This is a genomic window from Streptomyces sp. NPDC006997 (assembly GCF_040635175.1).
Classification (GTDB): Bacteria; Actinomycetota; Actinomycetes; order Streptomycetales; family Streptomycetaceae; genus Streptomyces.
Window position 1 is genome coordinate 1 of record NZ_JBEYHH010000038.1, and the last position, 56,994, is coordinate 56,994.

49 protein-coding genes and 2 pseudogenes (1 of these 51 only partly in view) are annotated in these 56,994 nt (G+C 73.3%); 26 read left to right on the forward strand and 25 right to left on the reverse strand.

Features of this window, described 5'->3' with window-relative positions; all coding sequences use genetic code 11:
* Positions 1 to 413: 413 nt before the first annotated feature.
* On the reverse strand, positions 414 to 1,004 hold the full coding sequence (locus ABZ659_RS29440) for a Uma2 family endonuclease (protein ID WP_360225661.1): 591 nt from the start codon (positions 1,002 to 1,004) through the stop codon (positions 414 to 416).
* An 86-nt stretch (positions 1,005 to 1,090) separates the two neighbouring features.
* Entirely contained in the window at positions 1,091 to 1,765 is a 675-nt protein-coding gene (locus ABZ659_RS29445; RefSeq protein ID WP_360225664.1) for an SGNH/GDSL hydrolase family protein, read from the reverse strand.
* Positions 1,766 to 1,853: 88 nt separating this feature from the next.
* On the opposite strand from ABZ659_RS29445, the gene ABZ659_RS29450 reads away from it, so the two are divergent.
* Positions 1,854 to 2,849, forward strand: coding sequence for a WD40 repeat domain-containing protein (locus ABZ659_RS29450; RefSeq protein ID WP_360225667.1), 996 nt, complete (start codon positions 1,854 to 1,856; stop codon positions 2,847 to 2,849).
* On the opposite strand, the gene ABZ659_RS29455 is transcribed toward ABZ659_RS29450, so the two are convergent.
* The 8 genes from ABZ659_RS29455 to ABZ659_RS29490 form a co-directional block, all read right to left on the reverse strand.
* Complete coding sequence (locus tag ABZ659_RS29455) at positions 2,827 to 3,012, reverse strand: TetR/AcrR family transcriptional regulator C-terminal domain-containing protein (RefSeq protein WP_360225670.1); 186 nt, start codon at positions 3,010 to 3,012, stop codon at positions 2,827 to 2,829. The genes ABZ659_RS29450 and ABZ659_RS29455 overlap by 23 nt on opposite strands.
* 82 nt (positions 3,013 to 3,094) lie before the next feature.
* Positions 3,095 to 4,213 (reverse strand): phosphoserine transaminase, encoded by a 1,119-nt coding sequence (gene serC, locus ABZ659_RS29460; RefSeq protein ID WP_360225673.1) that lies wholly within the window; start codon positions 4,211 to 4,213, stop codon positions 3,095 to 3,097.
* Positions 4,214 to 4,347: 134 nt separating this feature from the next.
* Complete coding sequence (locus ABZ659_RS29465) at positions 4,348 to 5,598, reverse strand: cytochrome P450 (RefSeq protein ID WP_360225676.1); 1,251 nt, start codon at positions 5,596 to 5,598, stop codon at positions 4,348 to 4,350.
* Entirely contained in the window at positions 5,595 to 6,821 is a 1,227-nt protein-coding gene (locus ABZ659_RS29470) for a cytochrome P450 (protein WP_360225679.1), read from the reverse strand. The genes ABZ659_RS29465 and ABZ659_RS29470 overlap by 4 nt, the downstream gene beginning before the upstream one ends.
* The gene (locus ABZ659_RS29475) at positions 6,818 to 7,471 is read right to left on the reverse strand and encodes an ATP/GTP-binding protein (protein ID WP_360225682.1); all 654 of its coding nucleotides are present in this window, start codon (positions 7,469 to 7,471) and stop codon (positions 6,818 to 6,820) included. The genes ABZ659_RS29470 and ABZ659_RS29475 overlap by 4 nt, the downstream gene beginning before the upstream one ends.
* Positions 7,452 to 7,799: a DUF742 domain-containing protein gene (locus tag ABZ659_RS29480; RefSeq protein WP_360225685.1), complete on the reverse strand. Its 348-nt coding sequence runs from the start codon at positions 7,797 to 7,799 to the stop codon at positions 7,452 to 7,454. Before ABZ659_RS29480 ends, ABZ659_RS29475 begins: the two co-directional genes overlap by 20 nt.
* Positions 7,796 to 8,203, reverse strand: coding sequence for a roadblock/LC7 domain-containing protein (locus ABZ659_RS29485; RefSeq protein ID WP_360225688.1), 408 nt, complete (start codon positions 8,201 to 8,203; stop codon positions 7,796 to 7,798). Before ABZ659_RS29485 ends, ABZ659_RS29480 begins: the two co-directional genes overlap by 4 nt.
* Positions 8,200 to 10,221 carry an ATP-binding protein gene (locus ABZ659_RS29490; RefSeq protein WP_360225691.1) on the reverse strand — a complete coding sequence of 674 codons (2,022 nt, stop codon included), beginning with the start codon at positions 10,219 to 10,221 and terminating at the stop codon, positions 8,200 to 8,202. Before ABZ659_RS29490 ends, ABZ659_RS29485 begins: the two co-directional genes overlap by 4 nt.
* Positions 10,222 to 10,562: 341 nt before the next feature.
* Here ABZ659_RS29490 and ABZ659_RS29495 point away from each other — a divergent pair, with 341 nt between their 5' ends.
* Entirely contained in the window at positions 10,563 to 13,409 is a 2,847-nt protein-coding gene (locus ABZ659_RS29495) for an FAD-binding and (Fe-S)-binding domain-containing protein (protein WP_360225805.1), read from the forward strand.
* Positions 13,410 to 13,423: 14 nt separating this feature from the next.
* Here the strand turns inward: ABZ659_RS29495 and ABZ659_RS29500 are convergent, their stop codons facing one another.
* Positions 13,424 to 13,876 carry an NUDIX hydrolase gene (locus tag ABZ659_RS29500; protein ID WP_360225694.1) on the reverse strand — a complete coding sequence of 151 codons (453 nt, stop codon included), beginning with the start codon at positions 13,874 to 13,876 and terminating at the stop codon, positions 13,424 to 13,426.
* A 204-nt stretch (positions 13,877 to 14,080) separates the two neighbouring features.
* Between ABZ659_RS29500 and ABZ659_RS29505 the strand changes: the two genes are divergently transcribed.
* From ABZ659_RS29505 to tgmC, 5 genes are all read left to right on the forward strand, one after another.
* Positions 14,081 to 15,028, forward strand: a complete 948-nt coding sequence (locus tag ABZ659_RS29505) for an EamA family transporter (protein ID WP_360225697.1) — start codon at positions 14,081 to 14,083, stop codon at positions 15,026 to 15,028.
* Positions 15,029 to 15,103: 75 nt separating this feature from the next.
* On the forward strand, positions 15,104 to 16,306 hold the full coding sequence (locus ABZ659_RS29510) for a helix-turn-helix transcriptional regulator (RefSeq protein ID WP_360225808.1): 1,203 nt from the start codon (positions 15,104 to 15,106) through the stop codon (positions 16,304 to 16,306).
* A gap of 94 nt (positions 16,307 to 16,400) precedes the next feature.
* Entirely contained in the window at positions 16,401 to 16,811 is a 411-nt protein-coding gene (locus ABZ659_RS29515; RefSeq protein WP_360225700.1) for a recombinase family protein, read from the forward strand.
* A 25-nt stretch (positions 16,812 to 16,836) separates the two neighbouring features.
* Positions 16,837 to 17,658 carry a hypothetical protein gene (locus ABZ659_RS29520; protein ID WP_360225703.1) on the forward strand — a complete coding sequence of 274 codons (822 nt, stop codon included), beginning with the start codon at positions 16,837 to 16,839 and terminating at the stop codon, positions 17,656 to 17,658.
* Entirely contained in the window at positions 17,651 to 18,784 is a 1,134-nt protein-coding gene (gene tgmC / locus ABZ659_RS29525; protein ID WP_360225706.1) for an ATP-grasp peptide maturase system methyltransferase, read from the forward strand. Before ABZ659_RS29520 ends, tgmC begins: the two co-directional genes overlap by 8 nt.
* Here tgmC and ABZ659_RS29530 read toward each other — a convergent pair.
* A complete protein-coding gene (locus ABZ659_RS29530) occupies positions 18,771 to 19,976 on the reverse strand; it encodes an MFS transporter (RefSeq protein WP_360225709.1) in 1,206 nt (401 codons plus the stop codon). The genes tgmC and ABZ659_RS29530 overlap by 14 nt on opposite strands.
* A gap of 234 nt (positions 19,977 to 20,210) precedes the next feature.
* On the opposite strand from ABZ659_RS29530, the gene ABZ659_RS29535 reads away from it, so the two are divergent.
* The 8 genes from ABZ659_RS29535 (at position 20,211) to ABZ659_RS29570 (ending at position 30,334) form a co-directional block, all read left to right on the forward strand.
* The gene (locus ABZ659_RS29535) at positions 20,211 to 21,005 is read left to right on the forward strand and encodes a TIGR03084 family metal-binding protein (protein ID WP_360225712.1); all 795 of its coding nucleotides are present in this window, start codon (positions 20,211 to 20,213) and stop codon (positions 21,003 to 21,005) included.
* Complete coding sequence (locus tag ABZ659_RS29540) at positions 21,002 to 22,684, forward strand: acyclic terpene utilization AtuA family protein (RefSeq protein ID WP_360225715.1); 1,683 nt, start codon at positions 21,002 to 21,004, stop codon at positions 22,682 to 22,684. The genes ABZ659_RS29535 and ABZ659_RS29540 overlap by 4 nt, the downstream gene beginning before the upstream one ends.
* Positions 22,681 to 24,279 (forward strand): carboxyl transferase domain-containing protein, encoded by a 1,599-nt coding sequence (locus ABZ659_RS29545; protein ID WP_360225718.1) that lies wholly within the window; start codon positions 22,681 to 22,683, stop codon positions 24,277 to 24,279. Before ABZ659_RS29540 ends, ABZ659_RS29545 begins: the two co-directional genes overlap by 4 nt.
* A 13-nt stretch (positions 24,280 to 24,292) precedes the next feature.
* Positions 24,293 to 26,152, forward strand: coding sequence for a biotin carboxylase N-terminal domain-containing protein (locus ABZ659_RS29550; RefSeq protein WP_360225721.1), 1,860 nt, complete (start codon positions 24,293 to 24,295; stop codon positions 26,150 to 26,152).
* 80 nt (positions 26,153 to 26,232) lie between these two features.
* Positions 26,233 to 27,366 (forward strand): acyl-CoA dehydrogenase family protein, encoded by a 1,134-nt coding sequence (locus ABZ659_RS29555; RefSeq protein ID WP_360225810.1) that lies wholly within the window; start codon positions 26,233 to 26,235, stop codon positions 27,364 to 27,366.
* Between the two features lie 45 nt (positions 27,367 to 27,411).
* Positions 27,412 to 28,980 (forward strand): 4-coumarate--CoA ligase family protein, encoded by a 1,569-nt coding sequence (locus ABZ659_RS29560; RefSeq protein WP_360225724.1) that lies wholly within the window; start codon positions 27,412 to 27,414, stop codon positions 28,978 to 28,980.
* Positions 28,977 to 29,717: an enoyl-CoA hydratase family protein gene (locus tag ABZ659_RS29565; protein ID WP_360225727.1), complete on the forward strand. Its 741-nt coding sequence runs from the start codon at positions 28,977 to 28,979 to the stop codon at positions 29,715 to 29,717. Before ABZ659_RS29560 ends, ABZ659_RS29565 begins: the two co-directional genes overlap by 4 nt.
* Complete coding sequence (locus ABZ659_RS29570) at positions 29,705 to 30,334, forward strand: TetR/AcrR family transcriptional regulator (RefSeq protein ID WP_360225730.1); 630 nt, start codon at positions 29,705 to 29,707, stop codon at positions 30,332 to 30,334. The genes ABZ659_RS29565 and ABZ659_RS29570 overlap by 13 nt, the downstream gene beginning before the upstream one ends.
* Before the next feature lie 60 nt (positions 30,335 to 30,394).
* Here ABZ659_RS29570 and pdxH read toward each other — a convergent pair whose 3' ends face one another.
* A complete protein-coding gene (gene pdxH, locus ABZ659_RS29575; RefSeq protein WP_360225812.1) occupies positions 30,395 to 31,021 on the reverse strand; it encodes a pyridoxamine 5'-phosphate oxidase in 627 nt (208 codons plus the stop codon).
* Between the two features lie 314 nt (positions 31,022 to 31,335).
* Here pdxH and ABZ659_RS29580 point away from each other — a divergent pair, with 314 nt between their 5' ends.
* Positions 31,336 to 32,436 (forward strand): citrate synthase 2, encoded by a 1,101-nt coding sequence (locus ABZ659_RS29580; RefSeq protein WP_360225733.1) that lies wholly within the window; start codon positions 31,336 to 31,338, stop codon positions 32,434 to 32,436.
* Between the two features lie 329 nt (positions 32,437 to 32,765).
* Here the strand turns inward: ABZ659_RS29580 and ABZ659_RS29585 are convergent, their stop codons facing one another.
* Entirely contained in the window at positions 32,766 to 33,638 is an 873-nt protein-coding gene (locus tag ABZ659_RS29585; protein ID WP_360225815.1) for an alpha/beta hydrolase, read from the reverse strand.
* A gap of 629 nt (positions 33,639 to 34,267) precedes the next feature.
* Positions 34,268 to 34,960: a metal-dependent transcriptional regulator gene (locus tag ABZ659_RS29590; protein WP_360225736.1), complete on the reverse strand. Its 693-nt coding sequence runs from the start codon at positions 34,958 to 34,960 to the stop codon at positions 34,268 to 34,270.
* A 261-nt stretch (positions 34,961 to 35,221) separates the two neighbouring features.
* Between ABZ659_RS29590 and ABZ659_RS29595 the strand changes: the two genes are divergently transcribed.
* Complete coding sequence (locus tag ABZ659_RS29595; protein WP_360225739.1) at positions 35,222 to 35,977, forward strand: SIS domain-containing protein; 756 nt, start codon at positions 35,222 to 35,224, stop codon at positions 35,975 to 35,977.
* A 45-nt stretch (positions 35,978 to 36,022) separates the two neighbouring features.
* Here ABZ659_RS29595 and ABZ659_RS29600 read toward each other — a convergent pair whose 3' ends face one another.
* From ABZ659_RS29600 to ABZ659_RS29615, 4 genes are all read right to left on the reverse strand, one after another.
* Positions 36,023 to 37,417, reverse strand: coding sequence for a PAS domain-containing protein (locus tag ABZ659_RS29600; RefSeq protein WP_360225742.1), 1,395 nt, complete (start codon positions 37,415 to 37,417; stop codon positions 36,023 to 36,025).
* Positions 37,418 to 37,842: 425 nt separating this feature from the next.
* Entirely contained in the window at positions 37,843 to 39,435 is a 1,593-nt protein-coding gene (locus ABZ659_RS29605) for a transporter (protein WP_360225745.1), read from the reverse strand.
* Entirely contained in the window at positions 39,432 to 40,214 is a 783-nt protein-coding gene (locus ABZ659_RS29610) for an ABC transporter ATP-binding protein (RefSeq protein ID WP_360225748.1), read from the reverse strand. The genes ABZ659_RS29605 and ABZ659_RS29610 overlap by 4 nt, the downstream gene beginning before the upstream one ends.
* Before the next feature lie 113 nt (positions 40,215 to 40,327).
* Entirely contained in the window at positions 40,328 to 40,981 is a 654-nt protein-coding gene (locus ABZ659_RS29615) for a bifunctional DNA primase/polymerase (protein ID WP_360225751.1), read from the reverse strand.
* Between the two features lie 356 nt (positions 40,982 to 41,337).
* On the opposite strand from ABZ659_RS29615, the gene ABZ659_RS29620 reads away from it, so the two are divergent.
* Positions 41,338 to 42,723: a transcriptional regulator gene (locus ABZ659_RS29620; protein ID WP_360225754.1), complete on the forward strand. Its 1,386-nt coding sequence runs from the start codon at positions 41,338 to 41,340 to the stop codon at positions 42,721 to 42,723.
* A 159-nt stretch (positions 42,724 to 42,882) separates the two neighbouring features.
* On the forward strand, positions 42,883 to 44,460 hold the full coding sequence (locus tag ABZ659_RS29625) for a hypothetical protein (RefSeq protein ID WP_360225757.1): 1,578 nt from the start codon (positions 42,883 to 42,885) through the stop codon (positions 44,458 to 44,460).
* A 24-nt stretch (positions 44,461 to 44,484) separates the two neighbouring features.
* Here ABZ659_RS29625 and ABZ659_RS29630 read toward each other — a convergent pair whose 3' ends face one another.
* Positions 44,485 to 45,906: an ABC transporter substrate-binding protein gene (locus tag ABZ659_RS29630; protein WP_360225760.1), complete on the reverse strand. Its 1,422-nt coding sequence runs from the start codon at positions 45,904 to 45,906 to the stop codon at positions 44,485 to 44,487.
* Positions 45,907 to 46,023: 117 nt separating this feature from the next.
* Here ABZ659_RS29630 and ABZ659_RS29635 point away from each other — a divergent pair, with 117 nt between their 5' ends.
* The gene (locus ABZ659_RS29635) at positions 46,024 to 46,524 is read left to right on the forward strand and encodes a hypothetical protein (protein WP_360225763.1); all 501 of its coding nucleotides are present in this window, start codon (positions 46,024 to 46,026) and stop codon (positions 46,522 to 46,524) included.
* Positions 46,525 to 46,570: 46 nt separating this feature from the next.
* Positions 46,571 to 47,452: a formyltetrahydrofolate deformylase gene (gene purU / locus ABZ659_RS29640; RefSeq protein ID WP_360225766.1), complete on the forward strand. Its 882-nt coding sequence runs from the start codon at positions 46,571 to 46,573 to the stop codon at positions 47,450 to 47,452.
* 38 nt (positions 47,453 to 47,490) lie between these two features.
* On the opposite strand, the gene ABZ659_RS29645 is transcribed toward purU, so the two are convergent.
* Together ABZ659_RS29645 and ABZ659_RS29650 are read right to left on the reverse strand one after the other, a co-directional pair.
* A complete protein-coding gene (locus ABZ659_RS29645; protein WP_360225769.1) occupies positions 47,491 to 48,972 on the reverse strand; it encodes a zf-HC2 domain-containing protein in 1,482 nt (493 codons plus the stop codon).
* Complete coding sequence (locus ABZ659_RS29650) at positions 48,969 to 49,562, reverse strand: sigma-70 family RNA polymerase sigma factor (RefSeq protein ID WP_360225772.1); 594 nt, start codon at positions 49,560 to 49,562, stop codon at positions 48,969 to 48,971. The genes ABZ659_RS29645 and ABZ659_RS29650 overlap by 4 nt, the downstream gene beginning before the upstream one ends.
* A gap of 346 nt (positions 49,563 to 49,908) precedes the next feature.
* Here ABZ659_RS29650 and ABZ659_RS29655 point away from each other — a divergent pair, with 346 nt between their 5' ends.
* Positions 49,909 to 50,289 (forward strand): STAS domain-containing protein, encoded by a 381-nt coding sequence (locus ABZ659_RS29655; protein ID WP_360225818.1) that lies wholly within the window; start codon positions 49,909 to 49,911, stop codon positions 50,287 to 50,289.
* A 151-nt stretch (positions 50,290 to 50,440) separates the two neighbouring features.
* Complete coding sequence (locus tag ABZ659_RS29660; RefSeq protein ID WP_360225775.1) at positions 50,441 to 50,953, forward strand: EF-hand domain-containing protein; 513 nt, start codon at positions 50,441 to 50,443, stop codon at positions 50,951 to 50,953.
* Here the strand turns inward: ABZ659_RS29660 and ABZ659_RS29665 are convergent.
* Positions 50,937 to 51,259, reverse strand: a pseudogene (locus tag ABZ659_RS29665) (cyclohexanecarboxylate-CoA ligase); the annotation flags it as partial. The gene ABZ659_RS29660 and the pseudogene ABZ659_RS29665 overlap by 17 nt on opposite strands.
* A gap of 467 nt (positions 51,260 to 51,726) precedes the next feature.
* On the opposite strand from ABZ659_RS29665, the gene ABZ659_RS29670 reads away from it, so the two are divergent.
* Complete coding sequence (locus ABZ659_RS29670) at positions 51,727 to 52,200, forward strand: ATP-binding protein (RefSeq protein WP_360225821.1); 474 nt, start codon at positions 51,727 to 51,729, stop codon at positions 52,198 to 52,200.
* A gap of 580 nt (positions 52,201 to 52,780) precedes the next feature.
* Here ABZ659_RS29670 and ABZ659_RS29675 read toward each other — a convergent pair.
* Positions 52,781 to 53,827: a helix-turn-helix domain-containing protein gene (locus ABZ659_RS29675; RefSeq protein WP_360225778.1), complete on the reverse strand. Its 1,047-nt coding sequence runs from the start codon at positions 53,825 to 53,827 to the stop codon at positions 52,781 to 52,783.
* Between the two features lie 71 nt (positions 53,828 to 53,898).
* On the opposite strand from ABZ659_RS29675, the gene ABZ659_RS29680 reads away from it, so the two are divergent.
* Positions 53,899 to 55,203: an MFS transporter gene (locus ABZ659_RS29680; protein ID WP_360225781.1), complete on the forward strand. Its 1,305-nt coding sequence runs from the start codon at positions 53,899 to 53,901 to the stop codon at positions 55,201 to 55,203.
* 332 nt (positions 55,204 to 55,535) lie between these two features.
* Here ABZ659_RS29680 and ABZ659_RS29685 read toward each other — a convergent pair whose 3' ends face one another.
* Complete coding sequence (locus ABZ659_RS29685) at positions 55,536 to 56,720, reverse strand: NAD(P)/FAD-dependent oxidoreductase (protein WP_360225784.1); 1,185 nt, start codon at positions 56,718 to 56,720, stop codon at positions 55,536 to 55,538.
* A gap of 160 nt (positions 56,721 to 56,880) precedes the next feature.
* On the opposite strand from ABZ659_RS29685, the pseudogene ABZ659_RS29690 reads away from it, so the two are divergent.
* Positions 56,881 to 56,994: pseudogene (locus ABZ659_RS29690) on the forward strand (OB-fold domain-containing protein); its annotated part runs 95 nt beyond the window's last position; the annotation flags it as partial.

Genomic DNA, 56,994 nt, shown 5'->3' on the forward strand with positions numbered 1-56,994 from the left:
CCGCTAAGCCAGCCCGGCGTGCAGGCGAGACGCCAGCGCGCCCCCGCTTCCCGGCCCGCCCCGCAGCCCACCCGGAGCACACCTCCCGCCACCCCCGCCACCCCCACCGGCCCGCAAGCCGCTAAGCCCACCCGGCGTGCAGGCGAGGCGACGACGCGCCCCCACACCCACCCCCACCCAGAAGCAGACGTGAGGGACCAACAGGCCCCGGCCCCCCGTCTTTCCGGGCCGTCCGCGCGCTTCTCACCCGTGCTGGAGCGGCCCGGGGTCAAGGGGCGGCCGCAGGCCGATCGGCGCAGCCGACGCGGAGCGACAGCGCAGCGCCCTTGAGGCCGGGACGCGGAAGCACGATCCTGACAAAAGAAGCGGGCGGCCCCGACGGTCACGGCGTGGTGGGCGTGAGTGTTGGGGGCTCAGTCGCGAGGGAAGTCGGCCGTCTTGATGGTGAGGCCGAGGGGAGTGTGGGTGAGGTCGACGTCCGTGCCGAAGGTGATCGTCGTCTCGGTGGTGTAGTCGCCGTCCTTCGGGTCGGTGTAGACGTGGCACTTGCCCTGGTAGGGGTCGGCGATGAGGTAGACGGGGACCTCGGCCTTGGCGTAGGCGATCTTCTTGGGGCCGTAGTCGTTGCGGGCCGTGCCCCGTGAGATGACCTCGGCGACGAATTCGACGTCCTCGTGTCGCCACTGGCCCGCTTCGTCCGCCGAGGTGCCCTCGCGCATCTTCACCACATCAGGGCAGAAGCCGTTGTCCTGGCCGGGGAAGTCGATGCGGACGTCCGAGTACCACTTCGCACGCCTCCTCCCGAAGTGGTCTTCGAGCGCCCAGAGAATCTCCTGGATGATGTCGAAGTGAATGCCCCGCTGCGGTGTCATATAGACGCTGCCCTCAACGATCTCGACCCTGAATCCTTCGGGGACGGGCATCCGCTCAAGTCGCTCGAACCACTCGTCCAAGCTCAGGTGGTCGACCTCGGCCATGGCGATCCTGTCGTCTACGAGGGTCATCGTGGCGCTCCTCCCGGCTGCGCTCCGGCGAGTACAGCCGCGCGGTATAACGATACGCACGGTGACCGGGTAACGGCGTCGTTCCGTCACCCAGCGTACGGCGCCCCGACGCCCCACCCCTGGTACAGCGCCTCCGCGAACGTCGCCGCGATCCGGTGCTCGCCGCTCGCGTTGGGATGCGTGCCGTCGTAGGTGTCGGTGTGGATGTCGTACGACTCCGGGAGGGCCGCCAGCAGGAGGGGTGAGCGGGGTTCGTCCAGGTCGGCGGTCGTTTTCGCCAGGAGGTCGTTGAAGGACGAGACCTGGTTGGCGAAGGCGGCGTCGGAAGCCGCGCGGATGTTCGGGATCACCGGGAGGATCACCATCCGCACGCGCGGGTTGGCTCCCCGCGCCTCCGCCACGAAGGACCGTACGTTCTCCGCCGTCTGCTCGGCGTTGGTGTAGAAGCCCAGGTCGATCAGGCCGAGGGAGACGAGCAGGACGTCCGCGCGGCAGGCGCGTACCGCCTCGCCGATCAGGGGGGCCATGTGCAGCCAGCCCTCGCCCCAGCCCGCGAGGTGGGCGCGGGGGAAGTCGGGGTCGGCGTAGGCGTAGGAGGTGGGGGCGTCGGCTGACTTGTCGTAGAGGGTCTCCCGGGGGCCGACGACGGCGAACGGGCCGCCGTACGTCTCGCACAGGTGCCGCCACAGGCGGTAGCGCCAGGTGTGCTCGCCCGCGCTGCCGATGGTCATGGAGTCGCCTACGGGCATGAACCTGAGCATTCGCTCATGATGGACGATCGCGGGGGCGGGCGGGGCGTGAGGTCCACCACCCTCCGTGAACCGCCGCCCGGGATGGCAGGCTTGGGCCATGCGCCGATCCTTCGTTCGCCTGCTGAGGGCCGTCCTGCTCGCCTTCCTCGTCTGTGCGGTCGCCGTGCCGTCCGCCTCCGCCGACGGCGACGACGGCTTCACCATCAAGGATCCGCGCATCACCGAGTCCAGCGGGCTCGCGGCCTCCCACCAGCACCCCGGCGTCTACTGGACCCACAACGACAGCGACGACGGCGCCTACCTGTACGCCGTGGACGGCTCCACCGGCGAGACCGTCGCCACGCTCACCCTCACGGGGATCGGTGAGCCGCGTGACGTCGAGGCCATCTCCATCGGGCCCGATGATCAGATCTTCGTCGGGGACATCGGGGACAACCTGGGGGGCACGTGGGACTACGTCTGGATCTATCAGCTTCCCGAGCCGAAGGAGCTGAAGGACCAGACCGTCAAGGCCACGCAGTACGTCGTGACGTACTCCGACGGGGCCCGCGACGCCGAGTCGCTCGTCGTGCATCCGAAGACCGGGCGTGTCTACATCGTCGACAAGAACACCGAGGGCGGGCGTCTGTACGAGGGGCCCGCGGAGTTGTCCTCGTCCGGGACGAACGTCTTCAAGCCGGTTGCCGGTCTGCCCGACCTCGAGGCCACCGACGCCGCCCTCTCCCCGGACGGCGACACCCTCGTCGTACGCAGTTACTTCGGGTCCGTCGCCTATGAGTGGAACGGCGGGAAGCCGAAGAAGACCGGGCGGGTCGGGGTGCCCTTTCTCGGGCAGGGGGAGTCCGTCACCTTCACCGCTGACGGGGAGAAGTTGATGTACGGGGCTGAAGGGGCCGACAGTCGGGTGGAGCCCGAGGACGCGCCGGGGGCAGCGGGGGAGGGGTCCTCGCCTTCCGGGGAGGGGCGCGCCCCGGGGGCCGCCGACGGGGAGGACGGCGGTGGGCGCGGGCTTCAGGTCGGTGCCGTCGCCGTGGCGGGGCTGTTGCTCGTGGTGGTTCTTTTCCGGCGGGCTACTCGGTCGCGCGGCGCCTGACCGTGACCTCCAGGCCGTCCAGGATGCGCTGGAGGCCGTACTCGAAGTGGTCGAAGTCGGGGCCCCAGGTGTTCTCGTCGAGGCCGGCGAGGAGCGGGTAGCGGCCGGACGCCATGACCCTCGCTGCCCGTCGTCTGGTTCGCGCTGGGCGGGAGGCCACCAAGCGGAGGGAGGAGACGTGACCGGGGGCGCCCGGATCGGCTCCGGGCGCCCCCACCGTCGTACGCGCGATCGGCGTTACGGCGTCACAGCTGCTCGATGACGTAGTCGACGCACTTCGTCAGCGCCTCGATGTCCGCCGGGTCGACCGCCGGGAACATCGCGACGCGGAGCTGGTTGCGGCCGAGCTTGCGGTACGGCTCGGTGTCGACGATGCCGTTGGCGCGCAGCACCTTGGCGACCGCCGCGGCGTCGACCTCGTCGGTGAAGTCGATGGTGCCGATCACGGCGGACCGCTTGGCCGGGTCCGTGACGAACGGGTTGGCGTACTTGACGTCCTCGGCCCAGCCGTACAGGGTGCGCGCGGAGGTCGCGGTGCGGCGCACCGACCAGTCGAGGCCGCCCTGGCCGTTGAGCCACTCAAGCTGCTCGTTGAGGAGGAACAGGGTGGCGAGCGCCGGGGTGTTGTACGTCTGGTTCTTGCGGGAGTTGTCGATCGCCGTCGGCAGGCTGAAGAACTCCGGGACGTGGCGGCCGGAGGCGTGCACGCGCTCGGCGCGCTCGATCGCCGCCGGGGAGAACACGCCGATCCACAGGCCGCCGTCGGAGGCGAAGGACTTCTGCGGGGCGAAGTAGTAGACGTCCGTCTCGGCGACGTCGACGGGCAGGCCGCCCGCGCCGGAGGTGGCGTCGACCAGGACCAGGGCGCCCTCGTCGGCGCCCGCGACGCGCTGGATCGGCATCGCCACGCCGGTGGAGGTCTCGTTGTGGGTGAAGGCGTAGACGTCGACGCCCGCCTCGGCCGCCGCCTGCGGGTGGGAGCCCGGGTCGGCGGAGATCACGGTGGGCTCGGCGAGCCAGGGGGCCAGCTTGGCGGCCTTGGCGAACTTGGAGGAGAACTCGCCGAAGCTGAGGTGCTGCGACTTGTTCTCGATCAGTCCGTGCGTCGCGATGTCCCAGAAGGCGGTGGAGCCGCCGTTGCCGAGGACGACCTCGTAGCCCTCGGGCAGCTGGAACAGTTCGCTGATGCCTTCGCGCACCTTGCCGACCAGGTTCTTCACCGGAGCCTGGCGGTGGGAGGTGCCCATGAGGGACGTGCCGGTGGCCGCCAGTGCGGCCAACGCCTCCGTCCGCACCTTGGAGGGACCCGCGCCGAAACGACCGTCCGCGGGCTTGATGTCAGAGGGGATCTGGATCTCAGCCACGGTCCGGAGCCTATCCGCTACGGGAAACCCGGGCGCAACTTCGTCCGGCCGCTGAGACAAGGCTGAGACCAGGTGAGGGGCCGTGCGGAGGAGGGGGCGGGGCGGACCGCCCCACCCCCTCCTCCGCAACGTGTTCAGGCGCCGAGCCGCACCGGCAGTTCGAACAGGTCGTTCTGCGTGACGACCGGCTTGTTGCGCAGTTCCGACGCCGGGACCGCCAGGTCCAGGCCGGGGAAGCGGGCGTACAGGGCCGGGAGCGCGACGCCCGCCTCCAGGCGGGAGAGGGCCGCGCCGGGGCAGACGTGGGGGCCGTGGCCGAAGGCGATGTGCCGGTTGGTCGTCTCCCGGGTGATGTCGAACTCCCCGGCGCTCGGGCCGTGCGCCTGCTCGTCGCGGCCGATCGCGGCGTACGACACGATCAGCGCGTCCCCCTTCGGCAGCACCTTGTCGCCGACCGGGATGTCCTCGGTGGCGAAGCGGATCAGGACGTGCGAGGTCGGGGTGGACCAGCGCAGGGTCTCCTCCACCACGGCCGACCAGTCCGCCTTGCCGGAGAGCACGAGTGCGCGCTGGTCGGGATGGGTGGAGAGGTTGACGACCGCGTTGACGATCAGAGAGATCGTCGTCTCGTGACCGGCGGCGATCATGAGCTGGAGGGTGGAGACGATCTCCTGGTCGGTGAGCTGGTCGCCGTCCTCGGAGGCCGCGATCAGGGCGGAGGTCAGGTCGTCGCCGGGGTGGGCGCGCTTCTCCGCGACCGCGTCGGCCATGATCCCGGCCAGCTCGGTGAGGGTGGCGATGACCTCGTCCGGCGGGGTCTGGGTGGAGAAGAACTTCTCGAACAGCTCCTTCAGGCGCGGCAGCCGCTCCTCCGCCAGGCCCATCAGGTCGGCGACGACGTACATGGGCAGCGGGTAGGCGAACTCCGCCTTCAGGTCGACCACGTCACCGTCGTGCGCGGCCACCCGGTCCAGCAGGCCCTCGGTCAGCTCGGTGATCCGGGCGCGCATCCGCTCCACCCGGCGCGGGGTGAGCGCCTGGGCGACCAGGGTGCGCAGGCGGCGGTGGTCGGCGCCGTCCACGGTCAGCATGGAGCGGCCCGGGTTGGCCAGCCCGATCAGCGGCCAGTCGGGGGCTATCTCGCCGCGCTGCCAGGCCGTCCAGACGTTGATGTCCTTGACCACGCGCGCGTCGGTGAGCAGCTTCTTCGCCTCGGCGTGGTGGGTGACCGCCCACACCGGGACGTCGCCGGGCAGCATCACCGCGGCCAGCGGCCCGGCCGCCCGCAGCGCGGCGCTCTCGCCCTCCAGGTCGGAGACGAAGGGGTCGAGGTGGATACGGGTCTGTTCGGTGCCGGTCGTCGGCGTGTCCGTGCCAGCCGTCATCTCTGCGTGCCTCCAAGGGCGGGGGTGGGTGTGAAGGTCACCGGGAGTTCGGTCAGGCCGCGCAGCCACGGTGAGGGGCGGCGGGTCAGCTTGTCGGCGGGCACCGCGAGGTCGATGTCCGGGAGCCGGTCGAGCAGCACCTCGATGCCGGTCCGCGCGATGACCTCGGCGATCTCCTGCGCCGGGAACGGGCACCGGTGCTCGCCGTGCCCGAAGGAGAAGTGCGCGTTGTTGCCGCCGGTCAGCGCGGAGCCGTCGGTGCGCACCTGCGGGTCGGAGTTGGCGCCCTGGAGGCCGAGCAGCACCAGGTCCCCGGCGCGCAGCCGCCGTCCGCCGAGCTGGGTGTCGCGGGACACCCAGCGCCCGGCGATGTTCTGGCTCGGGGTGTCCTCCCAGAGGACCTCGTTCATGGCCTCGGCGACGCTGTTGCGGCCCCCGAACAGGGAGGCGGCGAACCGGCTGTCGGTGAGCATCAGGTGCAGGGAGTTGCCGATCCAGTCGGCGGTCGGCTGGTGGCCCGCCGCCGTCATCACCATCAGGTCCTGGCAGATCTCCTCGGCGGTGAACCCGGACGGGTCGGCGATCATCCGCGACACGACGTCCTCGGCCGGTTCCTGCTGCCGGGCGGCGACCAGTTCCGTCATCGACGTGAACAGGTGCGTCTGCCCGGCGATCGCCTTCTCCCGGCCGTCGATCATGTCGTTGAGGGCGGTGACCAGGCCCGGCCCCGCCTCGTCGGGGAAGCCGAACAGCCGGGCCAGCACCCGCACCGGGAGCAGCATCGCGTACTCGGCGATGACGTCCGCGCTGCCCTGCGGGCAGATGCCGTCGATCAGCTCGTCGGCGAACTTCTCGGCGTACCCGCGCAGTTCGTACGGGTCGATGGCGTCCAGCGCGTTGCCGAGCATCGCGGCGCGCTCGCGGTGGCGTTCGCCGACCGTGTAGAGGATCGAGGGCTGCTTGTGGCCGATCATCGGCAGCAGCGGCCAGTCGTCGGGGATGTTCTCCCACTGGTTCCACAGCTCGGAGTCGCGGCTGAACAGCACCGGGTCGCCGGTGACCTGGTGCAGCTCGCGGTAGCCGAGCACCAGCCAGGCCGGTACGTCGCCGTCGAGCAGCACCGGCACCACGCTGCCGTGCTCGCGCCGCATCTCCCGGTAGACGCGGGCCGGTTCGCCCTGGAGCGCCGGGCCGCTCAGATGGACGGGGGTGGGGGCGGTCACACCAGCTCCTGACGGGTGGCTCGGGAGGGGTCGGCGTACCGGGCCTGGATGTGTTCCACCAGCGTGATCAGCACCAGCTTGCTGGAGGCCCGGGAGCGCGCGTCGCAGCGCACCAGCGGTACGTGGGGGTCGAGGTCGAGGGCCTCGCGGACCTGTTCGGGCGGGAAGCCGGGGCCGCCGAAGTCGTTGCAGGCGACGATGAACGGCGTGCCGTGCTTCTCCAGGCGGTCGATGGCGTACCAGGAGTCGTCGATGCGCCGGGTGTCGACGAGGACGACCGCGCCGAGGGTGCCGGAGAACAGCCGGTCCCACAGGAACCAGAACCGCTCCTGGCCGGGCGCGCCGAACAGGTACAGCACGTTGCGGGCGTCGAGCGTGATGCGGCCGAAGTCGAAGGCGACGGTGGTGGCGGTCTTGCCGCGCACCTCGCTGGTGTCGTCGACCGACTCGCCCGCCTGCGTCATCGTCTCCTCCGTGTTGAGGGGACGGATCTCGCTGACCGAGCGGACCATGGTCGTCTTGCCGACGCCGAAGCCGCCCACGACCACGATCTTGAGGCCGTTGTCGGCCGAGGCGCCCAGCGGCGCGCGCGTCGCGGACGCCGGGCGCGGCTCAGCGGGCGTGCGCGGGTCAGAGGTTGCGGAGTCCAACGAGCACCTGCTCCAGGATGTCGGGGTCGGGTACGGCGGCCGTACGCGGGTGCCGGGCGCTGACCCGGCCCCCCGCTTGGAGGTCGGCCAGCAGGATGCGGGTGATGCTCACCGGCAGCTTCAGCTCGGCCGCGATCTCCACGACCGCCGTGGGGCGTTCGGTCATGCGCAGGATCGCCGCGTGCTCGGACTGCATTCCGGGCACCGGGTCGCACTCGGCGACCACGAGCGTCACCAGGTCGAAGGGGTTGCCCGGCCCGGACCGGGTCCGTCCGCCGGTGAGCGTGTAGAGCCGGTCCGGGGCGTCGTCCCTGCCGGGGCGGCTCATGAGCTGCGGGGCGGGGCGGTCAGGTGCTCGCCCAACTGCTCGACGAGCTCACTCATGTTGTGCCCCACGAGTCCGGGGTCGGCGTCCTCGGCGGTGACGACGGCGAGATGGGCGCCGTCGCCCGCCTCCACGATGAACAGCACGCCGCCGTAGAACTCGGTCATCGCGGAGCGCACACCCCCGCTGCCGTCGCCGAACTCCACCGACGCGCCGTGCGACAGCGACTGGATACCGGCGGCGATGGCGGCGAGCTGGTCGGCCTGGTCCGCGGACAGCTCCGGCGTGCGGCACAGCTTCAGTCCGTCGCGGGAGAGCACGAGTGCGTGCCGCGCGCCGGGCGTGCGCTCCAGCAGGCCCTCTATCAGCCAGGTGAGCTTTTCGTCGGCGGTCGTCGTGCCGGTCATGTGGTGGTGTCGCCTTCCGATGCGGGGGTGGTCGGTACGGGGGCAGCGGGACCGGTGGGGGTGTCGCCGCTCTGGGCCTCCACCTTGCGAACGGCCTCGCGGAAGCTGCTGAAGCGGGCGGTGCGGGCCCGGGTCTCCTCGGCGGTGGGGGCGGGGCGGGGGGTGGCGTCCCGGTCGCCGGAGCCGCGGGACCGGGCGCGCTCGGCCTCGGCGAGGGTCCGGCCGCGGCGGCGCTTGGGGAGCGCGCGGGGCGCCTCCGACGCGGTCTCCGACGCCGGGTCGGCCCCGTCGGGCGCGGTCTCGTGGGTGGGGGCGGGCTCGCGGTCGACCTCCCGGCGGAGGGTGAGGGTGGGGTCCGGGTCGAGGGCTGTGCCCAGGTCCGGGAGGGAGGCCGGGGGCGGGGTCGGCGTGGTGCTCGACGGGGAGTGCGTGCGTTCCCGGCGGGGGAGCTGGTGGGGCTCGGGGGCCTCGGAGGGCTCCGAGGGACGGGGGGTCGTCTCGGGGGTGGTGGGGGCCGGGGCGGCGGCGGGTGGCGCCTCGGGGGTCACCGCGGACTCCTCGCGCGCCTCCGCGGCCTGGTCGGGCGTCCCCACGTGCCCCTTCGCGGACCCCTGCGGCGTGAGCCTCTTCGGCGCGGGCGCCGCGCTCCTGGCCGGTGTGCCGTTGAGGGCCTTCGGGGCCGCCCCGGCCGTCGACTCCTCCGGCGCGAGGATGTCCTGCGGTACGAGCATCAGCACGCCGGTGCCGCCACGGGCGGAGGGGCGGTAGGAGACCTTGAGGCCGTACCGCTGGGCCAGCTTGCCCACGACGGTGAGGCCGAGCCGGGTGCCGGTGAGGCCGCCGAGGTCGGCCGACTCGCCGGAGACGGCGCGTTCGGCGCGGCGGAGCTGGGCCTCGCCCATGACGAGGCCGCTGTCCTCGACGGAGATGATGACCCCGGCGGGGACCTCCTCGACGTACACGTGGACCTCGGCGGTCGGCGGCGAGAAGTTCGCGGCGTTGTCGAGGAGTTCGGCGAGGGCGTGCATGACGCCTTCGGCGGCGTGCCCGGCGACGGCGGTCTCGCTGGTGGAGTGCACCCGCACCCGCTGGTAGCCGCCGATGCGGCCCATGGCGCCGCGCAGGATGGACTCCATGCCGATGGGCCGGGCCCAGCGGCGGCCGGAGCGGGCGCCGGTGAGGACGGCGACGGAGTCGGCGAGGCGTCCGGCCTGGGCGGTGCGGTGGTCGAGGTAGAGCAGGTCGGCGAGGACCTCCTCGTCGGCGTGCCGCTCCTCCATGCCGCGCAGGTCGGCCAACATGCTCGTGGCCAGCGCCTGCATCCGGCCGGCGGCGTTGGCGGTGGCGGAGAGGGTGGCGGCCCGCACGGTGTTGGCCTCGCGCAGCCGGGCGCCGAGGCGGGCGTTGTCGGCGACCAGCCGTTCGCGTTCCTCGGTGAGCTGCGCGGTCCTGGCCGCGCTCTCCTCGGTGAGGCGGGCGGTGCGGGTGGCGTACTCCTCGGTGAGGCGGGCCGTCTGGGCCGCGTGCTCCTCGGAGAGCTGGGCGAGCTGGGCCGCGTGCTCCTCGGTGAGCCGTGCGGTCTCCTGGGCGTGCGCGGTGGTGAGGCGGTCGCGTTCGGCGGCGAGGGAGTCGGAGAGCCGGGTGCGCTCCTGGTCGAGTTCGGCGGTGAGCCGGGCGCGCTCGCGGGTCAGTTCGCCGGTGAGCCGGTCGTGCTGCCGCTGCGACTCCTCGGCCAGCCGGGCGCGTTCCTGGAGGAGGCGGCCGATGTCCTGGGTGACGGCGTCCAGCCGTCGCCGGGCGGCCCGTTCGGCCTGTCTGGCGTACACGGCGACGGCGACGGCGGCGCACAGCGCGACGGCGGCCAGCGTCCCGACGACCGCCACGTACGTGTGCGCGGAGTCCGGCGCGAGGACGGCCGCGACGACGACGCCGAGTGCGGCGAGCGCCGCGGTGAGCAGCGGGACGGGGAGCAGGCCGCGCAGGGCGGGGCGGTCGCCGGGGAGCGTGGGGGAGGTCATCAGGTGGTGTCCTCGGTCGGGTCCGCGGGCTGTCACCGTTCGTCCTGGGTGGCCCTCGGGCGGTTCCTTGAAATGTCCGGTCTCATTCGGGCGGGAGCCGACACTCACGCGCAACTGGCGGACACTATAGGTGAGTTCCTGATCAGCCTGGGAAGGTTCTTGAGAGGTTTCCGGGGCGCCCGGTCTGACTTCTCAGAAATCGGTTTCCCGTGGATCGCCTGGAACCGGGGCGAATCGGAGAGCGCACGGGCCTCGCGGGGGGCGCGTACGGGCCGTGCGCGGGCCGCCCGTGCGGCGCGGCGCCCACGGGGCATCCTGAGGGCATGACGGGCATGAGGGGCATCACCGATCTCGAAGCCGACCTGCGGGCCACCGTCCGGGGCGAGGTGGGGTTCGGCGTCACGGACCGGGCGCTGACCACCATGGACGCCTCCAACTACCGGCGCGTCCCGCTCGGCGTCGTGGCGCCACGCGACGCCGACGACGTGGCCGCCGTCCTGGAGGCGTGCCGGGCGCACGGGACGCCGGTCGTGCCGCGCGGCGGGGGGACGTCCATCGCGGGGCAGGTGACCGGGACGGGCGTGGTGCTGGACTTCACCCGGCACATGAGCGGGTTGCTCGCCCTGGATCCGGCGGCGCGCACGGCGGTCGTCCAGCCCGGACTCGTCCTCGACCGCCTCCAGGAGGCCGCCGCGCCGCACGGGCTGCGCTTCGGCCCCGACCCCTCCACCCACAGCCGCTGCACCCTCGGCGGCATGATCGGCAACAACTCCTGCGGCTCCCACTCGGTGGCCTGGGGGACGACGGCGGACAGCGTCCGCGAGCTGACGGTGCTCACCGCGCGCGGGCGGCGGCTGCGGCTCGGGCGGGAGTGGCAGGGCGCCCCGGAGGGCCTGCGGGGGCTGGTGGAGGTCGAGCTGGCGCGGCTGCGCACCGGCTTCCCCGACCTGCCCCGCCGCATCTCCGGCTACGCGCTCGACGCGCTGCTCCCCGAGCACGGCGCCGACGTCGCCCGCTCGTTCTGCGGCTCGGAGGGCACCCTCGGGGTGCTCACGGAAGCGGTCGTGGACCTGGTCGAGTCCCCACGCGCGCGTGCGCTCGCCGTGCTCGGCTACGGCGACGAGAGCGCGGCGGCGCAGGCGGCGGCCGGGCTGCTGCCGTACGGGCCGCTGACGGTCGAGGGCATGGCGCGGGACCTGGTGCCGGACGCGGCCGGGCTGCCGCGCGGCGGCGCGTGGCTGTTCGTGGAGACCGGCGGGGCGTCGGAGGCGGAGGCACGCGCGCGTGCGGAGGCGGTCGTGCGCGCCGCCGACGTCGTGGACTCGGCGGTCGTCACCGACCCGGCGGGACAGCGCGCGCTGTGGCGGATCCGGGAGGACGCCAGCGGTACGGCGACGCGGCTGCCGGACGGCTCGGAGGCGTGGCCCGGCTGGGAGGACTGCGCGGTGCCGCCCGCCCGGCTCGGCGCCTACCTGCGCGACTTCCGCGCCCTGCTCGCCGCCCACGGCCTGCGCGGCACGCCGTACGGGCACTTCGGGGACGGCTGCGTGCACGTCCGCATCGACTTCGACCTGCTGACGGAGGCGGGCGTCGCCCGTTTCCGCGGCTTCTCCGAGGAACTGGCCGGACTGGTCGTGTCCCACGGCGGCTCCCTCTCCGGCGAGCACGGCGACGGACAGGCACGCGCGGAACTCCTCCCCGCGATGTACGGCGCCGAGACGGTCCGCCTGTTCGAACGCGCGAAGGCCGTCTGGGACCCCGACGACCTCCTCAACCCGGGGATGCTGGTCCGCCCGCACCGCCTCGACGAGAACCTGCGCTTCGCACCCCTCCCGCGCGAGCCGGTCGACGTCGCCTTCGGCTACCCCGCCGACGGCGGCGACTTCTCGGCGGCCGTCCGCCGCTGCGTCGGCGTCGCCAAGTGCCGTACGACGACGGCGACCGGGCCCGCCGTGATGTGCCCGTCCTTCCGCGTCACCGGCGAGGAGGAGCACTCCACGCGCGGGCGTGCCCGGCTGCTGCACGAGATGCTCGCGGGCGAGGTGGTGACCGACGGCTGGCGGTCCACGGAGGTCCGCGACGCCCTCGACCTGTGCCTGTCCTGCAAGGGCTGCCGCTCGGACTGCCCGGTCGGCGTCGACATGGCCACGTACAAGGCGGAGTTCCTGCACCACCACTACGCCGGACGCCGCCGCCCCGCCGCCCACCACGCGCTGGGCCGGTTGCCCCGCTGGCTGCGCTGGACCGCTCGCACGCGGACCGCGCCGCTGGTCAACGCGCTGGCCGGGGTACGGCCGCTGGCGGCGCTGGCGAAGCGGCTGGCCGGGATCGCGCCGGAGCGGGGGATCCCGCGGCTGGCGGGGGAGACGTTCAGCGCGTGGTGGCGTCGGCGGCGGCCCGCCGGGCGGGCGAGCGGCGCGCTGGTCGTGCTCTGGCCGGACACCTTCACCGAGCACCTGTCGCCGGACGCGGGACGGGCCGCCGTACGCGTGCTGGAGGCGGCGGGGCTGCGGGTGGCGCTGCCGCCGACGCGGCGGCTGGCGACGGTGGGGGACGGCTCGTCGAGGCTCCTGGACCCGCTCGCGGCACTGCGCCGCTCGCGCGTGTGCTGCGGCCTGACGTACGTCTCCACCGGCCAGCTCGACGAGGCCCGCGCGGTGCTGCGGCGCACGCTGGAGCTGATGGCGCCGGTGCTCGCGGCGGACGTGCCGGTCGTGGTCCTGGAGCCGAGCTGCGCGGCGGCCCTCCGCTCCGACCTGCCGGAACTGCTGGGCGACGACCCGCGCGCGGCGGCGCTGGCGGCGCGGGTGGTGACGTTCGCGGAGGCGCTGGAGCGGTACGCGCCCCACTGGCGGCCACCGCGTCTGGACCGTCCCGTCGTCGGGCAGACCCACTGCCACCAGCACGCGGTCCTGGGCGACGCGGCGGACCGCCGACTGCGCACCGCGGCCGGGCTGACCGGGGAGCTGACCGGCGGCTGCTGCGGTCTGGCGGGGAACTTCGGCTTCGAGAAGGGGCACTTCGGGGTGTCGCGGGCCTGCGCGGAGGAGGCGTTGCTGCCCGCGGTGCGGCAGGCGCCGGGGGAGGCGGTGGTCCTGGCGGACGGCTACTCGTGCCGGACCCAGCTGGAGCAGCTGGCGGGGGTGCGGGGGAGGCACCTGGCGGAGGTGCTGGCGGAGCACCTCTGACCGGGGCGGGGGCCTCAGACGGTGGTCTCCCCGCGGACCAGGGGGCGGCACACGGGCTGGACGTCGGCGGGCAGCTCGTCCGGGTGGCACCAGCGGGCCTCCAGGATCTCGGCGGGGTCGAGGCGCAGCTCACCGCCGAGCAGCTCGGCCTCGTAGGCCACCTCCAGGCGGGTGCGGTGGCCGCTGTTCAGCATGATCAGGCGGCCTGCCGCGACGTCGAGGTTGGTCTCCTCCCTGACCTCCCGGACGAGGCTGTGCCGGAAGTCCTCGTTCTTGTGCGCGAAGCCGCTGGGCAGCCCCCACTGGCGTCCCGGCGGCCACATCCGGTGCCGGAGCAGCAGCACCCGGCCCTCGCCGTCACGCACGACCCCGGTCACGCCGACGACGAACTTGGCGTTCAGGCACCAGACCAGACGGTGCTGTACGGGGCGCAGGGCGCGCCAGAGCACGGGCAGGAGTCGTCGCACGGGGCCTCCGGAGAAGGGTGGGGGGATCCCAGCGCGGACGCTACCGGGTGCCGGGACCCGTCCACGCACTGGTAACCCGTTGACAGCCGCGCACCCCACGCCGGACAGTTGCGTGGGGCGCTTACACGCCTGACCGAGTCCACTCCGGTGGCCTGGTAAGTACAGTGAAGTGAACGACCTGCCCGCACTCGACCCGGAGTCGCCGTGACCACCCCCAGCGCCCTTCCCGGCCCCCCGACCTCCGCTGCCCCGGCCGCCGCCGGTTCCGCGCCGGACGGCGCCTCCGGCCGAGGCGGCTCCCTGGGTCCGGTCGGCCTCGTCCTGGCGGGCGGCATATCCGTCCAGTTCGGCGGCGCGCTCGCGGTGAGCCTGATGCCGCGCGCCGGGGCGCTGGGCGTGGTGGCGCTACGGCTGCTGGTCGCCGCGATCGTGCTGCTCGTGGTCTGCCGGCCCCGGCTGCGCGGCCACTCCCGCACCGACTGGAACACGGTCCTCCTCTTCGGCCTCGCCATGGGCGCGATGAACGGCCTCTTCTACCAGGCCGTCGCCCGCATCCCGCTGGGACCGGCGGTCACGTTGGAGGTCCTCGGCCCGCTGGCCCTCTCGGTCCTCGCCTCCCGCCGCGCGATCAACATCCTGTGGGCCGCCCTCGCCCTCGCCGGGGTGTTCCTGCTCGGCGGGGGCGTGGGTGACCTGGACCCCGTGGGTGCCGCGTTCGCGCTGGGCGCGGGGGCGATGTGGGCGGCGTACATCGTCTTCAGCGCCCGCACCGGCCGCCGCTTCCCCCAGGCCGACGGGCTCGCCCTCGCCATGGCGATCGCGGCGGTGGTCTTCCTGCCGCTGGGCATCGCCGAGTCCGGTACGAAGCTCATGGACCCGGTGACCTTCGGCCTGGGAGCGGCGGTGGCCGTCCTCTCCTCCGTCCTCCCCTACACCCTCGAACTCCTCGCCCTGCGCCACCTGCCCGCGTCGACCTTCGCGATCCTGATGAGCCTGGAACCCGCCCTCGCCGCCGCGGCGGGCTTCCTCATCCTCAGCCAGACCCTGTCCCCCACGGAGGCCGCCGCCATCGCCCTGGTCATCGCGGCGAGCATGGGGGCGGTGCGGACGCAGGTGGGGCGGGGTCGGGGGCGGGTGAAGGGGAAAGAGTGACTTCGCTCTGATTGTCCGGGCGTTCCGCCTCTACCATCGAAGGACAGCAGCCTGAGCTAACGCACTGGGGTGACCGTGAGCAACTGGGCCGATTTGTCGAACGGCAAGCGCATCAAGCATCTGCGGGGCTCCGATCTGACGCAGCAAGGGCTGGCGGAGGCGGCAGGACTGTCCCTGGCTGTGGTGCAGAAGGCGGAGCAGGACCGAGGGGAGCTGTCGATCGGTTCGCTGCTCAAGCTCGCCAACGCTCTGAGGACGGACGTGTCCGTGATACTCGGCCAGCAGGCCCCCCGCCGAGGAATGAATCAGGACACCAGGGCCGCTCTGCGCCGGATCTCCGACGCGGTGCACGAAAGCGCCCTCGGAGACTGGGACTGTGTGGGGGAGCCGAGCACGCTCGACCAGCTGTCGACTGTTCAGGACCGCGTGTACTCCGCGTACTGGCGGGGCGAGTTCGGTGAACTGAGCGGACTCGTTGCGCAGGTGCTGCACGAAGGGACGGTCCAGTACCGGGAAGCGACGGGATACGAGCGTGAGCGGCTGGGACTGGTCCTCGCTGGCGCCTACTGGTTCTCCGCTTCAACCGCCGTCCTGTTCGAGCAGCGTGACCTCGCCCTGAGTGCGCTCACCTCCGCTCGTCGCCTGGCTGAAGACTCCGGGGACCCCATTCTGGCGGCGCTCTTGGAGTCGACGCTGTCATGGATTCACCTGCGCAGTGCCAAGGTTCCCCGGGCCGTCGCAGTCGCGGAGCGTGCGGCCCTGCAAATCGAGCCCTCCTTCGGTAGGGCGCCTCGTCCTCAGTTGGTCGCGTACGGCCGATTGATGATCTCTGCGGCGGTGGCGGCATCGCGCAAGGGCGACGCGGTGACGGCGGACGACTACCTGTCGCAGGCGCACGCGGCTGCGGCGCGGCTGGGCCGCGACGAGCAGCTGCACGGCACGCGCTTCGGCCCGACGTCGGCCAGCACCGAGGCTGTGGGAATCGCCGTAGCTCTCGGGAACTACGGAAAGGCACTGAAGCTGGCCGCGCACACCAAGCTGCCTCCCTCCACGCCGAAACTCGCCCGCAACCGCTACAAACTCGACGTCGCCCTCGCCCAGTGCGCCGCCGGTCTGCATGACCAGGCCGCGGACACCCTCATCGAGGTCGGCCTCGACGCCCCGGAATGGGTCAAGCACCAGGCACTTCCCGGCATCATCGGCAAGCGCCTCGCGCACGTGTCGACGGCGCGGGTCCGCAGGATCGGTGACGTCATCGGTGTGCCGTTGCTCACATGATCCCTACGGTGCGTACGAGTTGAGGCTGGATGACTCCGTCCGGCCTCACCCTCCGTCACTTCACTAGGGGTGATCGGTCGGTCACGATTGATGCATGGTCAGCAAGAGAAGTGAAGGCGATCTCCAGCGCCGCAGGGCGCTCGCCGACGCGGCGGCAGGCGTCGTCCAGCGGTTCCGCTGTGTGATCTACCTGTGCGCCGCCCCCAACACCAACATCGCGGTGCCCCGCGAGGAGTGCACGGAGTACGCCCAGGCGTTCGGCTGGGAGATCACGGAAGTGATCGAGGAACGCGCGGGTCTCCTGCCCCCACGCGGGCGCGCCGGGCTGGAGCGGGCCCTCGGGTACGTCAGCAGCGGAGAGGCCGGGGCCGTGCTCACGGCGTGGCGCTCGATGATCTCGTCCCTCCCGCAGGAGTACGACGAGGTGGCCCGCGAGATCGAGAAGTCGGGCGGCTTCCTGCACGTCAAGCACTCGGCGCGCACGGAACAGAGGGCACCGTTGTGACCCGGCGCCTGTTCGCGAGCGCGGCGTGACGTTCGTCCCGGTCACCGCGCGCCGGTGGCGTGACCCGTGGCCGCTCGTCGCGCGGACGGACGACGGCAACCCGTGGACGACGGGCACCTGCTGGCTGTACTGCCGACGGCAGGGCGTGCGCGTGCTGTGGGTCGGCTCGGTGACCACGCCCGGCGCGACGGGCGACATGTACGCCTGCGGCCCGTGCGTCGCGGAACTGGACCACATGGTGCGCGCGGACCTGGCTGGTGACGAGCACGGCGATCTGAGAAGGAGAGACGGAAACATGAGCCAGATCAACCAGGAGACCCCGTGGGGCCTGCGCCGTCTGGTGCCCCTGCGTAACGGCTCCCCCTCGCCGCACCGGTACAAGCCCCTGCACGCGGGCGCGTACGAGATGGAGGGCGAGCCTGCCGGGATCTGGGCCGCCCCGGTCGGGGCGGACGAGATCGACGACGCGGTGTGTCACAGCGCGCACCTCTTCCAGGCGCGGGTGCCGAAGACGGCGGACGTGCGGGTGGTCGTCGTAGGCGAGCAGGTGTTCAGCGCCCGGATCGTCGCGCCGCCGGGTGTCCTCGACTGGAGAGCCGCGTACCAGGACCTCACCTACGAACCGGTCGCCTGCCCGGAGGATCTGCGCTGGCGCCTACGGCGTTATCTCGCCGCCTTCGGGCTGGACTTCGGCGCCTTCGACTTCGCCGTGACCGCGGACGACGCATGGTGGTTCCTGGAGTGCAACCCGAACGGCCAGTGGGCGTGGCTCGAAGACGCGGCCGGACTGCCGATCACCCACGCCATCGCAGACCTGCTGGAGAACGGAGCGAGCCCGCATGACTGATCCCCTGCGCTCGGCGCACCTGCGCGCCGATCTGGCCCGGCGACTGTCCGAGGGAGGCGCCCTGAGCCGTCCGGAATGGGAGGCGGCGGTGGTCTCCGTACCCCGCGAGGCGTTCCTGACGCGCGGCTGGTTCGAGTACGAGGAGGGCGGCTGGTACCGGCCCGCGTCCGGGGACTTGCCGGGAGGGCTCGCGCGGATCTACGAGGACGACACCCTCGTGACCCAGGTGGCCGGGGGCGTGTTCCCCGACCAGGTCGAGGGGCGCATCGCCGCGGCCCCCTCGTCGTCGTCCACGCTGCCGAGCCTCGTGGTGCGGATGCTCCATGAACTGCGGGCCAACGACAGGACGCGCGTCCTGGAGATCGGCACGGGCACGGGCTACTCGACGGCGCTGCTGTGCCATGTCGTCGGCGAGGACAACGTGACCACGGTCGAGGTCGACGCCGAGGTGTCCGCACGGGCCGGGATGGCGCTCGCGGGCGCGGGGTACTGGCCCACCCGCGTGGTCGGTGACGGGCTCGCGGGCCATGCGCCGGGCAGCCCGTACGACCGTGTGATCGCCACGTGCGGTGTGCGCACCGTGCCGGTGGACTGGCTCGCCCAGACACGGCCGGGCGGCGAGATCCTGGTCACGGTCGGTGGCTGGCTGCACGCGTCCGAACTCGTCCGCCTCACGGTCGCCGAGGACGGCACGGCCAGCGGTCCCGTCCTCGGCGGCCATGTCTCCTTCATGCTGGCCCGCCCCCACCTGCCGCCCCCGCTGGGCATCCTCCCGGACCTCGGCGAGGGCGACGCGATGCCCACGGAGCTGGGCGCGGACGTCCTCGACGACTGGACGGCCCGGTTCGTCGCACAGTTCGCCGCCCCGCGTGCTCAGCGGCTCACTCTGGAACACGACGGCCGGACGGAACACGTCGTGATCGACGTGGACGCCGAGGCATGGGCGGTCGTCTACAGGGCCGGCGCGGGGGACGGCGCGCGGTGGATGGTCCGGCAGGGCGGTGCGGCACGGCTGTGGGACGACATCACCGGGCAGGTCACACGGTGGCGGACGGCCGGTTCCCCGTCGGCCGACCGTATGCGGCTGCACGTCGGCCCCAACGGCCAACGCCTCACCTGGACCTAACCCCCCACCTCCCCCACACCAACCCCGCCCCCGCCACCCCGTACGGCACCGAGAGCACCGCGAACGCCACCCCGTGCGACGCCCCCGACGTCACCGCCGCGTACGACGCGAACACGGCGATCGTCACCGCCTCCGTCGCCACCCCCGCCAGGGACGTCACCGTCGCCCGCGCCGGGCCGGTGATGGTGTGCTGGAGGCGGGCGTCGGCCAGGATGGTGGCCAGTTGGAAGCCGCCGAAGGCGAGGCCGACCAGGACGACGCCCGCGGGTGCGCACCAGAGCGCGCCCGCCGCCATCGCCACGCCGGAGAGGGCCAGCAGGACCCCGAGGTGGACGGCGCCCAGCCGTGCCGCACGCCCCGCGACCAGCCCCCCGACCGTCGCGCCGACGTAGATCACCAGCAGCAGCCACGGCACGGCGAGGTCCGCCACCCCCGTCTCCCGCACCAGCAGCGGCGTGTACTCGTCCAGCGCGCCCCAGACGCCCGTGACGACCGGGACGAGGAGCAGGGCGCCCAGCACGGCACGGCTGCCGCGCACCTCCTTCACGCCGTCCCGCAGGGCCGCCGACCAGCTGTCCGGCGCCGACTCGGGCGCCGCGTCCCCCCGGTGCTCGGGCAGCCGCCACGCCGCCACCGCCGTCAGCACGCACCCGGCGACGCTCGCCGCGCCCACGGCCCCGTACCCACCGGACGCGAAGACGGGCCCCGCCACGGCCATCGCCGTCACGACGCCGAACAGGCCGAGGGAGTGCACGCGCCCCATGACGTGGGCGTAGCGGTCCGAGGCGCCGACACGGTCCAGCTCCTCGTACACCAGCGCCTCCAGGGCGCCCGAACCCAGTGCCCCCTTGACGCCCCACAGGACGAAACCGGCGGCGAAGGCGAGGTAGGACGGGGTGAGCACCCACAGGGCGTAGCCCACCGCCGTGATCAGCGGGCCCAGCCAGAGCAGCAGGCGCCGCGACACGGCGTCGGCCCAGGCGCCGGACGGCACCTCCACGACGACGGACGTCAGCGACCAGAGGGCGAACAGCGAGGAGATCTGCCAGCCGGACATACCGCTGTCGGCGAACAGGAGCGCGTACACGGGGTAGAGCAGGACGAGTTCGTCCAGGTACGCGTAGCAGTACAGGGGGCGTGTCAGCCGCCGTACGGCACGGGCGTCGCCCACCCGCGCGGGTGAAGTGGTCATGGGGCCTTCCCAGAGGGTCGTCGCTTCGGATGCCGGGATGACGGCTCCGGAGGCGGCCCTCGGGAGGCGGGCTCAGTAGATCAATGTCGCCAGGTCATGCCCCGAGGGTAGGCGGGGGCACCGGTCACGCGCACCCTGTTTCCGTCGGTCACCGATTCATGCAAGCACGCTTGATTGTTTCTCTCCCCGCTGCCATGCTCCCCCTCACGCCGCCGTGCCCGAGGGGAGCCAGCCGTGTCCGATCCCACGCCCGTGATCGACGACCTGCGCCGGGAGAGTGAGGAACTCGACGCCCTGGTGCGGGAGTTGGGTGAGAAGGAGTGGCGGCTCGACACGCCCGCGCCGGGCTGGACGGTGGCGCACCAGATCGCCCACCTCGCCTGGACGGACCGCGCGGCGCTGGTCGCGGTGACCGACGTTGACGGCTTCCAGGGCATGGTCGAGCAGGCCCTCGCGGCGCCGGACACCTTCGTCGACCAGGGCGCCGAGGACGGTGCCCGGACCCAGCCCGCCGAACTCCTCAGGTCGTGGCGGGAGAGCCGTACCGCCCTCGACCGCGCCCTGCGCGCGGCCCCGCAGGGCGCCCGTTTCCCCTGGTACGGCCCTCCGATGTCCGCCGCCTCGATGGCCACCGCCCGGCTGATGGAGACCTGGGCGCACGGCCTCGACGTCGCCGACGCGCTGGGCGTCACCCCTGCCCCCACCGACCGGCTGCGGCACGTCGCCCGGCTCGGCGTCCGCACCCGCGACTTCGCGTACACCGTGCACGGGCTCACCCCGCCCGCCGAGCCGTTCCGCGTCGAACTCACCGGACCGGAGGGGGACGTATGGGCGTACGGCCCTGAAGAGGCCGCCCAGCGCGTCACCGGGCCCGCGTTCGACTTCTGCCTGCTCGTCACCCAGCGCGCCCACCGCGCCGACCTCGCCCTGCGCGCCGAGGGCGCCGACGCCGACCGCTGGCTCGACATCGCCCAGGCGTTCGCGGGCCCGCCCGGCGCCGGACGCACGCCCAGGGGGGCGGCCGGATGACCCTCCGCATCGGCAACGCCTCCGGCTTCTACGGCGACCGCTTCGACGCCGTCCGCGAGATGCTCACCGGCGGCGAACTCGACGTCCTGACCGGCGACTACCTCGCCGAGCTGACCATGCTGATCCTGGGGCGGGACCGGCTGAAGGACCCCGCCGCCGGGTACGCGCGCACGTTCCTGCGGCAGTTGGAGGAGTGCCTCGGGCTCGCCCACGAGCGCGGGGTGCGGATCGTCGCCAACGCGGGCGGGCTGAACCCGGCCGGGCTCGCGGACGCCGTACGGGAGCTGGCGGACCGGCTCGGCCTGCCGGTGCGGGTCGCGCACGTCGAGGGTGACGACCTCACCGGCGCCTACCCGGGGAGCCTCACCGCGCACGCCTACCTCGGCGGGTTCGGGATCGCCGCCTGTCTGGACGCGGGCGCCGACGTCGTCGTCACCGGGCGCGTCACGGACGCCGCGCTGGTCAGCGGACCGGCCGCCGCGCACTTCGGGTGGGCGCCGACGGAGTACGACCGGCTCGCGGGCGCCGTCGTCGCGGGGCACGTGCTGGAGTGCGGGACGCAGGCCACGGGCGGCAACTACGCCTTCTTCCAGGAGGCCGCCGGGCGGGCCGACCTCACACGGCCCGGCTTCCCGCTCGCCGAGGTGCGTGAGGACGGCTCGTGCGTCATCACCAAGCATCCCGGGACCGGGGGGTTCGTCGACGTCGGCACCGTCACCGCGCAGCTCCTGTACGAGACCGGCGGCGCCCGGTACGCGGGCCCCGACGTCACCGCCCGCCTCGACACCGCGCGCCTCACCCAGGACGGTCCCGACCGGGTGCGGATCGAGGGGGTGCGCGGGGAGGCCCCGCCACCGACGCTCAAGGTCGGCCGGACCCGGCTCGGCGGCTTCCGCAACGAGGTCGTCTTCGTCCTCACCGGCCTCGGCATCGACGACAAGGCCGCGCTGGTCAGGGACCAGATGACCCGGGCGCTGGCCAAACGGCCGCCCGCCGAGGTCCGCTGGGAACTCGCCCGCACCGACCATCCCGACGCCGCCACCGAGGAGACCGCGAGCGCCCTGCTCCGGCTCGTCGTCCGCGACCCCGACCAGGAGGCCGTGGGACGCGCCCTCAGCGGCGCCGCGATCGAACTCGCCCTCGCCAGCTACCCCGGCTTCCACGTCACCGCCCCGCCCGGCAAGGGCAGCCCGTACGGCGTCTTCGAGGCGTCGTACGTGGAGCGGGGCGCCGTGGCGCAGGTGGCCGTCCTGCCCGACGGGCGGCGCGTCCCGGTGGCCGCCGCCCCCCACACGCGCGTACCGGAGCCGCTGCCCGAGCCGCCCGCCCCACCGGTGGCCGAAGGACCCACCCGCCGCGCCCCCCTCGGCCGGGTCGTCGGCGCCCGCAGCGGCGACAAGGGCGGGGACGCCAACGTCGGCGTGTGGGCGCGGTCGGAGGAGGCGTGGCGGTGGCTCGCGCACACCCTCACCGTCGAACGGTTCCGGGAACTCCTCCCGGAGACCGCGGACCTGACCGTCGTACGGCACACCCTGCCCAACCTGCGCGCCCTCAACTTCGTCGTCGAGGGCGTCCTCGGGGCGGGCGTCGCCGCCCAGCACCGTTTCGACCCGCAGGCCAAGGCGCTCGGCGAATGGCTGCGCTCCCGCCACCTGGACATCCCGGAGACCCTGCTGTGACGGTCCTTCCCACCTCCCTGGACACCACGGGCGCCGACTACGCCGCCCACCGCGAGGCCATGCTCGCCAAGCTCGCCGCACTCGACACCGAGCACGCCAAGGCGCTCGCGGGCGGCGGCGAGAAGTACGTCGCCCGGCACCGCAAGCGGGGCAAGCTGCTCGCGCGGGAGCGCATCGAGCTGCTGCTCGATCCCGACACGCCGTTCCTGGAGCTGTCGCCGCTCGCCGCGTGGGGCAGCGAGTACACCGTCGGCGCCTCCCTCGTCACCGGGATCGGGGTGGTGGAGGGCGTGGAGTGCCTGATCACCGCCAACGACCCGACCGTGCGCGGCGGCGCCTCCAACCCGTGGAGCCTGAAGAAGGCGCTGCGCGCCAACGACATCGCGCTCGCCAACCGGCTGCCCTGCATCAGCCTGGTGGAGTCCGGGGGCGCCGACCTGCCCTCCCAGAAGGAGATCTTCATCCCCGGCGGGGCGATCTTCCGGGACATCACCCGGCTGTCGGCGGCCGGGATCCCGACCGTCGCCGTCGTCTTCGGCAACTCCACGGCGGGCGGCGCGTACATCCCCGGGATGAGCGACCACGTGATCATGGTCAAGGAGCGCGCGAAGGTGTTCCTCGGCGGGCCGCCGCTGGTCAAGATGGCCACCGGGGAGGAGAGCGACGACGAGTCCCTGGGCGGCGCGGAGATGCACGCGCGCGTGTCCGGCCTCGCGGACTACTTCGCCGTCGACGAACCCGACGCCCTGCGCCAGGCGCGCCGGGTCGTCGCCCGCCTCAACCACCGCAAGGCGTACTCGGACCCGGGACCGGCCGTCCCCCCGAAGTACGACGAGGACGAACTCCTGGGGATCGTGCCCGGAGACCTCAGGACCCCCTTCGACCCGCGCGAGGTCATCGCCCGGATCGTCGACGCCTCCGACTTCGACGAGTTCAAGCCGCTGTACGGGACGAGCCTGGTCACCGGCTGGGCGGAGCTGCACGGCTACCCGGTCGGCGTGCTCGCCAACGCCCAGGGGGTCCTCTTCAGCGCGGAGTCGCAGAAGGCCGCCCAGTTCATCCAGCTCGCCAACCAGCGCGACATCCCGCTGGTCTTCCTGCACAACACCACCGGCTACATGGTCGGCAGGGAGTACGAGCAGGGCGGCATCATCAAGCACGGCTCGATGATGATCAACGCGGTCAGCAACAGCCGGGTCCCGCACCTGTCGGTCCTCATGGGGGCGTCGTACGGCGCCGGGCACTACGGCATGTGCGGGCGCGCCTACGACCCGCGGTTCCTGTTCGCCTGGCCCAGCGCCAAGTCGGCCGTCATGGGCCCGCAGCAGCTCGCGGGCGTCCTGTCCATCGTCGCCCGGCAGTCCGCGGCGGCGAAGGGCCAGCCCTACGACGACGAGGCCGACGCCGCCCTGCGCGCCATGGTCGAGCAGCAGATCGAGTCCGAGTCGCTGCCGATGTTCCTGTCCGGGCGGCTGTACGACGACGGCGTCATCGACCCGCGCGACACCCGCACCGTCCTTGGCCTGTGCCTGTCCGCCGTGCACACCGCGCCCTACGAGGGCGTACGGGGCGGCTTCGGCGTCTTCCGGATGTGAGAGGGAACCCGACGTGATCACTTCTCTGCTCGTCGCCAACCGGGGCGAGATCGCCTGCCGGGTCTTCCGCACCTGCCGCCAGCTGGGCGTCCGGACGGTCGCCGTGCACTCCGACCCGGACCAGAACGCCCTCCACGCGCGCGTGGCCGACGCGACGGTACGACTGCCGGGCGCGACGCCCGCCGACACCTACCTGCGCGGCGACCTCGTCGTGAAGGCCGCCCTCGCCGCCGGGGCCGACGCCGTCCACCCCGGCTACGGCTTCCTCTCCGAGAACGCCGACTTCGCCCGCGCGGTCCGCGACGCGGGCCTGCTGTGGATCGGCCCGCCGCCCGAGGCGATCGAGGCCATGGCGTCCAAGACCCGCGCCAAGGAACTCCTGGGCCTGACCCCGCTGGCCGAGGTCACCGAGTCCGACCTCCCCGTGCTGGTGAAGGCGGCGGCGGGCGGTGGCGGACGCGGGATGCGCGTCGTACGCCGCCTCGCCGACCTCGACGCCGAGCTGACGGCCGCCCGCGCGGAGGCGCTGGCCGCGTTCGGGGACGACGAGGTGTTCGTCGAGCCGTACATCGAGGACGGCCGCCACGTCGAGGTGCAGGTCCTCGCCGACACCCACGGCACCGTGTGGGCGCTCGGCACCCGGGACTGCTCCCTCCAGCGCCGCCACCAGAAGGTCATCGAGGAGGCCCCCGCGCCCGGCCTCACCGACGCCCTGACGGCCGAGTTGTACGACACCGCCGTACGCGCCGCCCGCGCCGTCGACTACACCGGCGCCGGGACGGTCGAGTTCCTCGTCGCCGACGGCCGGGCGCACTTCCTGGAGATGAACACCCGCCTCCAGGTCGAACACCCCGTCACGGAAGCCGTCTTCGGTATCGACCTCGTGGCCGCCCAACTCCGCGTCGCGGAGGGCGAGCGGCTCGAAACCGAGCCCCCACGCGCGCGTGGCCACGCCGTCGAGGCCCGCCTCTACGCCGAGGACCCCGCCCAGGGCTGGGCCCCGCAGACCGGCACCCTGCACCGCCTCACCGTCCCGGACAGCGTCCGCCTGGACACCGGCTACACCGACGGCGACACCATCGGCGTCCACTACGACCCCATGCTCGCCAAGGTCGTCGCCCACGCCCCCACCCGCGCGGAGGCGATCCGCACCCTCGCCGACGCCCTCGACCGGGCCACGGTCCACGGCCCCGTCACCAACCGCGCCCTGCTGGTCGGCTCCCTGCGCCACAAGGAGTTCACGTCCGCCCACCTGGACACGGGCTTCTACGACCGTCACCTGGCCGAGCTGACCGACCCCGCCCCCGACCCCCACGCCCCCCTGGCCGCCGCCCTGGCGGACGCCCACGCACACGCCCGCTCCCGCTTCGGCGGCTGGCGCAACCTGCCCTCCCGGCCCCAGACCAAGCGCTACCGCATGGCGGGCGAGGACCACGAGGCCCGCTACCGCCCCACCCGCGCGGGCGGCTTCGAGACGGACACGGACGGGGTACGGGTCGTCCACGCGGACGCGGACCTGGTCGTCCTGGAGGCCGACGGCGTACGCAGGCGGTACGAGGTCACACGCCACGGCGACCAGGTCTACGTCAACTCCACCCGCCTCACCGCCCTCCCCCGCTTCCCGGACCCGGCCACCCCACACGCCCCCGGCTCCCTCCTGGCCCCCATGCCGGGCACGGTCGTCCGCGTCGCGGAGGGACTGGCGGAGGGGTCCCGCGTGGAGGCCGGACAGCCCCTGCTCTGGCTGGAGGCGATGAAGATGCAGCACGAGATCAAGGCGCCCGCGACCGGGACTCTCGGCGCCCTGAACGCCGCTCCTGGCCAGCAGGTACAAGTCGGGACGCTCCTGGCGGTGGTGACTGCGACCCCCTAGGGGCGCGGGGCCGCATTCGATATGCGGCTCCGCCACGTGAGCGCGACCTGCCACAACCCACCCGTACTCGGAGGATGACAGTGACCACCCTCATCGAGACCGAAGAGCACAAGGCTCTCCGATCCGCGGTCGCCCAACTGGGCAGCCGCCACGGCCGCAACCACAACCGCGAGGCCCTCTGGACCGAGGCGGGCAAACTCGGCTACCTCGGCGTCAACCTCCCGGAGCAGTACGGAGGCGGAGGCGGCGGTATCACCGAACTCTCCCTCGTCCTCGAAGAGCTGGGCGCCGCGGGCTGCCCCCTGCTCATGCTCGTCGTCTCCCCGGCGATCTGCGGCACGGTGATCGCCCGCTTCGGCACGGAGGCCCAGAAACGCGAGTGGCTCCCCGCCCTGGCGGACGGCACCCGCACGATGGCGTTCGGCATCACCGAACCCGACGCGGGCTCCAACTCCCACCGCATCACCACCACCGCCCGCCGCGACGGCGCCGACTGGCTGCTCACCGGCCGCAAGGTCTTCGTCTCCGGCGTCGACATCGCCGACGCCACCCTCATCGTCGGCCGCACGGAGGACGCCCGTACCGGCAACCTCAAGCCCTGCCTGTTCATCGTCCCGCGCGACGCTCCCGGCTTCCAGCGCAACAGGATCGACATGGAACTGCACGCCGAGGAGAAGCAGTTCGAGCTGGCCCTGGACGACGTACGACTGCCCCAGGAGGCGCTCGTCGGCGACGAGGACGCGGGGCTGCTCCAGCTCTTCGCGGGCCTCAACCCCGAGCGGATCATGACGGCGGCGTTCGCGATCGGCATGGGCCGGTACGCGCTCGCGCGGGCGGTCGAGTACGCCCGGGAGCGTACCGTGTGGAAGGCCCCCATCGGCGCCCACCAGGCCATCGCGCACCCCCTCGCGCAGGCGCACATCGACCTCGAACTCGCGCGGCTGATGACGCAGAAGGCGGCGCACCTGTACGACGCGGGCGACGACGTCGGCGCGGGGGAGGCCGCCAACATGGCGAAGTACGCGGCCGGTGAGGCGTGTGTGAAGGCGGTCGACCAGGCCGTGCACACTCTCGGCGGGAACGGCCTCACGCGCGAGTTCGGGCTCGCGTCGCTGATAACGGCCGCGCGCGTGTCTCGTATCGCGCCGGTGAGCCGGGAGATGATTCTCAACTACGTCTCCCACCAGACCCTGGGACTGCCGAAGTCCTACTGAGGTCCCCCAGACGTGTCCGGCACAGCGTCGTGCGAGGAGGAACCGATGTTCCGCAGCGAGTACGCAGACGTCCCACCCGTAGAACTGCCCATCCACGAGGCCGTCCTCGGCCGGGCCGCCGAGTTCGGGGACCTCCCCGCGCTCATCGACGGCACCGACGGCACCACCCTCACCTACGAGCAGCTCGACCGCTTCCACCGGCGGGTCGCCGCCGCGCTCGCCGAGGCGGGCGTGCGCAAGGGGGACGTGCTCGCCCTGCACAGCCCGAACACGATCGCCTTCCCGACCGCCTTCTACGCGGCCACCCGCGCGGGCGCCTCGGTCACCACCGTGCACCCGCTCGCCACCGCCGAGGAGTTCGCCAAGCAGCTCGGTGACTCCGCCGCCCGCTGGATCGTCACCGTCTCGCCGCTCCTGGAGACCGCGCGGCGGGCCGCCCGACTCGCGGGCGGCGTGGAGGAGGTCTTCGTCTGCGACAGCGCGCCCGGCCACCGCTCCCTGATCGACATGCTGGGCTCCACCGCGCCCGAACCGCACGTCGACGTCGACCCGGTCGAGGACGTCGCCGTGCTGCCGTACTCCTCGGGGACGACGGGCACCCCCAAGGGCGTGATGCTCACCCACCGGCAGATCGGGACCAACCTGGCGCAGCTGGAGCCCGTGATCGGCACCGGCGTCAACGAACGCGTCCTGGCCGTGCTGCCGTTCTTCCACATCTACGGCCTCACCGCCCTGATGAACGCGCCCCTGCGCAACGGCGCCACCGTCGTCGTGCTGCCCCGCTTCGACCTGGAGCAGTTCCTCGCCGCGATCCAGAACCACCGCATCACCGTCCTGTACGTGGCCCCGCCGATCGTGCTCGCCCTCGCCAAGCACCCGGCCGTCGCGCAGTACGACCTGTCGTCCCTGAAGTACGTCATCAGCGCCGCCGCACCCCTGGACGCCCAGCTCGCCGCGGCCTGCTCCAAGCGGCTCGGGCTGCCGCCCGTGGGCCAGGCGTACGGCATGACGGAACTGTCCCCCGGCACCCATGTCGTCCCCCTGGACGCCATGCGCGAGGCGCCGCACGGCACCGTCGGCAAGCTGATCCCGGGCACGGAGATGCGCGTCGTCTCGCTCGACGACCCCGCCAGGGACCTGGGGCCCGGCGACAGCGGGGAGATCCTCATCCGGGGGCCGCAGGTGATGAAGGGCTACCTCGGGCGGCCCGACGCCACCGCCGCGATGATCGACGAGGACGGCTGGCTGCACACCGGGGACGTCGGGTACGTCGACGGGGACGGCTGGCTGTTCGTCGTCGACCGGGTGAAGGAGCTGATCAAGTACAAGGGGTTCCAGGTGGCGCCCGCCGAACTGGAGGCCCTGCTGCTCACCCACCCCGGCGTCGCGGACGCCGCCGTCATCGGCGTCTACAACGACGACGGCAACGAGATCCCGCGCGCGTTCGTCGTCCGCCAGCCGTCCGCTCCGGACCTCTCCGAGAACGAGGTGATGAGGTACGTCGCCGAGCGGGTCGCCCCGTACAAGCGCGTCCGGGAGGTCGTCTTCATCGACGGCGTGCCGCGTGCCGTCTCCGGGAAGATCCTCCGCCGTCAGCTCCGGGAGGCCGGGTGACGTCCCCTCTGATCGGCCGGGCACGCGCGCGGGGCGTCGAGACGGTCAGCCTCGACTCGCCGGCCACCCGCAACGCCCTGTCCGCCGCCCTCGTCGACGCGCTCGCGGGGGCCCTCGCCGAGTGCGGCGAGGACGACGACGTGCGCGCGGTCGTCCTCACGCACTCCGGGAACACCTTCTGCGCCGGTGCCGACCTGCGGGACCCGCCGCACCCGGACGCCCTGGTGGGGCTGCTCCGGCAGCTGGTGGAGCTGCCGAAGCCGGTGGTCGCGCGGGTCACCGGGCACGTCCGCGCGGGCGGTCTGGGACTGCTGGCCGCCTGCGACATCGCCGTCGCGTCCACCGACGCCAGCTTCGCGTTCACGGAGGTGCGGATCGGGGTGGCGCCCGCCGTGATCTCGCTGACGCTGCTGCCGCGCGGCGACCCGCGCGCGCTGGCCCGCTACTACCTCACCGGGGAGCGCTTCGACGCGCCCGAGGCGGCCCGGATCGGGCTGCTCACGGCGGCGGGCGAGGACGCCGACGCCGTACTCGGACCCGTCCTCGACGGGCTGCGCAAGTCCGCCCCGCAGGCCCTCGCCGAGACGAAGCGGCTGCTCACGGCTAGGGTGCTGGAAGGCTTCGACCGGGACGCGGGTGAGCTGACCGCGCTTTCGGCCCGGCTGTTCTCCTCCGCGCAGGCCCGCGAGGGGATGACGGCCTTCCTTGAACGACGGGATCCGGAATGGTGGGTGTGAGCACGGCCGAGCGTGCTGAGAGGTCCGAGCGTGCCGAACGCGTGCCCAAGCAGGACCGCAGCCGGGCCACCCGGCAGCGGCTCCTCGCGGCGGCCGTGGCCTGCCTCGCCGAGCACGGCTGGGCGGGCTCCACGGTCGCGGTCGTCGCCGAGCGCGCGGGCGTCTCGCGCGGTGCCGCGCAGCACCACTTCCCGACCCGTGAGGACCTGTTCACGGCCGCCGTCGAGTACGTCGCCGAGGAACGCTCCACCGCCCTGCGCGCCCTGTTCCCCGAGGGCGCGCAGGACGACCGGCGGGCCGTCGTCGCCGCCCTCGTCGACCTGTACACCGGGCCCCTGTTCCGGGCGGCCCTGCACCTGTGGGTCGCCGCCTCCAACGAGGAGCAGCTACGGCCCCGGGTGACCGAGCTGGAGGCCCGCGTCGGCCGGGAGACGCACCGGATCGCCGTGGAACTGCTGGGCGCCGACGAGTCCCGGCCCGGCGTCCGGGAGACCGTGCAGGGCCTGCTGGACATGGCCCGCGGCCTGGGCCTGGCCAACCTGCTCACCGACGACGGGCAGCGGCGTGACCGGGTCGTGGGGCAGTGGGCGGCGCTGCTGGAGGAGACGCTGGACTGAGGGGGCCTTTCACTAGGCCCGTCCGGGTCGGACGCTCAGAGTGAAAGGCCCCCTGAGCCCTCAGGGGGCCAGCCGCTCCACCTGCCAGCCGCCGTCCGGCTGGGCGACGTACCGGAGCCGGTCGTGCAGCCGGTTCTCGCGGCCCTGCCAGAACTCCACCGCCCGCGGCGCCACCCGGAAGCCGCCCCAGTGCGGCGGCACCGGTACCTGCTCGCCCTCGGGGTAGCGGGCGGCGAGGTCGGCGTACGCGGCGTCGAGGTCCGCGCGGGCGACCACCGAGGACTGGGCGCTGGCCCAGGCGCCGAGCTGGGAGCCGTGCGGGCGGGTGCGGAAGTACGCGGCGGTCTCGTCCCGTCCGGTGCGGCGCGCTACGCCGGTGACGATGACCTGGCGGGCCATCGGGTGCCACGGGAACAGCAGCGACACGTACGGGTTCGCGGCGAGGTCGCGGGCCTTGCGGGAGTCGTAGTTGGTGTAGAAGACGAAGCCCTGTTCGTCGAAGTGCTTCAGCAGCACCGTGCGGGAGCTGGGCCGTCCCTCGGCGTCGGCGGTGGCGACGACCATCGCGTTGGGTTCGAACAGGCGGCCCTCGGTCGCGGCCTGCCGGAACCAGCGCGCGAACTGCGCGACGGGCGTGGCGGCCAGGTCGTCCTCGGCGAGGCCCTCGGCACGGTACTGCCGGCGCATCGCGGCGGGATGGGGGACGTCGTCGGCGGGCGGGGCGGCGGCTGAGTCGGTCACGCGGTCATCTTGCCGTATCCACGACGGCTTTTCGGCGCGGTGTCCTTCGTCACGCATCTGGCACTGAGTGCCGCGAACTCTCCCCAGGAATGGCACTGAGGGAATATCGTGCAGCCGCACGGGGCATCACAGGGTTGGCGTCCGGGACCGCGAGCCGCGCCGCGCAGGGCCGTGGATCCCGGGACGCCGCCGCACCTTGCCATACGCACCCCTGGCCGCCGACCACCCCGTCCGTCGCACCCACCACGAGGAGCCGCCTGATGTCCGACTTCGTACCCGGTCTTGAGGGAGTCGTCGCTTTCGAGACGGAGATCGCCGAACCGGACAAGGAGGGCGGCGCCCTCAGGTACCGCGGCGTCGACATCGAGGACCTCGTCGGCCACGTCTCGTTCGGCAACGTCTGGGGCCTGCTCGTCGACGGGGCCTTCAACCCCGGGCTGCCGCCCGCCGAGCCGTTCCCGATCCCCGTCCACTCCGGTGACATCCGCGTCGACGTACAGTCCGCGCTGGCCATGCTCGCGCCCGTGTGGGGCCTGAAACCGCTGCTCGACATCGATGCCGAGCAGGCCCGCGACGACCTCGCCCGCGCCGCCGTGATGGCCCTGTCCTACGTCGCCCAGTCGGCGCGCGGGCAGGGGCTGCCGATGGTGCCGCAGAGCGAGATCGACAAGGCCCACTCCGTGGTCGAGCGCTTCATGATCCGCTGGCGGGGCGAGCCCGACCCCAAGCACGTCGCCGCCGTCGACGCCTACTGGACGTCCGCCGCCGAGCACGGCATGAACGCCTCCACCTTCACCGCCCGCGTCATCGCCTCCACCGGCGCCGACGTGGCCGCCGCCCTGTCCGGTGCCGTCGGCGCCATGTCCGGGCCGTTGCACGGCGGCGCCCCCTCCCGGGTCCTCGGCATGATCGAGGAGATCGAGCGCACCGGGGACGCGGAGGCGTACGTCCGGCAGGCCCTCGACAAGGGGGAGCGGCTGATGGGCTTCGGGCACCGCGTCTACCGGGCGGAGGACCCGCGCGCGCGGGTGCTGCGCCGTACCGCCCGTGAGCTGGGCGCGCCGCGGTTCGAGGTCGCCGAGGCGTTGGAGAAGGCGGCCCTGGCCGAGCTGCACAGCCGCCGTCCGGACCGGGTGCTGGCCACCAACGTGGAGTTCTGGGCGGCGATCGTGCTGGACTTCGCGGAGGTCCCGGCGCACATGTTCACGTCGATGTTCACCTGCGCCCGCACGGCGGGCTGGTCGGCGCACATCCTGGAGCAGAAGCGCACCGGCCGCCTGGTGCGCCCCTCGGCCCGCTACGTGGGCCCGGGGACCCGCGACCCGCGCGAGATCGAGGGCTACGCGGACATCGTCCGCTGAGGGGCGCCATCGTCCGCTGCTGAGGGCCCGGTACGGGCCGGCAGACGCAGACGACCCGCGAGTCTGGTTCCTCCGGGGAGGAGCCGGCCGGACGTACCGGCGACTCGCGGGTCGGGTGACTGCTGGGATTGGGCCGGCTGTACGCGTCTGTCACGTACGGGTCCGGCACCGCACTGGATGTGGTGACGGGCCGCTAGCCCGCAGCCACCTCACGCGTCCGGTATTCATACATCTGCCGAACCACCTCCCTTCTCGTGTACCGCCACCCTAGGAACCACTCCCGCCGGGATCAACCACTTTTTTTCGCGACTGATCCGGAGACGGGCGTCTCACCTGGTCAGGACGCCGTTCAGGAAGGGTTCGACGGCGGTCCGCCACGCCTGCGGCTGGTCGTAGTGGACGAGGTGTCCGGCGTCGCTGACCTCCGCGTACTCGCCGCGCGGCAGGACGCGGACCATCTCCTGGGCCTCGGCGCGGCCCAGCTCGCCGTCGATGCCGCGGACGACCAGGGCGGGGCACCGGACCTGCGCCAGCTCCTCCCAGTGGGCGTCGTAGACCCAGGTCTCGTGGGACTTCAGCATCTGGGCGGGGTCGAAGACGGGGCGCCAGCCGTCCTCGCACTCGTGCATGACCTCCGCGTAGAACGCGCCGCGGGCCGGGTGGGGGCGCTCCACCCAGGGGTCGTCCTCGCCGAACCACTTGCGGACGTCGGCGAGGGTGGCGAAGGGGACGGGCCAGGACCTGAACCAGTCCTCCCACTCGCGCTGGGAGGCGCCGCCGAGCGCGGAGGCCCGCATGTCGCAGATGACCAGGGCGTGCACCAGGTCGGGGCGTTTGGCGGCGAGCTGCCAGGCGGTCAGGGCGCCCATGGCGTGGCCGATGAGGACGGCCGGGGCGAGGCCGAGCTGTTCGAGGGCGGCCTCCGCGTCCTCGACGTACGCCTCGCGCGTGTAGGAGGCCCGTGGGGGCTTCTCGCTCTGGCCGTGCCCGCGTTGGTCGAGGGCTACGGCGCGGTGCCGGGCGGAGAGCCAGCGGGCGGTGGACGCCCAGTGCGAGGCACGGCCCATCAGCCCGTGGAGTAAGAGCACTCCGGGGGAGTGGCGGTCGGGGTCGCTGTGCGGGTCGGGCTTCGGCGGGTCGCCGAACTCCCAGGCCGCGAGGCGTACGCCCGTCGCCCCGGTCACGTCGATGCGCCGGACCATTGGTTCTGGCACCCCCAAGCTCCGCTCGGACCGCTGTCGTGTGCGCTGCCCCGCAGGTTATCGAACGGCTATTCGAGATTGGGCCGTCGGTGGGCGACACCCCTCGTTTGAGTGACGCCGCTCAAGGATTGATCCACGCCGCCGAGGGGAGATCTTCAGCGGGAGGCGGACCGCTCGGGGAAACCGGTCCGAGGGGAATGACCCTGAGAGCTCGGGGCTCCGGGTCAGAACAGGGGAGGACAGGCCCCGGCGCCACCTGGCGCCGGGGCCCTCCGCTCGTCTGCGGCCCATCCGCCCACCCCCTTGTCTGTCATATGCCCGGCCACGGGCCCCACGCGACAGCCTGACACGCCAGCCGCCGAAGCGCTGCGCTCCGGAACGCCAAATCCCTTATCGGATGCGGTAGATGGGGCCGGCAGGGAGGTCGGCGCGGGGTCTGGCGCGTCGGTTGCGGGGGCCGGTCTTGTCCCGCCCGGGCTGTCCCGTCAGAGCCGCTCCGTCAGAGTCGTCCCGTCTCCGTCACAGCCGTTCCGTCACAGCCGTCTCGTCTCCGTCACGGCCGTCCTGTCACAGCCGTCCTGTCACAGCCGTTCCGTCTCCGTCACGGCCGTCCTGTCACAGCCGTCCCGTCAGCGCTTGGCCACGAACACGTGCGAGGCGACGTCCGCGTCCAGTTCGGCCGCCTCGCCGCTGGAGCCCACCAGCACCCCGCCCGCCGACTCCGTCACGCTGACCACCGAGCCGGGCTGCACGCCCGCGCGGCGCAGCGTGTACATCAGCTGGGCGTCCGTCTGGATCGGCTCGCCGATCCGGCGCACCACGACCGTCTTGCCCTCCGGACCCGGGTCGAGGTCGGCCAGCGACACCATGCCCTCGTCGAGGAACGGGTCGGCGCCGTCCTTCTCGCCCAGCTCCTCCAGGCCCGGGATCGGGTTGCCGTACGGCGACTCGGTGGGGTGGCGCAGCAGTTCGAGGACGCGGCGCTCCACGGCCTCGCTCATCACGTGCTCCCAGCGGCAGGCCTCCGCGTGCACCTGCTCCCACTCCAGGCCGATCACGTCGACCAGCAGGCACTCCGCTAGGCGGTGCTTGCGCATCACGCGGGTGGCCAGCCGACGGCCCTCGTCGGTCAGCTCCAGATGCCGGTCGGCAGCCACGGAGACCAGACCGTCGCGCTCCATCCGCGCCACCGTCTGGCTGACCGTCGGCCCGCTCTGGTCGAGCCGCTCGGCGATCCGGGCGCGCATGGGGACCACGCCTTCCTCTTCCAGTTCGAGGATGGTGCGGAGATACATCTCCGTGGTGTCGATCAGTCCGGACATACGTGCCCCTCGATGAGATGTGCCGAAGGCTGGACGGCCCTGCGGCGCGTGCGCTGGCCCTGGCTCCAATTCTGACGCATACCGCTGACAACCGTGCCGTGCCGGCGAAACGCGGGGGTCGCGCGGCCTGTCCCGCCCGCCCCCACGGCCCCGTGGCGCGCCCGCGGCCCACCCGCACCAGGGGCGGGCCCGCCGTATTGACACGGCACTGGTCCAGACCGCACGGTGATCCGCGACACATCCACCGTGAAGGGGCACCGCATGGGCGACAGCACCCCCGCCGACCAGTTCTTCGACGCCGCGATCGGCCTGCTGCACCGCGTCCGCGACGAGGAGGCCGGGGCGATCGCCGCCGCGGCCGAGCTGCTCGCCGACACGGTCACCGCGGGCGGGCGGCTGTTCGCGTTCGGCGCCGGGCACTCCTCGCTCCCCGCGCAGGACGTCGTGTACCGGGCGGGCGGCCTCGCCCTGATGAACCTGCTCGCCGCGCCCGGCGTCGTCGGCGTCGACGTGATGCCCGCGACGCTCGGCTCCGCCCTGGAACGCGTCGACGGGTTCGCGAGCGCCGTCCTGGACAGCTCGCCGCTGCGCGCGGGCGACACCCTGGTGATCATCTCGCTGTCCGGCCGCAACGCGCTGCCCGTCGAGATGGCGGTGCACGCCCGCGCCCTGGGCGTGCGGGTGATCGGCGTGACGTCCGTGGCGTACGCCACCGGGACGGCGTCGCGGCACGTCTCCGGCACCTTCCTGAAGGACCACTGCGACATCGTCCTGGACTCGAAGATCGCCGTCGGGGACGCCGAACTCACCCTCGACACCGTCCCCGCCCCCTTCGCGCCCGCCTCCACCGTCGTCACCGCGGCGCTCCTGCAGGCCGTCATGGCCGAGACGGCCGCCACCCTCGCCGCCCGTGGCGTCGAACCGCCCCTGCTGCGCTCCGGCAACGTGGACGGCGGCCTCGACTGGAACAGCCACGTCTTCGAGCGGTACGGGGACCGGATCTTCTACCGGCAGTGATCCGTCGGCCGGTGGACGACCGGCTCCAGGGCCGCCCCAGTTGTTCTAGTCCCGCTCGCGTCTCGCCTCCGTCGCCAGGTCCAGGGCCGCCGCGACGCGTACGGCGACGTCCTCGGCGTAGGCGATGTCGGAGCGTTCGAACTGGGTGCGCCCGCTCCCGCGCAGGAACGTCACGACGCCGAGGGTGCGGCCCCGGCTGCGCAGCACCGCGCACAGCGCGTGCACGGTGTCCCGCGGCCACTGCCGGGCCGTCGCCCACGCGCGTGCCTGCTCGGTGGGGACGGTGCCGACCCCGGCGCGCACGGTCCCGGAGCGTGCCACGCACTGGAGGGCGGGGTGGCCGTCGCCGTACCGCACGGGCAGCCCGGCCTCCGCGGCCGGGAACGTCGGTCCGGGGGCGCCGGACGGGGTGGCGGCGAACCGCACCAGCCGCACCGGGCCCGCCGCCCCGGCGTCGGTGAGCGGGCCGCCCGCGACCTTGTCGAGCAGCGCGTGGTCGGCGAACCCGGCGAGCGCGAAGTCCAGGTGGACGGTGGCCGCCTCCGCGGGGTCCTCGCACTCGGCGGCGGCCCGCGCGGCCCGGTGCAGCTGGTTGGTGCGGAACCGCAGCAGGGAGGCCTCCTGCTCGCCCTGCTTGGCCTCGGTGACGTCCTGGAACAGCCAGCCCACGCCGAGCGGCACGGGCTCCTCCGCGAGCGGCGACGCCAGCCGCACGAACCCGCAGCGCCAGCAGCGCCGCTTCGCGCCCTCCGGGGCGCGCACGCTCACCCAGATCTCCGCGGGCGCGGGCGGCGCGCCCTCCGCCAGCACGTGCGTGAGCGCGCTCTCCAGCTCCTCGACACCCTGCGCCAGCAGCTCCCCGAGGGGCCGCCCCAGCACCGCCGTACGGCCGGTGCCGAGCGCGCGGGCCGCGTGCGCGTTGACGACGGCGGGCCGCAGGTCGGCGTCGACGAGGACGACGCCCCAGCTGGCGTCCTCGAACAGGGCCTCGCTCAGCGCGATGGACCGCTCCAGGTCGATCTGCGCGTGCACCTCGCTGAACGCGCAGTACACGCCCGCGGGCTTGCCGTCCGGGCCGCGCACGGCCGCCGACTGGGTGCGCACCAGGACCCGGCCGCCGTCCTTGGTGACGAGGGCGAACTCGTGCACCTGGCGGCCGGGCGCGTGCATCGCGGACATCAGCCGCGTCTCGACCTCCTCGGCGTCGGCGCTGCGCGCCGCCCAGCCGGTCAGGCCCCGCCGCCCCACGGCCTCGGCGGCGCTCCAGCCGAGGATCCGCTCCGCCTCGCGGTTCCAGTGGGTGACCACGCCGTCGGCGTCGAACGCGCACAGTGCCGCGTCCATGCCGTCCAACAACGCGGCAAGGAGATCGGCGCCGTCGCGCTCGGGCTCGTCCGGCCCCAGCTCGTCGGTGGTCCCACTACGCCGGGAAGCACTCACCTGGACCCCCTTGGACCCCCTGCCGGCTGCGCACTCGCTACGGCGCGTCGGGTGGCTCGTTCGCAGTCATTCAACTTGAACGTGATGCAGCGCACATATGGTTCCCGCAAACCTCGCCCGGAATCGTTGCACAGTGGAAACGTTTCGGACTTCGTCAGTCACCGCCTGTCAGCGGCCGTCAGCGGGCCGTCGCAGATCGACCCACTCGGCGCTCTCGCCGGGCAGCACGTACCGCTCGACCTCGGTGAACCCGTGCGCCGCTCCCGCTGTCTTGTCATGAGCGGAACGCTAGATCACCCGCCCGGGTCCGCCACCTCATGTCCCGGTGACCGTCAGGAGGTCGGTGGACGTGCGTTGGTACGGCCTGTACGCGTCAAGTCGGTGCCGCAAGGGGGCGAGTTCACCGCACCAGGCCGCAGTCGCCGTCATCCCCTGCTGACGGCCGCGAGTATCTCCGGCAGCCGCGCGGCCGTCCGCGGCGCGGCGAGCCGCAGCCCCGCGAGGGCGACCGCCGCCCCGTACGCCGCGCCGCCGGGCAGCAGCAGCCACGTCCAGTCGTCGCCGCCCGCGCTGGTGTGCAGCCAGATCGCCGCGGCGATGACCGGCGCGCACAGCAGGGCCGCCGCGAGCATCCCGCCGAACACCGCGAGCCAGGCGATGCCCGCCTGCCCGGGGGCGACGTTCTTGTGGCCGTCCTGCGGGATGGAATACGGGAAGCGCGCCGACGCCCACGCCCCGGTCGCCAGCATCGCGCCGAGCAGCGCGAAGGACAGCCCCAGCACCTCCGGCAGCCGGGCCCAGTCGCCGAGCATGGCCGTCGTCAGGACGGTGACGAGGGTCGCGTACGGCAGCGTGACCACCAGCAGGGCCAGGGCACGCGCGCGTAGCTCGGCGTAGGCGTCCCGCGGGGAGGAGATGGTCATCGCGACCATCCAGAAGGCGGAGGTGTCCTGACCGAACTGGTTGTACATCTGGATGCCGAGCATCCCCGCGGCGAAGCACGCGAAGTAGATGGACCCGGTGCCCTGCAGCGCGTTGAACACCGGCACGATCAGCCCGATCGCCAGCGAGGTCACCCAGGCCGCCTTGGTCTTCGGGTCGCGCCACACATAGCGCAGGCTGCGCTCCATGGCGGTGCCGGTGCGCCCGCCGGGCAGCAGCCGCGCGAGCCCGCCCACCCCGGCGCGCTCCCGCGCGGCGCCGTCGCCCGCGGCCTGGAGGGTGGACCCGTCCGGCGAGGTCATCAGCCGGGTCAGATGCTCCGACCAGAGGAGGATGAGCAGCACCACAGCGGCGCCGCTCAGCGCCAGTTGCAGCAGCCCGGTCGCGTACGCGCCCTGGCCCATCGAGTCGACCGCGTCGATCGCGGACGCGGGCGGCACCCAGCGCACCACGTCGGCGAACGGGTCGAGCTGCCCGAGTCCGGCCGAGCCCACCCGCTGCACCCCGAAGTTGACGAACTGCGCGCCGACCGCGATGACCAGCCCGCTCAGCACCGCCAGATCCCGCCCCCTGCGGCTGGTCAGCAGCCGCACGTTGGCCGCGGCGACGGCCCGCGCGAGCGCCACGCACACCAGCAGCGCCAGCGGCACGGCGACGACGGCGGTGACGTACCCGGCCGCGCCGTGCGCCACCGCGACCACCGAACCGACGATCAGGCAGAGCGTGAACAGTGGCCCGATGCCGACCAGGGAGGCCGCGAGCAGCGCCCGCACCAGCGGCCTGGGCCGCAGCGGCAGCATCACCAGCCGGGTCGGGTCGAGGGTCTCGTCGCCGCCGGGGAAGAACAGCGGCATCACCGCCCAGCCGAGCGCCAGCAGCGCGATCAGCAGGATGACGACGGAGTCGGCGTGCGCCTCGCCGCGCAGCAGCACCAGACCGAGCAACTGCCCCACGGCGACGAGCAGCGCGAACACCCCGGACGCGATGTACGCGGCCCGCCGCCCGGCGGACTGCCGCAGCCCGTTGCGCAACAGCGCCAGCTTCAGCCGTACGAGGGTGGCGGTGGCGTTCGTCATCGGGTCCCGCCGCCCAGCCAGTCGAGGTGGGAGGCGGTGTCCCGGCCGCCCGCGCCGACGAGTTGGAGGAACGCCTCCTGGAGGGTGGCGGCGTCCCCGCGCACCTCGACGAGCGTGCCGGTGGCACGGATCCGCCCGGCGGCCAGCACGGCCACCCAGTCGCACAGCGACTCCACCAGCTCCATCACGTGGGAGGAGAACACGACGGTGGCGCCGGAGGCGGTGTACCGCTCCAGGACGCCCCGGATGGTCTGTGCGGAGACGGGGTCGACGCCCTCGAACGGCTCGTCCAGGAAGAGCACCTCGGGGTTGTGCAGCAGCGCGGCGGCGAGGCCGATCTTCTTGCGCATCCCGGTGGAGTAGTCGACGACGAGCTTGTGCTGGGCCCCGGCCAGGTCGAGGACGTCGAGCAGCTGCGCGGCCCGCTTGTCGACCTCGGCGCCGGGCAGCCCCCGCAAGCGGCCGGTGTAGGCGAGCAGTTCGCGGCCCGACAGCCGCTCGAACAGCCGCAGCCCCTCCGGCAGCACCCCGATGCGCGCCTTGACCTCCACCGGGTCCCGCCACACGTCGTGCCCGACCACCTCGACGGTCCCCTGATCGGGTCGCAGCAGCCCCGTCACCATCGACAGCGTCGTGGTCTTCCCCGCCCCGTTGGGCCCGACCAGCCCGATGAACCGCCCCGCGGGCAGATCGAGATCGATGCCCCCGACGGCGACCTGCTCCCCGAACCGCTTCCACAGCCCCCGCACCCGCACGGCCACCACACCTGATCCGGTCATGCCCGAACTTTACGGTGCGGACCACGCCGCGAAGGGGCGCGGGGAGCCGCGCGCTCGACCACGGCGGTCCCGCCGGCCGCCCACGAAAGCCCCGCCGGGCAGACGAGAAGGCGCTACCGGTCCCGCCCACACGCGTACGCCAACGGCGAGATCAACTCCTCCACGTCCGGCAGCCACCGGTTCACCGCGGTAGGCCGGCAGGCCCACTGCACCGCCCCCCGCGACCCGAACCGGGTGGGCGGCGCGGCCACGTACGCCCCGTCCCCGCACGCCACCAGATCCAGCGAGGCGGGCGCCCAGCCCAGCTTCCGCACCAGCTCCGGCACCTTCGCCGCCGCGCCCGGCAGCACGAAGAACCGCATCCGCCCGTCCGGCGCCAGAGTCACCGGCCCCAGCCGCAGCCCCATCCGCTCCATCCGGGCCAGCGCCAGGAACCCGGCCGTCTCCGGCACCGAGACGGCGTCGAAGGTGCGCCCCGTCGGCAGCAGGATCGACGCGTTCGGCTGCCGCTGCCACAGCCGCCGTACGGCGGTCGCGCTGCCCGTCGCCTGCGTCGCCCAGTCCGGGCGCACGGGGTGCGCCCCGGGCGCCTCACACGCGGCGTCGCCACAGCAGCAGAGCTGCCCACCGTCGACCGCTTCCAGCCAGGTGCCGGGGAACACGTCCCAGTGGCGGTCCTCGGCGTAGCGAACTGCGGTCTCCAGCAGCGATTCCCCGCGCTGCTTCGGAATCTGGACGGCATCGGTGGCCGGGATCGTCTCTTCCACGACCAACACAACTCCCGCACCCACCCCGGGTTACGGCCGGGCCGCGCGCGGGGGGAGAGCACCGGCGCCCTGTTCGGGGCGCACGGGTGCATGTCCGGGGGCGCGCGGGAGGATCCGCGGCGACGGCTGGGTAACCAGGTGGGGGGACGACACGGGCCGTTGGGTGAGGGGGCGGATCGGACGGTCTCCCGGCAATCCTCGCAAGCCTCGCATTTTCGGTATGTCCACTGGGCATTGATCTTCACGGCCGGAATCCTTCGGTGCCCGGCGCTGGCCGGTGCCCACGACGGGCCCCGGCCCGGAAGACACGTCAACTCGGTGCGCGGGCAGGCACCGCAGCCACAGGGGGTTACGCCATGGCCGCAAGGCCGCTTGTCGCGCGGCAGCCGAACGAACGGTTGCAGGCGCTCATCCAGGAAGCCGGTTGCTCGAACGCCGGACTGGCCCGCAGGGTCAACATGTGCGGCGCCGAGCACGGACTCGACCTGCGGTACGACAAAACGTCCGTGGCCCGTTGGCTGCGCGGTCAGCAGCCGCGCGGTCGGGCCCCGGCGATCATCGCGGAGGCGCTCGGCCGCAAACTCGGCCGTACGGTCACGATCGACGAGATCGGCATGGCCAACGGCAAGAACCTCGCGTCCGGCGTCGGCCTCCAGTTCTCGCCGACGGTACTGGGAGCCATCGAGCAGGTCTGCGAGCTGTGGCGCAGCGACGTGGGGCGCCGGGACTTCCTGTCCGGCTCCTCCGTCGCCGCGTCCGCGCTGGTCGAACCCAGCCGGGACTGGCTGATCTCCGCGCCGGACTCCCAGGTGTCCCGCTCGGCGGGCCCGCGCGTCGGACCGTCCGACGTGGCGGCCGTCCGCGCGATGACCCAGGCGCTGGTCGACCTGGACCACCAGTACGGCAGCGGGCACGTGCGGCCCGTCGTCGTGCACTACCTCAACAGCGTCGTCTCGGGCCTGCTCGCGGGCTCCTACCGGGAGTCCGTCGGGCGGGACCTGTTCGCCGCGGTCGCCCGGCTGACCGAGCTGGCCGGGTACATGGCCGTCGACACCGGCCAGCCGGGGCTGGCCCAGCGCTACTACATCCAGGCGCTGCGCCTCGCGCAGGCCGCCGGGGACCGCGGCTACGGCGGCTATGTGCTGGCGGCGTCCATGAGCCACCTCGCGGCCCAGCTGGGCAACCCGCGCGAGATCGCGCAGCTCGCGCGGGCGGCGCAGGAGGGGGCACGCGGCCGGGTCACCCCGCGCGCGGAGGCCATGTTCCACGCCGCGGAGGCCCGCGGGCACGCCGTCCTCGGCGACGCGCGGGCCGCGCAGGCGTCGACCGGGCGGGCGGTGAGCGCGATGGAGCAGGCCGCCGACGCCTCCGGGGACGACCCCGCGTGGATCGCGCACTTCGACGAGGCGTACCTCGCCGACGAACTGGCGCACTGCCACCGTGACCTCGGACACGCCGCCTCCGCGGCGCGGTACGCGCAGGAGTCCCTGGCCGGGCACCCCGAGGGCCGCGCCCGTCGACGGGCTATCGGCTACGTCCTGCTGGCCACCGCGCAGGTCCAGCAGCGGGAGATCGAGCAGGCCTGCCACACGGGACTGAAGGCGGTGGAACTCCTGGAGACCCTGCGCTCCAACCGGGGCGCCGAGTACCTGGAGGACTTCCAGCAGCGGCTGGAGCCGTTCCGTGAGGAGCCCGTGGTGCGGGAGTTCGGGGCGCGGCTGGAGTTGCAGGCGGCGGCGTGAGGGTCGACCGCCGCTCAAGGGGCAGTTGAGACGGCGGCCGGGTTTGTAACGGCGGTCACAGGGAAGGAGGCCCCGGTTCTGTCCTGCGTGGCATGGGACTTGGGAGACCCGGTAGCGTGAGCCGACGATTCCGAAGGTCCCCCATTCGTAGGAGTCCCGGTGACGCAGAGTGGACAGGGCGAGGAGCCCTCGGCGCGACCCGCGCACGAAGGCATCGTGCTGCCCTCCGACGGTGGCGAACCGCTGCTGCCGGGTACGACGACAGGGCCCGGCGGCCCGCGGCACCCCGCCCCGCCCGCGGGACAGACCTGGGGACAGCCCTGGGGACCCGACGGGGGCGACCAGTACCAGCCCCCGGCCCAGCCCCCCGCGCAGCCCCAGGCCCAGGCGGACGGCTGGGGCGCGCCGCCCGCCGAACAGCAGTGGGGCGGGCAGCCCCAGGGCGCGCCGGGCCCGCTCCCCCCGGAGGCGGCGCCCGCCCCGTCGTACGGGCAGCCCGACCAGGCGACGCGGTACCTGCCCCCGGTCCAGCCCGCCGCCCCCGCCGACGAGGGCGCCACCCAGTACCTGCCGCCGGTCCCCTCACACGGCGGCCCGCAGCCCGCCGACGAGGGCGCGACGCAGTACATACCCCCGGTGGCCCCGGGCGCGCTGCCCCCGGAGATGCCCCCGGCCCAGCAGCACGGCACCGGCCAGCCCCACCCGGCACCCCAGCCGTACGGCGGTCACCACGCCGCCCCGCGGCCTCCGGCGGAGACGACGCAGTACCTGGGCCGCGCCCAGCACCCGGGGAACGCCCCCGCGGGCCCCGACGCCGAGGCCACGCAGTACATACCCCCGGTGGCTGGGGGCGCGCCCTACGGCCACCAGGGCGAGGACCGGCAGCCCCCCGCCGAGTTCGAGGGGCTGTTCCGCAGCGACCCGGGCGGTGGCGCGCCCGCCGACGCCACCCAGCAGCTGCCCGTCTTCGAGGAGCCCCCCGCGCACTACCCCGCCCAGCCCGGGCACTACTCCGCGCAGCCCGCGTACGACCCGCCGGGCGGCGGCCGTGGACGGCGTGCCCTGCGCGACGACGACGGGGGCGGCCGGGGCGGCCGTACCGGGTCGAAGGTGCCGATGTTCGCCGCCGTGGGGATCGCCATCGCGGTCGTCGGGGTCGGCGCGGGCGCGCTGCTCGGCGGCGGCGACGGGGACGAGCAGACCGACGGCTCCAAGACCGTCTCCGCGACGGCGCCCGCGACGGAGGAGACCTCCGCGTCGCCGTCCCCGACCGTCGACCCGGCCCGGCAGCAGGCCGAGGAACTGGACAAGCTGCTGGCCGACAGCGGCAACAGCCGGGCCGCGGTGATCAAGGCCGTGGGCGAGGTGAAGTCCTGCACCAACCTCGCCGGGGCGGCCAAGTCGCTCCGCGAGGCCGCGCGGCAGCGCGACGGCCTGGTCACCAGCCTGTCCGCGCTCGCCGTCGACAAGCTGCCGAACCACGCCGAGCTGACCACCGCCCTCACCAAGGCGTGGCAGGCGTCCGCGTCGGCGGACAACCACTACGCGGCGTGGGCCGACCAGGTCGCGGGCAACAAGAAGCTCTGTCGCAAGGGCCAGGCGAGCGGCACCGGCCAGACGGCCGCGGGCAACCGCCAGAGCGGTATCGCCAGCGCGCAGAAGACCAAGGCCGCCGGGCTGTGGAACTCCATCGCGAAGCCGTACGGCCTCACCGAGCGGCAGCCGACCCAGCTGTGACCGCCGGGACGGGCGCCGTCGCCGTCAGTTGACGTCGGCGCCCTGAAGGATCTCCGTCACGTCGGTGAAGCCCTTGCGGGCCGCCACCAGCCGTCCGTCGCGGACGACCTGGAGGGTGACGTCCGCGTTGACGAGCCGGGGGAAGCCGACGGAGGCCAGCCGGTCCTGGAACTTCCAGCGCAGCGGCGGCGTCAGCCCGCCCGTGTCGGTCCGGAACCCGTTGTCCAGCTTCCGCCGTACCGTGTCGGCGGACACCTCCCCGTCGCCCAGGTCGGCGACCGCGGCCCGGAAGACGGTGTACGCGATCCAGGTGGTCTGCACTCCGGCGTCCGCGGGGTCGATGCGGTTGTCGGCGAACGCCTGCTCGCTGATCACCTCCTTCATGTCGTCCCACCGCCTGTCGCTGGCCACCGGGTACCAGCTGGTGACGTACGCGCCCTCGTACGGCCCCGACCCGCCGCCGGAGGCGTCGACGATGGTCTGGTCGGCGCTGCCGAGCACGGTCCCGGTGCGCACCTCGGGGAAGTCGGTGCGGGCGCGCCGGAAGGAGTCCATGAAGGTGCTGGTGCGGTCGCCGAGCGCGGGCACCACGCACCCCTTCTCGGCGTCGGCGTCGGCGTCTCCGGCGTCTCCGGCGTCTCCGGCGTCCCCGGCGCCCGCGGCGCCCGCGCTTCCGTCGGTGACCTCGGTACCGGTCGCCTGCTCGTCGTCGGTGCCGGTCGCCTCCCTGAGCGCCTGCTGGGACTGCTCGGAGTACTCGGTGGCGTCCTCCACGGCCCGTACGTCCTCGACGGGCTCGTGCCCCTTCGCCTCCAGGCCGGAGTTCAGCATCGCGGGCAGCTCGTCACCGGCGATGGTGTCGGGCCGTACCAGCGCGACCGGCCCGCAGTTCGGGGCCAGCGCCTCCCCGAGACCGGCGAGCAGCACCGGCTGGCCGCCGTTGACCGGGTAGGACAGCGGGCTGGTCAGCTCGGCGTTCGTGATGCCGTAGCCGCCGATGTAGGGGATCCTGGCGCCTTCGAGGACGGGGAAGAAGGAGTCGGCGTGCTGGCTGTAGGAGCCGAGGACGGCGACGACGTCCTCGTCGACGGCGCGGCGCGCGCACTTCGCGGCGCCCAGGCTGTCGTTGTGGTCGTTGCAGAGCAGGACCTTCAGCTCGCGGCCGTTGATGCCGCCCTGGCTGTTGACCCAGCGGGCGTAGGCCTGCGCGAGGGCGGGCATCCCCGGCTTGTTGGTCGCGCCGGTGTCCGTCGGGGCCCAGGTCATGACGGTGATCGCGTCGTCCCCGGAGCCCCCCGTGACCCCGGGGACGACCCCGCAGCCGACGGCGAGCGACGCGCACGCCACCAGCGCGCCCACGCCGCGTACGGCCGTTCTGACGGGCTTGCGGGGAGTGGGGCGGAAGGTGGGTCGGAATGTGCTGCGGGTGCTTGGCCTGCCGGTCATGCCTCCGCACGATTCCCCCACACGGCCAACCCGGGAGTGACCGTTGGTCAACGACCGGTGACGCCGAGGTGAATTGCGGGGGCTGGTGGGACCCGTGAGACGAAGAACGTACGATCGATGACCGTGCAAGGTACGGAGAACACTTCCCGTCGCGGCCGTCGCTCCACCACCATGGGCGGTATGCCACTCAACGACATGCCGTGGTGGCGCTGGCGCAGCAATGTGCGCTCCGCGCTGCACATGCTCTCCGACCCGGCGTTCCAGCGGGACGTCTGGCTGGCCGGGGTCGACGGCTACGGCGACGTCACCGACGCCGTGTACCGGCTGGTCGAGGACACCTGGCTCGACCACTGGTCCGCCGAGAAGTACGTCGGCACGATCTTCCGCGACTCGCAGGAGGCCGCCCTCGTCGACACCGCCGTGCTGCGGGTGCTGCGGATCATGCACCAGGTCGGCCCGGACGCCCCGGTCACCTCCTACGTCGAGCACCAGGGCTGGCCGGACGCGGTACGCGCCGCGCGGGACGCGCACGTACGGATGGCGACGAGCGACGGCGAGGACCCCGACACCCCGCCGCGCACCCTTGAGGTGCTGCGGATCCTGACCCGGTCCGCGTAGCGGGACGGCTGCCCGGCGGCGGGGCCGGTATGGGACCCTGGGCCGCATGAACGCGCAGTCCGCCCCCGCCGAGGCCCCGGCCGACCAGTACGTCCTCATCCTGTCCTGCCCCGACAAGCAGGGCATCGTGCACGCCGTCTCCAGCTATCTGTTCATGACCGGCTGCAACATCGAGGACAGCCAGCAGTTCGGCGACCACGACACGGGACTGTTCTTCATGCGGGTCCACTTCTCGGCGGAGGCGCCGGTGACCGTGGACAAGCTGCGGGCCAGCTTCGCGGCGATCGGCGACTCCTTCCACATGGACTGGCAGATCCACCGGGCCGAGGACCGGATGCGGGTCGTGCTGATGGTCAGCAGGTTCGGGCACTGCCTGAACGACCTGCTGTTCCGGGCCCGGATCGGCGCGCTGCCGGTGGAGATCGCGGCGGTGGTGTCCAACCACACCGACTTCGCCGAGCTGGTGGGCTCCTACGGCATCCCGTTCCACCACGTCCCGGTCACCAGGGACACCAAGGCGGAGGCGGAGGCGCGGCTGCTGGAGATCGTCCGTGAGGAGGACGTGGAGCTGGTCGTGCTCGCGCGCTACATGCAGGTCCTCTCCGACGACCTGTGCAAGCAGCTCAGCGGGCGGATCATCAACATCCACCACTCCTTCCTGCCGAGCTTCAAGGGTGCGAAGCCGTATCACCAGGCGCACGCGCGGGGCGTGAAGCTGATCGGCGCCACCGCCCACTACGTCACCGCCGACCTCGACGAGGGCCCCATCATCGAGCAGGAGGTCGAGCGGGTCGGCCACGACGTGACACCGGAGCAGCTGGTCGCGATCGGCCGTGACGTGGAGTGCCAGGCACTCGCCCGCGCGGTGAAGTGGCACGCCGAGCGCCGCATCCTGCTGAACGGGCGACGGACCGTGGTGTTCGCCTAGGTGCATCGCCCCGTGAGGTTCGGAACGCGGCTGGCGGGTCACATCCTGCTCAGCGCCGCCGCGGCGAACAGCACCTCCCTGATCGCGGACCGGTCGCCGAGCTGACCGGCCACCGCCTCCTCCGGGGGCACGTGGCCCGCGGCCAGGCGGCAGAACTCCACCCCGTCGAGGGCGACGTGCGCCACCTCGTGCTCGGCCGAGCCCACCGCCGCCGGGGAGTCCAGCGGGATCAGCCACTCGCCGCCGCCGGACCCCTCGATCTCCAGCCGCAGGCTGCGCCCGGGTTCCCCCGCGGCGACGAGGCGCGGGGCGGTCCCGGTGACGGCCAGCCCGGCCCGGCGCCGCGCGGCGAGCGCGTCCGGGAGCAGCCGGGCCGCGAGGTCGATCATCTGGTGCAGGTGACGCGGCGACGGCGGGGCGTACGGGTAGTCCACCGCATCCGCGATGTCCTCCGCGTGCACCCAGCACTCGAACGCCCGGTCGATCATGGCGTCCCGCAGCGGCAGCTCGAAGGCGCCGTACGACACCCCCAGCCCGCCCGAGCCGCTCCCGCCCGTCCCGCCGCCTCCCGTGAAGGCGACCGTCCGTACGACGTCGTGGCTCTGCTCCCGCCAGGGCGCCCGCACCGACCGGGTGGGCGGGAAGTGCGCCGCGCGCCAGTAGGCGTCGGTGCGCCCGGTGGGCGTCGGCGGGTCGGCGGCGAGGTCGCCGAGCGGGTCGTCGAGCCCGAGGGCGACCGCGATCAGCCCGTCCACGGCCAGCAGGTGCGCGATGACCCCCGCGACGGTGGTGCGGTGGCTGGTGCCCGCCCGGCCGGCGAACCAGCGCAGCCGGACCGGCGCGTGCCACTCGGCGTCCCCGAAGTCCTGGAGCAGGGCGTCCAGACGCGCGGTCTCGGCGTCGTACGGCATGGCCCAGCCGGGCACCGGGATGCGCGGTGGCCGCCGGTCGAGGCAGGACTGGAGGACGCGGGTGCGCAACGCCGGGTCCAGGTCGAGGCTCTCGGAGGGGTGCAGCAGGCCGACGGCCCCGCGCAGTCGCAGCGCCTCCTCGGCGCAGTTGCCGCAGTCGCCGAGGTGCTCCTCGACGGCGGCCGTCTCCTCCGCCGAGCAGGCGGCCAGCGCCCACGCGCCCAGCAGCGACTTCAGCACGCGGTGCGGCAGGACGAGCGGGGCGGGGGCCGCCTCCGGCTCGGCGGGCGGGTCGGCGAGGGCGGGCAGGGGCCGTCCGGTGTCCTCGACGGAGGCGCGGGGGAAGGGCACGCGCGGTGGCGGCCGGTCGTCGTCGCCGGAGGCGCGGTCCGTGCCGCCGTCGCCGCCGTCGCCGCCGTCGCCGCCGTCGCCGCCGGGCCCGCCGGGTCCCTTCGTACGGCCCCGCTGGCCGCGCGGGCCCCTTCCCTCCTCCCGCTCCTGCTCCTCGTCCTTGGGTTCGTCGCCGAAGTCTCCGTGGCCGTCCTCGTTCCTGTTCCCGTCCCTGTTCCCGTCCCCGTCGTACGCCCCGAACCGGTTGGCCTCCGTCACACCGCACCCCCGTACCCGTGCGGTCCCGGCGGCGTGCCGGGGGTTCCGACGTCGTGGGCCGTGGACAGCAGTTGCAGGCCGAGGCGGAGGCGGCGGCGGGCCTCGTCCTCGGTGACGCCGAGGTCGGCGGCGGTCTGGCGGTAGTCGCGGCGCTGGAAGTAGGCGAGGTCCAGGGCGGTGCGCAGCGGGGCGGGCATGGACTGGACGATGTAGTCGGCGCGGGCGGCCACGGAGGCGTGCCGGACCTTGTGCTCCAGCTCCTCCGAGGTCGCGGGGCCGTCGCCGTCGGCCAGCGCGGCGGTCTCGGTGGCGCGCAGCCGCTGGACGGCGAGCTGGTGGGTCAGGGCGGCGACCCAGGAGCGCAGGGGGCCCTGCTTGGGGTCGTAGGCGTCGGGGTGTTCCCAGACGTGCGCGAAGACCTCGCGGGTGACGCGGTCGGCGGCGTGCTCGTCGCCGAGGACGCGGTGGGCGAGGCCGTGCACCAGTGAGGCGAAGCGGTCGTACAGCTCGCCGAGGGCGGCTGCCTCGCCGCGGGCGAGCCGCTGCCGCATCTTGCGGTCCCAGCGGGGCGGTGCGTCCCGGTGCGCCATGCTGCCCCTCCCCGTGCCTACTGCCCCGTGCTCCGTGCCGCTTCGTGCTTCCTGCGGCTCGCTGTTCGCTGCTCCAGCCTGCGGCCGGTCTCCTTTCGAATGTAGTCGGCATGTCTGACAACGCACGCCCCTTTGTGGCAAAGCGCGCCCCCCGGCGGTCTGTTGGTGATAGGGGACCTTTGCCGCCCCTTTCGGGTTCTTCCGAAGCCGACGGGAACAAGCCTTTACCGATCGGTACCCGTTTTCCGCGCTGTGTTTCAGGGAACGGCCGCTGGGCAGCCGCGCAGGCAGGAAGCGCAGGAGCTGCCTCCGGTTCCGTGGCCGGACGGTCCGACGAGTGAAGGGCGTGGTGGTGGCGTTCAATGTGACCGGCGACGAGCAGGGCCGGTGGGCCGTGCTGCATGTGTCGGGCGAGCTGGACCTGGTGACGTCGCCGGTGCTGCGGCAGCGGGTGCACGACGCGGTGGCCGAGGGCCGCCACAGTCTCGTCCTCGATCTGTCCGAGGTGTTCTTCTGCGATTCCAGCGGCGTCGGCGTGCTCATCGCGGCCCGCCGCCTGCTGCGGTCCTGTCAGGGACGGCTGCGGCTCATACTCCCCGCGCAGGGCGCGGTCGACGGCAGCCACGTCAACCGGGTGCTGGGCGCCCTGGGGGTGCGCAGGCTGTTCGACGTGCACGCCGACCTCGACTCGGCCCTGACGGAGGAGGCCCGTCCGCTCTCGGCCTGAGCGCGCCCGTGTGTGCCACACGGTTGTCCCGAAGTTCCCCCAGTCCTGGCACAACCGTGGTTTTCACCGCCGTGGCCGCCCCTGCCGTCGTACGCTCCGTGCCAGACGCACCCCACCTGACATGCGACGACGTAAGGCGGCTCGGAGAGACATGGCCAGCAGCGAGTACGAGCGCAGGATCGCGGCCCGTTTCGCGATCTTCGACCAGAACGGCAACGGCTCCATCGACCGGGAGGACTTCAGCGGCGCGGCCAAGGCGCTGCTCGCGGAGTTCGGCACGGCGGCCCGCTCCGACCAGGGGCAGGCGCTGTACGGCGGCGCCGAGGCGTTCTGGCAGGGCATGGCCGGGATAGCGGACCGGGACGGCGACCAGCGCATCACCCGGGACGAGTTCGTCGGCGGCGCCGTCAAGCGGCTGCGGGACAACCCCGAACGGTTCGCCGAGATCGCCCGCCCCTTCCTGCACGCCGCCCTCGACGTCGCCGACGCGGACGGCGACGGCGCGGCGACCGTGGCGGACGTCACGCGCGCGCTGACCGCGCTGGGCGTGCCCGAGGACGGCGCGCGGCAGGTGGCGGCGGCCCTCGACGCCGACGGGGACGGCAAGGTGGGGGAGGCGGAGGTCGTGCCCGCTTTCACCCGGTACTTCACGGTTCCTGAGTGACCGTACGGTCGCGCGTGCCCGCGTAGCGCTCGCGCAGCCGGTACTTGAGCACCTTCCGCAGCGTCTCGTTGCGCGGCGGGGCGTCGACGACTTCCAGCCGTTCCGGCGGCTTGTGCGCGGACAGCCCTTCCGTGCGCAGGTGCGCCGTCACCGCCGCCAGGGTCGGCGGGGCGGCCCCCGGCGGCTGTCCGGCCACCGCGCACACCCGCTCCCCGCGCTCGGCGTCGGCAGCCCGATCACCGCCACGTCGCCGACGCCGGGATGCCGGTGCGGCAGTTCCTCGATCACCTTGGCGGAGATGTCCTCCGGGCTGTACGGGCATTCCGGGTTCTCCCGATAAGCGGCCCACGAATGTCGCGGATTGTGGCACGCCGATATTACGGAGCGTTGATATCGGCGCGTGTTCCCGGCGTGACTCGTCACGTCCCGGAGTCGGGGTCCGGCTCCGGTACCTTGGGTGGGATGCGAGTGGTTCCGGGCACCTGGCGTGCCGGTGGTGACCAGGAGGGCCCTGTGTCCCCGGCTGTTCGACTCCCCGGAGCGGGCGTCGCACAGTATCGCGCACGGGTAATCCTTCGCGCTGGAATATGCCCGAAGCGCTTGTTGGCGTGACGGTGCGTCAACCATGCTGTCCCGCGAGGGATTCACATTCCGTGACCCTTGCTCTGGCCGTTGTTCTGGCCATGCGGAAAATGGCTACGATCGTGGCCCTCGTGAGGCGTGAGCCTCGGTGTCCATCGGTTCGGATGGTGTGAGCGGTGCAGGTGCTTCAAGTGCAACTGGAGATCCGGCCCGACCCCGCTGAAGTGGGGCGCGCCCGGAGGTGGGCCCGGTCGCGGCTCGCCGGGTCGGGCATAGAGGTCGATGATCCGCTCGCCGAGAACCTGATCCTGCTCGTCTCCGAACTGGTCACCAACGCCGTGGTGCACACCGGCTGTCCGGCCGTGCTGCGGCTGTGCCTGCCCGAGGAGGTCGCCGAGTCCGCGACGGTCCGGCTGGAGGTCGCGGACTTCAGCACGCGCGCTCCGGTGCCGCGCTGGGTCGACGGCGAGGCGACCGGCGGCCGGGGGCTCGCCCTCGTCGACGGTCTCGCCGATCGCTGGGGCTGGTCTCCCGAGGGGGTCGGCAAGCGCATCTGGTGCGAACTCGACCGCTGTTCACGCGCCGACGGGCGCTCGGTGGCGTGCGCGGGTGGCACGCTCCCGGCACGCCAGGGGTACGAAGGGCTGGCGTACGAGGCGGTGTAGCGATGTGCGCCCGGGTGTGCTTCTGTGCGCGTGCGCTGCAAATAGGGCATAAGTAACAAAACTCCGAACGGGTGTTGACGTGGCGTGTCCGTTTGATCACGCTTGTGGGCAGCGATTCGCCGTGAGGGGACGACGAGGACTCGGGCGACGAGAGCCCTCGACGAGTGTGGGTCGTTGTGTCGGCGTCGGTCCCCTCAGGGCACGGGGAACGACAGGGCGACCACGCCGAGTCGGATGGCGGCGCGCGAGTCCTCCGCAGGGCGGACGGAACCGCGCCGCCAACCGGACCAACCCGCCCAGGGTGTGATGCGAAAGTCCCGCCTGCCGCCCGACGCCGGGCAACACGCCCTGGAGGACGGCGACCGGCGCCACCGGCGTCCCCGTCCCGCCGGCGAACGGTCCGGGCGTCGCCGACAGCGGGAACGCGGGGCTCCCGGTTCCTCCACGGGCTGTGGACAACTCCTCCAGGTTCCGGTTCCGCCCCTGCGGCATCCCTGAGCTGGTGACCCGGACGTACCCGGTCGCGGACAGCGAGAAGGCGGCGACGGACGCCCGCGCGGGACGGGGGGCCGCGCGGTGGTCACGTTCTGACGCCGCCGGGGCGGGCGGGGTGGGCGGAGCCGGCAGGGTCGGTACCCGCGCGGAAGGTGCGCCGGTAGGCCGTGGGGGTGACGCCGAGGGCCGCCTGGAGGTGCTGGCGCATCGACTGGGCGGTGCCGAAGCCCGCCTCGCGGGCCACCTGGTCCACGGACAGGCCGGTCGACTCCAGCAGGTGGCGGGCCCGCTCCACGCGCTGCTGGGTGAGCCACTGGCCGGGGCTGACGCCGGTCTCCTCGCGGAAGCGGCGGGTGAACGTCCGGACCGACATCGACTCCCGCGCGGCCATGTCCCGCAGCTGGATCGGTTCGCCGAGGCGGCCGAGCGCCCACGCGCGGGCGCTCGTCGTGGTCGCGGACTGCGGGTCGGGCACCGGCCGCTCGATGTACTGGGCCTGCCCGCCGTCGCGGTGCGGCGGTACGACGGTACGGCGGGCCACGTCGTTGGCGACGGCGGCGCCGTGGTCGCGGCGCACCATGTGCAGGCACAGGTCGATCCCGGCGGCGACGCCCGCCGAGGTGAGCACGTCGCCGTCGTCGATGAACAGCACGTCCGGGTCGACCCGCACCTTCGGGAACATCCGCTGGAAGCGGTCGGCGTCGGCCCAGTGCGTGGTCGCGGGGCGGCCGTCCAGGTAACCGGCGACGGCGAGGACGTACACGCCGGTACAGATGGAGGCCATGCGGGTGCCGGGGCGGACGCGGGCGAGGGCGGCGGCGAGTTCGGGGGTGGGCACGCCGTCGTCGTAGACCGGCCCGAGCTCGTACGACGCCGGGACGATCACCGTGTCCGCGGTGGCGAGTGCTTCCGGCCCGTGGGCGACGTGGATCGCGAAGTCGGCGTCCGTGGCGACGGGGCCGGGCGGGCGGACCGAGCAGGTGACGACCTCGTACAGGGGGCGCCCCGAGGCGTCGCGGGGGCGGCCGAAGATGCGGTGCGGGATGCCCAGTTCGAAGGGGAGCAGGCCGTCGAGGGCGAGGACGACGACGCGGTGCGGGGCGCCCGCGGGGGTCTGGTCGACCGTATCCATGGCCCGATCCTAACGAATGCTGTCCTTCGGGCCACTCGATGGGAGGAGGCACGGGACGGAAGCTGTATGACGTGACCCAGACAACCGATGCGGCCGTCACGCCCGACCAGGACGGTGCCAGGCCGAAGACCCCCCGCGTCCACTGGGCGTGGTTCGCCGCCGCCGTCACCTTCGTGACGATCATCGGCGCCGCCGCCTTCCGCTCCCTGCCCGGACTCCTCATCGACCCGCTGCACCAGGAGTTCGGCTGGTCGCGCGGCACGATCGGCGCGGCCGTCTCCGTCAACCTCGCGCTCTACGGGCTCACCGCGCCGTTCGCCGCCGCGCTGATGGACCGTTTCGGCATCCGGCGCGTGGTCGCCGTCGCGCTGACGGTGATCGCGGTCGGCTCCGGCGCCACCGTGTGGATGACGTCGGCGTGGCAGCTGATGCTCTGCTGGGGCCTGCTCGTCGGCCTCGGCAGCGGCTCCATGGCGCTCGCGTTCGCCGCGACCGTCACCAACCGCTGGTTCACCGCACGGCGCGGCCTGGTCACCGGCATCCTCACCGCCGCGTCCGCCTCCGGACAGCTGGTCTTCCTGCCGCTGCTGTCCTGGATCGTCGAGACCCACGACTGGCGGCCCGCCGCCGTCACGGTGTCGCTCGCGGCCCTCGCCGTCGTCCCCTTCGTCTGGCTGCTGCTGCGCGACCACCCGGCGGACGTGGGGCTGCGGCCGTACGGCGCCACCGAGTTCGTCCCCAAGCCGGAACCCGTGCCGGGCGCCGCGCGCCGCGCCGTGACGGTACTGCTGTCGGCGGCCCGCACCGGGCCCTTCTGGCTGCTCGCGGGCACCTTCGCGATCTGCGGCGCCTCCACCAACGGGCTGATCCAGACCCACTTCGTGCCCGCGGCGCACGACCACGGGATGCCGATCACGGCCGCGGCGTCGCTGCTCGCCGTCGTCGGGATCTTCGACGTGGTCGGCACGGTGGCCTCCGGCTGGTTCACGGACCGCTTCGACGCGCGCCGCCTGCTGGCCACGTACTACGCCCTGCGCGGCGTCTCCCTGCTCTTCCTGCCGATCCTGCTCGCGCCGAGCGTGCACCCGCCGATGGTGTTCTTCATCGTCTTCTACGGCCTCGACTGGGTCGCCACCGTCCCGCCGACGATGGCCCTGTGCCGCGAGCACTACGGCGACGACTCCGCGATCGTCTTCGGCTGGGTCCTCGCCTCCCACCAGGTCGGCGCCGCGCTGGTGGCGTGGCTGGGCGGGGTCGCGCGGGACGTCTTCGGGGCGTACGACGTGGTCTGGTACGCCTCGGGCGCGCTGTGCGCGGCGGCGGCCCTGCTGTCCCTGGTGATCCGGCGCCGGACCCCCACACCGGTGGCCGCGTGAACCGGCCCCGGCGGAAGAGCGGCGACGGCCCGTCTGTGGAGACCCGGACGCCGGGGACTTGCGCATCCTGAAGCGGGACTGACGCTCAGCGCCCTTCGACGCGAGGACCGCGGCGTTCCGCGAAGGCCGTGAGGCCCTCCCGGGCGTCCGCCGTCGTCGTTCACCGCACGCGAGGGTGCGGGCCCGGCGGGAGTCGGTGGTGAGGGTGCTGTGGGTTGATCCGAGCATCGGTCAGCCCACTGCCACTCAGGCCACCGTCACCCAGCTGACCGTCACCCAGCTGACGGTCACCCAGCCGACCGTCTTCCACCTGATCGTCCGCCACGTGACCGTCACCCCACCACCCGCGACACCTTCCCGCCCAGCCTCCGCGTCACGGACTTGGCGATCTTCTCCGCGTCGATCGCCATCTCCCGGAACATGCCGCTGATCGGGTTGGTGAAGCCGGTGAAGTACAGGCCGGGGGCGCCGTCGGGGGTGCGGGCGCCGTGCGCGACCGGGCGGCCGCGGGTGTCGAGGACGCCGAGGTGGCCGACGAGGTCCTCCAGGCCGCGGACGTAACCGGTGGCCGCGATGACGGCATCAGGGGCGACCCGGTCGCCGTCGGCGAGGACGACCTTGCCGTCCTCGAACCCCTCCACGGCGGCCACCACCTCGACCCGCCCGGCCCGCACCGCGTCCACGAGGCCGACGTCCTGCACCGGGATCGCGCCCTCGCGGACCCGGCTGTAGAGGCCGGTGTCGGGGCGGGGCAGCCCGTGCGCCGAGAGGTCGGGCACGCTCAGCCGGGCCACCGGCCGGGCCAGCCGGTCGACCAGGCGGACGGGGAGGCGCCGGATGAGGACGGCGGTGTACTGGGCGGCCCACCCGGCGGTGGACCGGCGGACGATGTGCGGGGTGGTGCGGACGGCCAGCCGTACCCGGGACGCCCCGCCCTCGACCAGGTCGACGGCGATCTCCGCGCCGGTGTTGCCGACCCCGACGACCAGCACGTCACGGCCCGCGTACGGCTCGGCGTCGCGGTAGTGGGCGGCGTGCGTGAGGTCGCCGGTGTAGCTGTCGCGGCCGGGCCAGTCGGGGACGCGGGGCGTGTGGTTGAAGCCGGTGGCCACGACCACCGCGCCACCGGTCAGCTCCCGGCCCCCGGTGGCGTGCAGCAGCCAGCCGGTGCCGTCGGGCGCCCGGTCGACGCGGGACACCTCGACACCGGTGACGATCTCCAGCTCGTGGTGCTCGGCGTACTTCTCCAGGTAGCGGACCACGTTGTCGCGGGAGACCCAGCGGCCGAAGCGGCGCGGTATCGGCAGCCCCGGCAGGGCGGACAGCCGCCGGGTGGTGTGCAGGTGCAGCCGGTCGTAGTGGCCGCGCCAGGACGCGCCGACGCGGTCGGCCTTCTCCAGGACGACCGCGCGTATGCCCCGGGCGCGCAGCGCGTAGGCGGCGGAGAGTCCGCCCGGCCCGCCGCCTATGACGTACACGGGCCGGTCTGCGGGGTGGGGAGTGGAGGAGTGGGCCATGAGCGCGAGCGTAATACCGTGCCGTGTTGTTGGGTCTCGGTCAAGACCGGAATTGGTTGCGGATCGATCACGGGTGTGTGGGTCGTGTGCGGACGCGCACCGTCATGCGTCCCCTCGCACGACCTGAGGGCTTGGGCCCACTCATCTGACGCTCCGACAGCTCTGGGCGTGGTCCGTCATCCACCGCAACGACCTGCCGTCCTTCCCCTTCCCGGCGCGCACCCCGTACCCGCCGCCGTGGTCGACCTCGCGGAGGGCCCGCGGTTGGCGACGG

Excerpts from the sequence above, each read along its gene's own strand:
- ABZ659_RS29685 (WP_360225784.1), bottom strand. The coding sequence starts at position 56,720 with ATGGCCCACTCCTCCACTCCCCACCCCGCAGACCGGCCCGTGTACGTC.
- ABZ659_RS29620 (WP_360225754.1), top strand. The coding sequence starts at position 41,338 with ATGGCCGCAAGGCCGCTTGTCGCGCGGCAGCCGAACGAACGGTTGCAG.
- ABZ659_RS29480 (WP_360225685.1), bottom strand. The coding sequence starts at position 7,799 with ATGAGCCGCCCCGGCAGGGACGACGCCCCGGACCGGCTCTACACGCTC.
- ABZ659_RS29595 (WP_360225739.1), top strand. The coding sequence starts at position 35,222 with ATGGGCGACAGCACCCCCGCCGACCAGTTCTTCGACGCCGCGATCGGC.
- ABZ659_RS29650 (WP_360225772.1), bottom strand. The coding sequence starts at position 49,562 with ATGGCGCACCGGGACGCACCGCCCCGCTGGGACCGCAAGATGCGGCAG.
- ABZ659_RS29490 (WP_360225691.1), bottom strand. The coding sequence starts at position 10,221 with ATGACCTCCCCCACGCTCCCCGGCGACCGCCCCGCCCTGCGCGGCCTG.
- ABZ659_RS29660 (WP_360225775.1), top strand. The coding sequence starts at position 50,441 with ATGGCCAGCAGCGAGTACGAGCGCAGGATCGCGGCCCGTTTCGCGATC.
- ABZ659_RS29590 (WP_360225736.1), bottom strand. The coding sequence starts at position 34,960 with ATGTCCGGACTGATCGACACCACGGAGATGTATCTCCGCACCATCCTC.
- ABZ659_RS29585 (WP_360225815.1), bottom strand. The coding sequence starts at position 33,638 with ATGGTCCGGCGCATCGACGTGACCGGGGCGACGGGCGTACGCCTCGCG.
- ABZ659_RS29445 (WP_360225664.1), bottom strand. The coding sequence starts at position 1,765 with ATGCTCAGGTTCATGCCCGTAGGCGACTCCATGACCATCGGCAGCGCG.
- tgmC (WP_360225706.1), top strand. The coding sequence starts at position 17,651 with ATGACTGATCCCCTGCGCTCGGCGCACCTGCGCGCCGATCTGGCCCGG.
- ABZ659_RS29630 (WP_360225760.1), bottom strand. The coding sequence starts at position 45,906 with ATGACCGGCAGGCCAAGCACCCGCAGCACATTCCGACCCACCTTCCGC.
- ABZ659_RS29440 (WP_360225661.1), bottom strand. The coding sequence starts at position 1,004 with ATGACCCTCGTAGACGACAGGATCGCCATGGCCGAGGTCGACCACCTG.
- ABZ659_RS29610 (WP_360225748.1), bottom strand. The coding sequence starts at position 40,214 with ATGACCGGATCAGGTGTGGTGGCCGTGCGGGTGCGGGGGCTGTGGAAG.
- purU (WP_360225766.1), top strand. The coding sequence starts at position 46,571 with ATGAACGCGCAGTCCGCCCCCGCCGAGGCCCCGGCCGACCAGTACGTC.
- ABZ659_RS29580 (WP_360225733.1), top strand. The coding sequence starts at position 31,336 with ATGTCCGACTTCGTACCCGGTCTTGAGGGAGTCGTCGCTTTCGAGACG.
- ABZ659_RS29675 (WP_360225778.1), bottom strand. The coding sequence starts at position 53,827 with ATGGATACGGTCGACCAGACCCCCGCGGGCGCCCCGCACCGCGTCGTC.
- ABZ659_RS29570 (WP_360225730.1), top strand. The coding sequence starts at position 29,705 with ATGGTGGGTGTGAGCACGGCCGAGCGTGCTGAGAGGTCCGAGCGTGCC.
- ABZ659_RS29515 (WP_360225700.1), top strand. The coding sequence starts at position 16,401 with ATGGTCAGCAAGAGAAGTGAAGGCGATCTCCAGCGCCGCAGGGCGCTC.
- pdxH (WP_360225812.1), bottom strand. The coding sequence starts at position 31,021 with ATGCGCCGGCAGTACCGTGCCGAGGGCCTCGCCGAGGACGACCTGGCC.
- ABZ659_RS29530 (WP_360225709.1), bottom strand. The coding sequence starts at position 19,976 with ATGACCACTTCACCCGCGCGGGTGGGCGACGCCCGTGCCGTACGGCGG.
- ABZ659_RS29635 (WP_360225763.1), top strand. The coding sequence starts at position 46,024 with ATGACCGTGCAAGGTACGGAGAACACTTCCCGTCGCGGCCGTCGCTCC.
- ABZ659_RS29560 (WP_360225724.1), top strand. The coding sequence starts at position 27,412 with ATGTTCCGCAGCGAGTACGCAGACGTCCCACCCGTAGAACTGCCCATC.
- ABZ659_RS29450 (WP_360225667.1), top strand. The coding sequence starts at position 1,854 with ATGCGCCGATCCTTCGTTCGCCTGCTGAGGGCCGTCCTGCTCGCCTTC.
- ABZ659_RS29540 (WP_360225715.1), top strand. The coding sequence starts at position 21,002 with ATGACCCTCCGCATCGGCAACGCCTCCGGCTTCTACGGCGACCGCTTC.
- ABZ659_RS29465 (WP_360225676.1), bottom strand. The coding sequence starts at position 5,598 with ATGACGGCTGGCACGGACACGCCGACGACCGGCACCGAACAGACCCGT.
- ABZ659_RS29485 (WP_360225688.1), bottom strand. The coding sequence starts at position 8,203 with ATGACCGGCACGACGACCGCCGACGAAAAGCTCACCTGGCTGATAGAG.
- ABZ659_RS29605 (WP_360225745.1), bottom strand. The coding sequence starts at position 39,435 with ATGACGAACGCCACCGCCACCCTCGTACGGCTGAAGCTGGCGCTGTTG.